60 protein-coding genes (2 of these 60 only partly in view) are annotated in these 54020 nt (G+C 63.2%); 28 read left to right on the top strand and 32 right to left on the bottom strand.

The annotated features are described in order from the left end of the window. Together AC1RBA_RS03155 and AC1RBA_RS03150 are read right to left on the bottom strand one after the other, a co-directional pair. Nucleotides 1-297: the start of a DUF3334 family protein gene (locus tag AC1RBA_RS03155; RefSeq protein ID WP_070218387.1), read on the bottom strand. Its footprint begins 396 nt before the window's first position; 297 of the gene's 693 nt are visible here — the first part of the coding sequence; the start codon lies at nt 295-297; its stop codon lies beyond the left edge, outside the window. A 306-nt stretch (nt 298-603) separates the two neighbouring features. Then, the gene (locus AC1RBA_RS03150) at nt 604-861 is read right to left on the bottom strand and encodes a DUF1488 family protein (protein WP_070218388.1); all 258 of its coding nucleotides are present in this window, start codon (nt 859-861) and stop codon (nt 604-606) included. Between the two features lie 294 nt (nt 862-1155). Between AC1RBA_RS03150 and AC1RBA_RS03145 the strand changes: the two genes are divergently transcribed. The 11 genes from AC1RBA_RS03145 (at nt 1156) to AC1RBA_RS03095 (ending at nt 8870) form a co-directional block, all read left to right on the top strand. Beyond that, entirely contained in the window at nt 1156-1473 is a 318-nt protein-coding gene (locus AC1RBA_RS03145; RefSeq protein WP_492416529.1) for a hypothetical protein, read from the top strand. Nucleotides 1474-1571: 98 nt separating this feature from the next. Further along, nucleotides 1572-3266 carry a DUF6138 family protein gene (locus AC1RBA_RS03140; protein ID WP_492416527.1) on the top strand — a complete coding sequence of 565 codons (1695 nt, stop codon included), beginning with the start codon at nt 1572-1574 and terminating at the stop codon, nt 3264-3266. A gap of 111 nt (nt 3267-3377) precedes the next feature. Further along, complete coding sequence (locus AC1RBA_RS03135; RefSeq protein WP_070292293.1) at nt 3378-4067, top strand: hypothetical protein; 690 nt, start codon at nt 3378-3380, stop codon at nt 4065-4067. A gap of 25 nt (nt 4068-4092) precedes the next feature. Next, complete coding sequence (locus AC1RBA_RS03130) at nt 4093-4419, top strand: hypothetical protein (RefSeq protein WP_492416525.1); 327 nt, start codon at nt 4093-4095, stop codon at nt 4417-4419. Between the two features lie 106 nt (nt 4420-4525). Continuing rightward, the gene (locus AC1RBA_RS03125) at nt 4526-5167 is read left to right on the top strand and encodes a hypothetical protein (RefSeq protein WP_492416523.1); all 642 of its coding nucleotides are present in this window, start codon (nt 4526-4528) and stop codon (nt 5165-5167) included. A gap of 87 nt (nt 5168-5254) precedes the next feature. After that, nucleotides 5255-6127, top strand: coding sequence for an alpha/beta hydrolase (locus tag AC1RBA_RS03120; protein ID WP_492416521.1), 873 nt, complete (start codon nt 5255-5257; stop codon nt 6125-6127). 95 nt (nt 6128-6222) lie between these two features. After that, the gene (locus tag AC1RBA_RS03115) at nt 6223-7077 is read left to right on the top strand and encodes an undecaprenyl-diphosphate phosphatase (protein ID WP_492416519.1); all 855 of its coding nucleotides are present in this window, start codon (nt 6223-6225) and stop codon (nt 7075-7077) included. Between the two features lie 59 nt (nt 7078-7136). Continuing rightward, entirely contained in the window at nt 7137-7706 is a 570-nt protein-coding gene (gene mntP, locus AC1RBA_RS03110; protein WP_070218395.1) for a manganese efflux pump MntP, read from the top strand. A 95-nt stretch (nt 7707-7801) separates the two neighbouring features. Beyond that, the gene (locus AC1RBA_RS03105; protein ID WP_070300249.1) at nt 7802-8008 is read left to right on the top strand and encodes a hypothetical protein; all 207 of its coding nucleotides are present in this window, start codon (nt 7802-7804) and stop codon (nt 8006-8008) included. A gap of 237 nt (nt 8009-8245) precedes the next feature. Beyond that, nucleotides 8246-8551: a hypothetical protein gene (locus tag AC1RBA_RS03100; protein WP_070218397.1), complete on the top strand. Its 306-nt coding sequence runs from the start codon at nt 8246-8248 to the stop codon at nt 8549-8551. Between the two features lie 73 nt (nt 8552-8624). Then, complete coding sequence (locus AC1RBA_RS03095) at nt 8625-8870, top strand: hypothetical protein (RefSeq protein WP_070218398.1); 246 nt, start codon at nt 8625-8627, stop codon at nt 8868-8870. Between the two features lie 7 nt (nt 8871-8877). Here the strand turns inward: AC1RBA_RS03095 and AC1RBA_RS03090 are convergent, their stop codons facing one another. After that, a complete protein-coding gene (locus AC1RBA_RS03090) occupies nt 8878-9099 on the bottom strand; it encodes a hypothetical protein (RefSeq protein WP_070218399.1) in 222 nt (73 codons plus the stop codon). 146 nt (nt 9100-9245) lie between these two features. Here AC1RBA_RS03090 and AC1RBA_RS03085 point away from each other — a divergent pair, with 146 nt between their 5' ends. Then, nucleotides 9246-9962 carry an SOS response-associated peptidase gene (locus tag AC1RBA_RS03085; RefSeq protein ID WP_492416517.1) on the top strand — a complete coding sequence of 239 codons (717 nt, stop codon included), beginning with the start codon at nt 9246-9248 and terminating at the stop codon, nt 9960-9962. A gap of 1 nt (nt 9963) precedes the next feature. Here the strand turns inward: AC1RBA_RS03085 and AC1RBA_RS03080 are convergent, their stop codons facing one another. The 8 genes from AC1RBA_RS03080 to queE form a co-directional block, all read right to left on the bottom strand. Beyond that, entirely contained in the window at nt 9964-11124 is a 1161-nt protein-coding gene (locus tag AC1RBA_RS03080; RefSeq protein ID WP_492416516.1) for a DUF418 domain-containing protein, read from the bottom strand. 35 nt (nt 11125-11159) lie between these two features. Next, nucleotides 11160-12077: a muramoyltetrapeptide carboxypeptidase gene (gene ldcA / locus AC1RBA_RS03075; RefSeq protein ID WP_492416514.1), complete on the bottom strand. Its 918-nt coding sequence runs from the start codon at nt 12075-12077 to the stop codon at nt 11160-11162. A gap of 32 nt (nt 12078-12109) precedes the next feature. Continuing rightward, nucleotides 12110-13027, bottom strand: coding sequence for an alpha/beta fold hydrolase (locus AC1RBA_RS03070; protein WP_492416512.1), 918 nt, complete (start codon nt 13025-13027; stop codon nt 12110-12112). A 194-nt stretch (nt 13028-13221) separates the two neighbouring features. Next, the gene (locus AC1RBA_RS03065) at nt 13222-14376 is read right to left on the bottom strand and encodes a hemin-degrading factor (protein ID WP_070292284.1); all 1155 of its coding nucleotides are present in this window, start codon (nt 14374-14376) and stop codon (nt 13222-13224) included. A 61-nt stretch (nt 14377-14437) separates the two neighbouring features. After that, entirely contained in the window at nt 14438-16801 is a 2364-nt protein-coding gene (locus AC1RBA_RS03060) for a TonB-dependent hemoglobin/transferrin/lactoferrin family receptor (protein ID WP_492416510.1), read from the bottom strand. Between the two features lie 241 nt (nt 16802-17042). Beyond that, nucleotides 17043-17552, bottom strand: a complete 510-nt coding sequence (gene tadA / locus AC1RBA_RS03055) for a tRNA adenosine(34) deaminase TadA (protein WP_492401236.1) — start codon at nt 17550-17552, stop codon at nt 17043-17045. After that, nucleotides 17545-17991 (bottom strand): 6-carboxytetrahydropterin synthase QueD, encoded by a 447-nt coding sequence (queD, locus tag AC1RBA_RS03050; protein ID WP_035819191.1) that lies wholly within the window; start codon nt 17989-17991, stop codon nt 17545-17547. The genes tadA and queD overlap by 8 nt, the downstream gene beginning before the upstream one ends. 9 nt (nt 17992-18000) lie before the next feature. Continuing rightward, nucleotides 18001-18636 carry a 7-carboxy-7-deazaguanine synthase gene (gene queE, locus AC1RBA_RS03045; RefSeq protein WP_070218406.1) on the bottom strand — a complete coding sequence of 212 codons (636 nt, stop codon included), beginning with the start codon at nt 18634-18636 and terminating at the stop codon, nt 18001-18003. A 290-nt stretch (nt 18637-18926) separates the two neighbouring features. Here queE and AC1RBA_RS03040 point away from each other — a divergent pair, with 290 nt between their 5' ends. The 5 genes from AC1RBA_RS03040 (at nt 18927) to AC1RBA_RS03020 (ending at nt 25451) form a co-directional block, all read left to right on the top strand. After that, nucleotides 18927-19826, top strand: coding sequence for a sensor histidine kinase (locus AC1RBA_RS03040; protein WP_070218407.1), 900 nt, complete (start codon nt 18927-18929; stop codon nt 19824-19826). A 90-nt stretch (nt 19827-19916) separates the two neighbouring features. Further along, nucleotides 19917-20903 (top strand): sensor domain-containing diguanylate cyclase, encoded by a 987-nt coding sequence (locus tag AC1RBA_RS03035; protein WP_070218408.1) that lies wholly within the window; start codon nt 19917-19919, stop codon nt 20901-20903. A gap of 152 nt (nt 20904-21055) precedes the next feature. Further along, on the top strand, nt 21056-23920 hold the full coding sequence (locus tag AC1RBA_RS03030) for a M16 family metallopeptidase (RefSeq protein ID WP_492416508.1): 2865 nt from the start codon (nt 21056-21058) through the stop codon (nt 23918-23920). 161 nt (nt 23921-24081) lie between these two features. Beyond that, a complete protein-coding gene (locus AC1RBA_RS03025) occupies nt 24082-24855 on the top strand; it encodes a hypothetical protein (protein WP_492416506.1) in 774 nt (257 codons plus the stop codon). Beyond that, nucleotides 24852-25451, top strand: coding sequence for a hypothetical protein (locus tag AC1RBA_RS03020; RefSeq protein ID WP_162995673.1), 600 nt, complete (start codon nt 24852-24854; stop codon nt 25449-25451). Before AC1RBA_RS03025 ends, AC1RBA_RS03020 begins: the two co-directional genes overlap by 4 nt. Nucleotides 25452-25481: 30 nt before the next feature. On the opposite strand, the gene AC1RBA_RS03015 is transcribed toward AC1RBA_RS03020, so the two are convergent. Together AC1RBA_RS03015 and AC1RBA_RS03010 are read right to left on the bottom strand one after the other, a co-directional pair. Continuing rightward, nucleotides 25482-25736, bottom strand: coding sequence for a hypothetical protein (locus AC1RBA_RS03015; RefSeq protein ID WP_492416504.1), 255 nt, complete (start codon nt 25734-25736; stop codon nt 25482-25484). Nucleotides 25737-25760: 24 nt separating this feature from the next. Further along, nucleotides 25761-26546: a DNA/RNA non-specific endonuclease gene (locus AC1RBA_RS03010; protein WP_070310656.1), complete on the bottom strand. Its 786-nt coding sequence runs from the start codon at nt 26544-26546 to the stop codon at nt 25761-25763. A gap of 237 nt (nt 26547-26783) precedes the next feature. Between AC1RBA_RS03010 and AC1RBA_RS03005 the strand changes: the two genes are divergently transcribed. Then, nucleotides 26784-27311, top strand: a complete 528-nt coding sequence (locus AC1RBA_RS03005; RefSeq protein ID WP_034755971.1) for an SRPBCC family protein — start codon at nt 26784-26786, stop codon at nt 27309-27311. A gap of 72 nt (nt 27312-27383) precedes the next feature. Here AC1RBA_RS03005 and AC1RBA_RS03000 read toward each other — a convergent pair whose 3' ends face one another. The 6 genes from AC1RBA_RS03000 to AC1RBA_RS02975 form a co-directional block, all read right to left on the bottom strand. Continuing rightward, nucleotides 27384-28397: a response regulator gene (locus AC1RBA_RS03000; RefSeq protein WP_070218412.1), complete on the bottom strand. Its 1014-nt coding sequence runs from the start codon at nt 28395-28397 to the stop codon at nt 27384-27386. Further along, a complete protein-coding gene (locus AC1RBA_RS02995) occupies nt 28390-29487 on the bottom strand; it encodes a hybrid sensor histidine kinase/response regulator (protein WP_070310593.1) in 1098 nt (365 codons plus the stop codon). Before AC1RBA_RS02995 ends, AC1RBA_RS03000 begins: the two co-directional genes overlap by 8 nt. Before the next feature lies 1 nt (nt 29488). Further along, nucleotides 29489-30832 carry a sensor histidine kinase gene (locus AC1RBA_RS02990; protein WP_070310594.1) on the bottom strand — a complete coding sequence of 448 codons (1344 nt, stop codon included), beginning with the start codon at nt 30830-30832 and terminating at the stop codon, nt 29489-29491. Between the two features lie 2 nt (nt 30833-30834). Then, nucleotides 30835-32229, bottom strand: coding sequence for a class I SAM-dependent methyltransferase (locus AC1RBA_RS02985; protein WP_070218415.1), 1395 nt, complete (start codon nt 32227-32229; stop codon nt 30835-30837). A gap of 263 nt (nt 32230-32492) precedes the next feature. Next, nucleotides 32493-33518, bottom strand: coding sequence for an AraC family transcriptional regulator (locus tag AC1RBA_RS02980; RefSeq protein WP_492416502.1), 1026 nt, complete (start codon nt 33516-33518; stop codon nt 32493-32495). Beyond that, nucleotides 33518-34426 (bottom strand): GGDEF domain-containing protein, encoded by a 909-nt coding sequence (locus AC1RBA_RS02975; protein WP_070218417.1) that lies wholly within the window; start codon nt 34424-34426, stop codon nt 33518-33520. The genes AC1RBA_RS02980 and AC1RBA_RS02975 overlap by 1 nt, the downstream gene beginning before the upstream one ends. 308 nt (nt 34427-34734) lie before the next feature. Here AC1RBA_RS02975 and AC1RBA_RS02970 point away from each other — a divergent pair, with 308 nt between their 5' ends. The 6 genes from AC1RBA_RS02970 (at nt 34735) to AC1RBA_RS02945 (ending at nt 42001) form a co-directional block, all read left to right on the top strand. After that, nucleotides 34735-37272, top strand: coding sequence for a TonB-dependent receptor (locus AC1RBA_RS02970; RefSeq protein ID WP_492416499.1), 2538 nt, complete (start codon nt 34735-34737; stop codon nt 37270-37272). 14 nt (nt 37273-37286) lie between these two features. Continuing rightward, nucleotides 37287-39152 (top strand): phytase, encoded by a 1866-nt coding sequence (locus AC1RBA_RS02965; protein WP_492416497.1) that lies wholly within the window; start codon nt 37287-37289, stop codon nt 39150-39152. Between the two features lie 366 nt (nt 39153-39518). Then, a complete protein-coding gene (locus AC1RBA_RS02960; RefSeq protein ID WP_139143683.1) occupies nt 39519-39965 on the top strand; it encodes a hypothetical protein in 447 nt (148 codons plus the stop codon). Nucleotides 39966-40126: 161 nt separating this feature from the next. After that, nucleotides 40127-40429 carry a transposase gene (locus AC1RBA_RS02955; RefSeq protein ID WP_070218419.1) on the top strand — a complete coding sequence of 101 codons (303 nt, stop codon included), beginning with the start codon at nt 40127-40129 and terminating at the stop codon, nt 40427-40429. Nucleotides 40430-40584: 155 nt separating this feature from the next. After that, complete coding sequence (locus tag AC1RBA_RS02950; RefSeq protein ID WP_070292269.1) at nt 40585-41463, top strand: EamA family transporter; 879 nt, start codon at nt 40585-40587, stop codon at nt 41461-41463. Nucleotides 41464-41566: 103 nt separating this feature from the next. Continuing rightward, the gene (locus AC1RBA_RS02945) at nt 41567-42001 is read left to right on the top strand and encodes a c-type cytochrome (protein WP_227741974.1); all 435 of its coding nucleotides are present in this window, start codon (nt 41567-41569) and stop codon (nt 41999-42001) included. A 46-nt stretch (nt 42002-42047) separates the two neighbouring features. On the opposite strand, the gene AC1RBA_RS02940 is transcribed toward AC1RBA_RS02945, so the two are convergent. The 5 genes from AC1RBA_RS02940 to AC1RBA_RS02920 form a co-directional block, all read right to left on the bottom strand. Beyond that, nucleotides 42048-42398, bottom strand: a complete 351-nt coding sequence (locus AC1RBA_RS02940) for a hypothetical protein (protein WP_070218421.1) — start codon at nt 42396-42398, stop codon at nt 42048-42050. A gap of 12 nt (nt 42399-42410) precedes the next feature. After that, on the bottom strand, nt 42411-42674 hold the full coding sequence (locus AC1RBA_RS02935; protein WP_083287945.1) for a DUF378 domain-containing protein: 264 nt from the start codon (nt 42672-42674) through the stop codon (nt 42411-42413). 212 nt (nt 42675-42886) lie between these two features. Further along, nucleotides 42887-43417: a GNAT family N-acetyltransferase gene (locus AC1RBA_RS02930; RefSeq protein ID WP_492416494.1), complete on the bottom strand. Its 531-nt coding sequence runs from the start codon at nt 43415-43417 to the stop codon at nt 42887-42889. A gap of 7 nt (nt 43418-43424) precedes the next feature. Next, nucleotides 43425-43997 carry a helix-turn-helix domain-containing protein gene (locus AC1RBA_RS02925; RefSeq protein WP_492416493.1) on the bottom strand — a complete coding sequence of 191 codons (573 nt, stop codon included), beginning with the start codon at nt 43995-43997 and terminating at the stop codon, nt 43425-43427. A 32-nt stretch (nt 43998-44029) separates the two neighbouring features. Further along, nucleotides 44030-44929, bottom strand: coding sequence for a LysR family transcriptional regulator (locus AC1RBA_RS02920; protein WP_492416491.1), 900 nt, complete (start codon nt 44927-44929; stop codon nt 44030-44032). 107 nt (nt 44930-45036) lie between these two features. Between AC1RBA_RS02920 and AC1RBA_RS02915 the strand changes: the two genes are divergently transcribed. Further along, a complete protein-coding gene (locus AC1RBA_RS02915; RefSeq protein WP_492416489.1) occupies nt 45037-46113 on the top strand; it encodes a YeiH family protein in 1077 nt (358 codons plus the stop codon). A 106-nt stretch (nt 46114-46219) separates the two neighbouring features. Further along, nucleotides 46220-46861, top strand: coding sequence for a LysE family translocator (locus tag AC1RBA_RS02910; RefSeq protein WP_070218425.1), 642 nt, complete (start codon nt 46220-46222; stop codon nt 46859-46861). A 2-nt stretch (nt 46862-46863) separates the two neighbouring features. Here AC1RBA_RS02910 and AC1RBA_RS02905 read toward each other — a convergent pair whose 3' ends face one another. Further along, nucleotides 46864-47628, bottom strand: a complete 765-nt coding sequence (locus AC1RBA_RS02905; RefSeq protein ID WP_492416487.1) for an alpha/beta fold hydrolase — start codon at nt 47626-47628, stop codon at nt 46864-46866. A gap of 88 nt (nt 47629-47716) precedes the next feature. On the opposite strand from AC1RBA_RS02905, the gene AC1RBA_RS02900 reads away from it, so the two are divergent. Then, entirely contained in the window at nt 47717-48475 is a 759-nt protein-coding gene (locus AC1RBA_RS02900) for an AraC family transcriptional regulator (RefSeq protein WP_492416485.1), read from the top strand. Here the strand turns inward: AC1RBA_RS02900 and AC1RBA_RS02895 are convergent. The 7 genes from AC1RBA_RS02895 to AC1RBA_RS02865 form a co-directional block, all read right to left on the bottom strand. Continuing rightward, nucleotides 48472-49113, bottom strand: coding sequence for a CatA-like O-acetyltransferase (locus AC1RBA_RS02895; RefSeq protein WP_492416483.1), 642 nt, complete (start codon nt 49111-49113; stop codon nt 48472-48474). The two genes, AC1RBA_RS02900 and AC1RBA_RS02895, sit on opposite strands and share 4 nt — an antisense overlap. Before the next feature lie 37 nt (nt 49114-49150). Beyond that, the gene (locus AC1RBA_RS02890; protein WP_492416481.1) at nt 49151-49540 is read right to left on the bottom strand and encodes a DUF5071 domain-containing protein; all 390 of its coding nucleotides are present in this window, start codon (nt 49538-49540) and stop codon (nt 49151-49153) included. A gap of 13 nt (nt 49541-49553) precedes the next feature. Then, nucleotides 49554-50774 carry an MFS transporter gene (locus tag AC1RBA_RS02885; RefSeq protein ID WP_492416479.1) on the bottom strand — a complete coding sequence of 407 codons (1221 nt, stop codon included), beginning with the start codon at nt 50772-50774 and terminating at the stop codon, nt 49554-49556. A 134-nt stretch (nt 50775-50908) separates the two neighbouring features. After that, nucleotides 50909-51220 (bottom strand): pentapeptide MXKDX repeat protein, encoded by a 312-nt coding sequence (locus AC1RBA_RS02880; RefSeq protein WP_070218428.1) that lies wholly within the window; start codon nt 51218-51220, stop codon nt 50909-50911. A gap of 191 nt (nt 51221-51411) precedes the next feature. Next, nucleotides 51412-52188 (bottom strand): molybdopterin-dependent oxidoreductase, encoded by a 777-nt coding sequence (locus AC1RBA_RS02875; RefSeq protein ID WP_070218429.1) that lies wholly within the window; start codon nt 52186-52188, stop codon nt 51412-51414. A gap of 4 nt (nt 52189-52192) precedes the next feature. Further along, nucleotides 52193-52789 carry a cytochrome b/b6 domain-containing protein gene (locus AC1RBA_RS02870; protein ID WP_492416477.1) on the bottom strand — a complete coding sequence of 199 codons (597 nt, stop codon included), beginning with the start codon at nt 52787-52789 and terminating at the stop codon, nt 52193-52195. Next, a complete protein-coding gene (locus tag AC1RBA_RS02865) occupies nt 52789-53595 on the bottom strand; it encodes a DUF1223 domain-containing protein (RefSeq protein WP_071650140.1) in 807 nt (268 codons plus the stop codon). The genes AC1RBA_RS02870 and AC1RBA_RS02865 overlap by 1 nt, the downstream gene beginning before the upstream one ends. A 131-nt stretch (nt 53596-53726) precedes the next feature. On the opposite strand from AC1RBA_RS02865, the gene AC1RBA_RS02860 reads away from it, so the two are divergent. Then, nucleotides 53727-54020: the beginning of a sigma-70 family RNA polymerase sigma factor gene (locus AC1RBA_RS02860; protein WP_070218431.1), read on the top strand. Its footprint extends 297 nt past the window's final position; the window shows 294 of its 591 coding nt (coding positions 1-294); the start codon lies at nt 53727-53729; the stop codon falls past the right edge of the window.

Raw genomic sequence — 54020 nt, 5'->3', positions numbered from 1 at the left:
CGACGTGTAGAAGCTGGCCAGCTCCGACTTCGGCATACCCATGTGCAACATGTAGCGCTCGTAGATTTCCATCGCCGTATCGGCGGCAAAATTGAGCACCACCAGGCCCGTGAAACCGCCATCGAACATCACGAAGCAGCCGATGTCGGGCTTGAGGCCCGTCTTGGTGATGCGCTGCACCATGCCCGAATAATTGACCTTGCTTTGTGTTGCCACGTTGAGCACCCGAACCACCGAGTTGCACAAACTCATCAACAAATCTTCTGTACCGTACACAACATCCTTTTCTGCATCCATGAGCAACCTCTCCTACTATTTTAAAGATGACAGCACTGTTCCCTGCCCGCCGCGAGCCGAAACATGACCGTTTCGCTCAGCAAGCGGACGACTTCACCTTTGCATGCCTGACCTTGCGTGGCAGTGCGCGCCGCGATGCCGCCGGCCCGAACCGCCCTCTTACCTTTTTCTGTATAGAAATAAGTATCAGATGCGCAGAATACCGAGATGTAACATTTCCGTCCAGCCATACCTGCATTTACTTGACGATCTGTGCGGAAATACCATAGCTGGCCAGGACACGGGTGCAGGCAGAAGAAATAGTAACTAAAAATCAAGTGCGCGCAAGACCACGCTGCTGACCAGCAGATCGCGGCTCAGGTAAGCGAAGGCGCGCTGGCCGATGCGCAGGCGGTGGCTGTCAAAGATGTCCAGCAAGTTGCCGCCCTGCTCCTGGTCCAGGCTATGCAAGGCCGTCACGGTGATGCGGCAGGTCTTTTCCGCCCCGAAGACGGACAAATGGAAGCGAATGGCATCGCCCGCCGGCTCGAGCGCGATGCTGTCGCGCAGGATTTCATAGGGCATGGGCTGGCATCCCGCTGTGCGTATGGTCCGCCGCCCCCCGGCACCACCTGACTGACGGAATGGCTGAACAACGACGCTCAAGCTCGGCGCGGTTTTCTGCTAGGAATAAATGCATCATGACGTGTACGGCAATCTCAATGATCAATAACAAGCAAGCGTAGCGCGACGGCTCGTCAACTACCGTCTGTTACCGTACATATTCAACCGCGCGCCTGCCTTGGGGCCGTGCGGCGCACGTCCCGGCCCTCCCCCTGTGCTATTGTCGTCAGGTACATCACCAGGCAGGAGCCATGCATGAGCAACATCGTTACCAGCGTCTCGTTCCGCTACATCGATCCGCGCCACAAGGAACCGGGCCCCAGCCGGGAATTCATCAACCAGAACATTCTGCTGCCGCCGGGCGCCCATCTGCCGCGCATGGGCGAAGCGATCGAACTCATGCACTGGGACTTGAACCGCGACATGAAATCCGGCGTGTATTCGGTCCTGTTTATCCACACGCGCATCGCCTTGTTTGATGGCAATGACAAGCCATCGGGCTGGCACACCACGATCACCGTGGGCCCGCAGTCCGACGAGATCGACCCGCGCTTCCTCACCGCGCCCTCCTGACAGCCGTGCGGCCCTTGTTGCGGCCAGGCCCGACCACCTAAAATAGTGCTTTATATTAAACATGATCGTGACGGCAGCCGGTGGCACCGTCACGTGCAATGCAGGGAAAGACGACGATACAGATGAGCAATCTTGCAGAGCAGGCAACACAAGAAATGACGGCGGCAATCGCAGCGTGGTTTGCCGAGCGCCTCAAGCGTACCGACCTGGAAGCCGCCGTGAAGCGGACCACCTTGCAAATGGGCGTTTTTAACGATTTCCTGCTCGACTACAAGCCGGGACGCACCACGGCCGACGATTTCCATCTGGCCGAGGCCGATGATGTCGCACCGAGGACGCCTTCGCGCCTCGACGAAGCCGTCGTGCGCGACACCATCGCGCCCCGGCTGGCAGCGCTCGTGCGGGCGAAGCTGGAAACACTGGCCGACACGCCCCTGATCGACTACCGCTTCAGCTTTCGCGGCAAATTCCAGACGGCGCAGGGCATGCTGCACCTGAACCTGCTCGAGTATGTCAACGCAGGCAAGCGCACAAGCTTGCTGGAAAACATACGCGCGTATGTCACGCAAAAGCTCGAGCATGGCAACCGCCCGACGAAAAAGCTGGAAACCTTCTTCCTGGCGCGCCACCTGCTCGATCCCCACCTGTTTCCCCAACCCGATATCGCCTGGACAATCGCCCAATTCGAGCGCATCGAGCAGCTGAACAAGTCGCGCCCGCAAGCGCTGGCCGAACACCGCAGCGATATCATCCAGGCCGTGTCGGCGTGGGCGGAAAAACAGTTCCTGCCGCAGTTCTATGACGTGCAGCAATCGAGCTACCGCAGCACCGAATACACCTTGAAGGCGGGCGCGGCGCTTGACAAGCAGGCGCTGGCGTCCATCGACCTGCTGCTGTATGGCGCCGTGATGATCTTGCGCCACGAACCGAGCTACGCCAAGTCGACGGGCGTCAAATTCCTCGACATCGCGCGCGAACTGGGCAGCGAACGGGCCGTGCGCATGCTCAAGGAAGGCAGCGGCACCTTCGCGCCCGACGCCGTCCACCTGAAAAATGCGCAGCTGGAATGCCGCGCCAACGATGTGTTTGCCACGATCAGCATCGCGATAGCCCGGGAAGAGGAAGAGGCGTATGCGCAGGCGCTGGCCTTCATCACGCATTTGCTCATCAACGGTTTCCCGAAAAGCTACCAGATCAAGCTCAAGTCCAAGGTCAAGGCATACTTGCCGATCAAGGGCCTGGCGAAATCCGATACGCACCGCTTCTTTGCCAACGCCCTCGCCTATCCCGCCCTGCAGCCGCAGCTGGAAGCGTATGCGCGCGCCGCCATCGAGCAATTCGAATTCTATGCGGACACGGAAGGCGAAAAGAATTGCATGCCCGGCAGCTACGCCACGTTCGGCCTGGGCCTGCTCGATGCGCGTTATTTTCCGCTGGTGCAGTACTACATGGCCAACGTCGACGAGGAACACCAGTCCGTGCAGGACCAGTTCACGGCGGCCTTTGCCGAAAAGCATGGCGTGACGCGCGATTCCGCTCCCGTGCTGGCCGCGTGCCTGCGCGCCTGCACGGACAACGCAAAGATCAAGATCCAGGCGGAACTGGAAGAGGTGGAGAAACTGGAACTGTTCTGCCAGCAACTGCAAGGGCTGGAAGGCTATCTGGTCGAGCACATGCTGTATCCCATCTGGGGCAAGCTGGAAAAACTGGCTACCCTGGCGCGCAAGGCGCAAGGCCGGCGCAAGGAACTGCTGCTGGCCTTACTGGAAGCGGCCAGCAAGGCGGACGCCTGAGGTGCGCAAGCTTCCGTGCGCAACGTTATGACTTTTACCATCTATAATGCGCGCGCCATAGTTGCCATAAAGCATTTTTTGGCGCCTGACATTGAATCGTGGAGAAAATACATGCACCAAACATTAGCAACATCGCGCACTGCCCTGCTGGCGGCAGCCTTGGCCGCCGCCATGGCGTTGGCCCAGCCCGCCATCGCTGCGGAAACCGCCGTGGAACTGGCGCCCGTCGATGTGGCCAACCTGTACATCAAGACCATCATCAACCATGATGAAGCGAGCGTCGCCCAGCTCAATGCCTACCTGCGCCCCACGCGCCTGGCGGGCCAGCAATCCGCCGAATATGCGTCGTACAGCGGCTTGAAGGAAACGGATGCAATATTCCCTGCAAAAACGGGCAAGCTGATCGCCGACCTGTTCCCTGCCGCCATGCGCGCGGCCGTGACGCCAGCCGCCGAACAGCTGGCCGCCAATGTCATCGCCGCCATGAATGGCGCCGCGTGCCAGGCCACCAAGGCGGCCCCCGTGACGGTGGAAAACGGCATGCAGACGGCTGCCGTCAGCTTCGAATGCCAGGTCGTCAAGGTGCCCGTGGCATGGGCGCCTGCCGCCCAGCAACTGGCGAAGAGCGGCTGCAAGGTCGAGCAATGCAAGGCCGGCCTGCAAAAGATCGCCGCCACCTACACGAGTTCGCCGAAGCAGACGTGGCGCGCCGTGTTCGCCGTCAGCCGCGAAAAGAACTCGGAAGCCTGGCGCAACGATTTCGCCCGCGAAACCTTCGATGAAATCTGGGAATACCTGTAATCCCGACCTCGTTTAGAATGGCTGGATGGAAAAATTGACACCGGTACCACAGCCTGCGGGCCTGGCCTTGCTGCGCTTGATCGACCCCGACCATGTGGAAGGCGCGGTGGTCGCGCAAGCACTGGCGCAAGACTTGCCTGCCCTGCACGCCAGGCAATTGCTGGCGCTGCTGCGCCGGCTGCGTGCCGCGCAATCGAATCAGCAGGATTATGCGGGCGCCAGCCCGGCGCAGGCCGAACAGCAGTTCGGCGCCGCCATCGCCGCCGTCAAGGCGGAGCTGGCCACGCGCCCGCACATTCCCAACAAGCAGGAAGCCAAGGCCCTGCGCCAGACGGCGGCAAAGAGGCGCTGAACGAGGCGCAAGCCGCCCGCCAGCAAGGCCGTTTCGTGTGGGCAAGGACGCCAGCCCCCTCCTATAATCGGAGACTCTCCTGTTTCCGCTCTTGAAAGGCATCCCCATGTCCACACGATTTTCCCGCCACGTAGCCGGCTGCGCCATCCTTGCCGTCGGCGGCCTGGCCGCCATGCAGGCGGCCCATGCCCTGGAGACGGGCCCCATCGACGCGCGTGCCGTGTGGCAGGAACGCTCGCTGTCAACCTGCCGCAGCGGGCAATCGCACTCCGCGCCCGACGTCTGCATGTTGCGCACCATGCAGCGTACCGGTGCGCACCCGCAAGCCATCGCCGCCGCCAGGATGCTGGTCAAGGCAAACAAGGCGGGCTTTATCTCGGCCTGGCGCCCGCTGGGCAAGGCGGCCCTGGCCACCGTCACCTATCCGTTCCGCGCCAACACGAATGAAGGCACCCTGCTGATCGGCAGCGATGGCGCCGCCATCGACGTCGACGAGGACTCCGTGCGCGAGGAAGACCGCGCCACACCGGCCTGGCGCGCGTTTGCCGCCGCCCACCCAGACTCTGTCCCGTTCGCCCCCGCCGACTTTATTGGCAGCACGGCGACCGCCGATGGCGGCCAGAGCGTGCTCTTTTCCACGCCCATGATCACCTGCCACGCCTGCGCCGAGGATGGCGCGCTGCTGGTTGCCTACACGATCGACAAGGCGGGGATCGTGCGCGAGCGCAAACTCTTGACGATCAAGTAAGACTGCCTCAAAGATAAGATAGAATTGCTTGGTGGCATGTCTATACGCGTACATGCCATCCATCCAACTTATTTATCACGGGAAAACATGCGCCGCTCTTGCCTTGCACTGCACCTCACCGCCGCCCTGCTGCTGTCCAGCTCTGTCCACCTCGCCACTGCCGCGCCCGCCGCTACGGCTAACGCTGCCGCCAGCGCGGCCACGCCGCTCGTCATCGGCGAAAGTTTCACGATCGACTCGCAGGCGCTGAAGGAACGGCGCCACATCAATGTGTATGTGGCGCGCGCCTGGGATACGCCGCCCGACGCGCCCCTGCCCGTGCTGTACATGCCGGACGGCGGCGTGGCCGAAGACTTTCTGCACGTGGCCGGCTTGCTGCAGGTGTCGGTAGCCAACGGCACGATGCGCCCGTTCATGCTGGTCGGCATGCAAAACACGCAGCGCCGGCGCGACCTGACGGGGCCGACCGATAATGCGCAAGACCGCAAGATCGCGCCCGTCGTGGGCGGTTCGCCAGCCTACCGGGCCTTCATCCGCGATGAACTGATGCCGGAAGTCAAACGCCGCTACCGCACGACGGGCGAGACGGCCATTGTCGGCGAATCGCTGGCGGGCCTGTTCGTGGTGGAAACATACCTGCTGGAACCGCAGCTGTTCGACCACTACCTGGCCTTCGACCCCAGCCTGTGGTGGAACCAGGGCGCGCTGCCGCGCCAGGCGGCGGCGCTGCTGGCCAAGGGCAAGCCGGGCAAGCACAGCCTGTACCTGGCGTCCAGCAGCGAAGCGGGCATCGCCATCGAAGTGCAGCGCCTGTCCGACGTGCTGCAAAAGCAGGCGCCGCCCGGCTTGCAATGGCACGTGGAAAAGATGCCGGAAGAGACCCATGGCACGGTTTACCATCCCGCAGCCTTGAAGGCTTTCCGCAGCGTCTTCAAGCCGCAAGAACCGGCCAGGCAGTAAGACATGGACAAACTGTAATCTGGTGAGGGGCTCATCCGCAGGGTCGGGCGGGTAAAATCGGCGGCCCTGCTTTTCCCGCCTGAGTCCCGTCCACCATGAGCTTTTTGCAATTATTTATCCTTTCCATCGTCCAGGGCTTCGCCGAGCTGCTGCCCGTGTCCAGTTCCGCCCACGTCATCATGGCGGAAAAATGGATGGGGCTGGATCCCACGTTGCCCGAACTGACCATGCTGCTGGTAATGCTGCATACCGGCACCATGTTCGCCGTCATCGTGTATTTCTGGGCATCCTGGCGCGCCACGTATTTCAGTTCGGCCAGCGCCTTCCGACGCAATGTCCTGCTGCTCGCGGCCGCCACGGCCCTGACGGGCATCGTCGGCTTCGGCTTGCTCAAGGGCATCACCCATGTCATGAGCAAGGATGCACCCGGTTTTGAAATCGAGCACCTGTTTGGCAACGCGAAACTGATGGCCGCCGCGCTGGCCGCCGCCGGCGTGCTGATCATTGTGTCATCGCGCCTGCAGGCGCGCCAGCATGGCACCTTGTCCATCGGCAAGGCGATGGTGATCGGCGCCGTGCAAGGCCTGTGCCTGCCCTTCCGCGGCTTTTCCCGCTCGGGCGCCACCATTTCCGCCGGCATCGCCATGGGCGTGCCGCAGCGCCGCGCCGAGGAATTCAGCTTTGCCCTCGCCGTCGTGCTGACGCCGGCCGTGCTGGTCAAGGAAGGCTGGCGCTTCTACCAGGCCGTGGCAAATGGCAGCCTGGATCATCTGGAACACGGCAACAGCCTGCTGCATTTGCTCGGCCCCAGCCTGCTGGGCATGCTGCTGTCGTTCCTGGCTGGCTTGCTGGCCTTGCGCTGGCTGTCGCGCTGGCTGGAACAGGGCCGCTGGCATTTCTTTGGCGCGTATTGCCTGCTGGCCTCTGCCGTGGTGCTGTACGTAGGGTAAAATCGCCGGGTTTGTCATTTGTCACTACCATCCCAGCCAGGTTTTACAGAAAGCCAACGATGAATTTCGCCGCCACCGCCGCCCTCTCCCTCGCCATGTCCACCGATGCCTTCGCGGCTGCCGTCGGCAAGGGCGCAGCCCTGCACAAGCCGCAATGGCGCGAGGCGCTGCGCACGGGGCTGATCTTCGGCGTCATCGAGGCGATCACGCCCATCATCGGCTGGGCCCTGGGCAGCGTGGCAGCGCCCTACGTGGAAGCGTGGGATCACTGGATCGCCTTCAGCCTGCTGGGCATCATCGGCCTGTTGATGATACGCAATGCCCTGTCCGACGCCGACGAGGAAGAAGCCCCCGCGCAATCGCACTCGTTCTGGGTGCTGGCCGTCACGGGCCTGGCGACCAGCATCGATGCCATGGTCGTGGGTGCGGGCCTGGCCTTGCTGGGCGCCAATATCGTCGTCACGGCGGCCGCCATCGGCTTTTCTACCTTCGTCATGGTGACCCTGGGCGTGATGCTGGGCCGCGTGCTGGGCACGGTAGCGGGCCGGCGCGCCGAACTGGTGGGCGGCCTGGTACTGATCGTCATCGGCTGCGTGATCTTGTACGAGCATATCGGCCACCCGGCCTGAAGCCCGGGCGCGCACGGCACAAGCGCCGGCGTGGACGGCAGCGCGCTTTGTGCTACATTCAATGCTCTGCATTCCTGTCTCGCAAGGTGACCATCATGGAAACTATTGAGCTGCTTTTTGCCGCGCTGGTGCGCGAAACGGCCGAATCGATACGCGACCACCACGTCCCTTTTGCCATCAAACACGATGAGCGCGCGTATTTCGAGTGGATGGATGGGCACCCGATCCATGGCTATATTCAGGAAGCGTATCGCGAGATCGAGGAAACAGCCCAGCAGATCCGCGCCATTCGCGCTGGGTGATGACGGCTGGCAAAATCGGCTGCGCGGGGCGCTTTGCGGCCTGCGATGCTCACCGTACTTATGTACGGTTGCGCTTCTTAGCCACAAATCGCCGCCGCTCGCTTCGATTTTGCCAGCCGTCGTGACGTGCGTTGGATCGTGGTCAAGAATTGGGGCATTGATCGAGATCAAACACTCTGCCGTTCGATACGCGTGGCATGGTCTGGCCCATGACAATCAGGTCTGGAGGCGGCAAACATGGATCAGCAACAAAAACACCAGATCCGGGGCTATGAATTTCATGTGGCGGGGGCGCTGGAGAAGGATGGGCGCTACCGGGGCATGATTTTGATCAGCAAGCGCGGCGATACCCTGCAGGTGTACGCCAAGCCCGTGCTGATAGAAACGCCGAGCAGTTTCAAGTCCGTGCATGCGGCCTTGATCGAGGCATCGGCGTATGCCCAGGAACTCATCTATAACGGCGCCATCAAGGCGCTGCTGCCGGCCGACGGGCCGCTGGCCGGAAAACAGGCGCCGCAGCCGCCGGATTTCGTCGGCAACTGACGCCGGCAAGCGCATCCGGCCATCCAGGGTGGCGCGTATAATGACGCGCTTTCCCGGATGAAAAATCAACACCATGGAATTTGTGAATTTACCGCTCGTCTTCCTGGTCGGCTGCGCGCTGATCGCCTTGCTGGCCAAAAAGAATGGCTATTCGTGGTACCTGTTTTTCTTCGCGATTGCCGTGCCCGCTCCCCTGTTGCTGCTGGCTTTGCCCCATGTGCTGGGCGTGGAGGCCGCGTCGCTGACCTCCGTACGGCTGGGCACCGTCCTGCTGTTCCCGCTAGCAGGCTTGCTGCTGGCCATGCGGGGCAAGCGCTAAGGCTGTTTCAGCGTACCGGCACCCCATCGGCCAGGCGCCAGCCTACCGACAAGGCTATTTGCTGCGCCTCTTTTTCATTGCTGCAATCATCATAATCACAGGTATCCGCATACGCGCCGCACGCCTGGTTCTGGCTGATGTACGAACCGACCCAGCGGCCATCGCGGCGCTGGCTGGCCGTGGCGCTGATGATAAAGCCTTTGTGGATGGTGGGGTTTTCAAAAGACATAATTCCTCCGATGCAAAAAAAGCGTCAGGGATCTGACTGGGTTCCACTGTGCGCCACATGCTGCCAGCAGTCTGTACGTTTGATCACACTCACGAAAAGGACGCGCGCCGCGCTCGCGCCTACAGGCGATCGGGTATGATTTCGGCATGTGTGGACGATTCGATCAAAATGACACGGCGCGCGTGCTGGCGTCATCCTTCGGCTGGACCGACGCGGTGTTCGACAGCGAGGCCGAGCCGCACCTGAACGTGTCGCCCGGCACATACCGGCCCGTGCTGCATATCCAGCATGGTGTGCACCGGGTCGACGATGTCTTCTGGGGCTACCGCCCTGCCTGGGCCGCCCAAGCCGTGCCCGCCCCCGGCAAGAAAAAAATCCCCATCGCCATCAATGCCCGGCTGGAAAAATTGGCAAGCGCCTACTGGAAACCCTTGCTGCGCGCGGGGCGCGGCATCGTCTGCGTCGATGGCTGGTATGAATGGACGGGTGAAAAAGGCAGCAAGCAGCCGTGGCACATCCACCGCAAGGACCGCGCGCCGCTGTTTCTGCTGGCGCTGGCCCAGTTCGGGCCGTACAAATTCAACCGGGAAGAAGCGGGTTTCGTGCTGGTGACGGCCGACAGCCTGGGCGGCATGGTCGATATCCACGACCGCCGCCCCGTCGCCGTCAGCCTGGAAGACGCGCACCGCTGGCTAGCCCCCGCACTGACGTCCGAGCAAGCGCTGCACCTGGCGCGCACCTGCATGCTCGACGTGGAGCTGTTCGAGTGGCATGCCGTCGATAATCCCCTCGTGCCGTCCGCCAAGGCCAAGGCGCCACCGCCGGCGTCGCCGCAAGGCGCCTTCGACTGGGGCAGCGACTAACTCAGCCGGGCAAGCGCGCCAGCCGGCGCCACAGCGCTTCCATCGGCCCCTGGCGGAAGTGCCGCAGCCAGTAGCGGCTGAGCAGCAGCTGCCCCGCCATGATCAATACGACCAGGCCCAGCATCTCGATGGGACGCAGTGTGGCGCCCCAGCCCAGGCCCGGCCCCTGCAGCAGCCAGGTGCCGAGCAAGGATTGCAGCAGATAATTGCTCAGCGCCATGCGTCCCACGGGCGCCAGCCATGCACCGAGCCAGCGCAGCAGGAAGGGACCGGCCAGCATCAGCACCGCCACATAACCGGCCGCCAGCACGGGACCGCCGGCAAACAGGCCCACTTCGAACAGGGCCGTATCAAACACGGTTTGATACGGATCGGCCACCTGCCACGCGACGGCCCCCGCCGCCAGCAGGTTGAATGGCAAGCCCACGCCCAGCCCCACGGCGCGCACGCGCCGCCACACGCGCTCGTGGCGCCACGGCTGCGTCAGCCAGCCGCAGCGCACGGACAAAATACCCAGCAGGAACAGCACGATGATGTGCGGCAGCATGACGCCAGCGTACAGCAAGGAGACGAGGAAATCGTTGGCGCGCAGCCTGGCCACGGCCCACACACTGCCTTGCGTGTAGGTCGCGTAGCGGGCGGCGAAGTTTTGCAAATCCTGCGCCGTATCCGGCGCGCCGCCCTGCTGGCCCACAGGAATGAGCAAACACATGAAGAGCAGAAAACCGGCCGCCACCAGCCAGGCGCGGTTGCGTATGCCGCTCAGTTTAGCCGCTGCCAGCGGCAGAATCAGCATGCCGGCGACAGCATACGAGGTCAGCACGTCGCCGCTCCAGACAAGGAAACCGTGCAGCAGGCCGAACACGAGCAGCCAGCGCAGCCGGCGTTTATACGCCGCTTGCGCCGCTTCCCAGCCGCCCAGCTGGCGTTTCAGTGAACGTGTTTGCAGGGCAAATCCGGCACCGAACAAGAAGGCGAAGACGGGATAGAACTTGAATTGCGCCAGCGCCGCCACGCCGAAAATGACGAGCTGGTCCAGCACGGGCGGCTGCGCCGGCAAGGTGCCGTAGCGCAAGGACAGCGTGCCCCAGGCAAAGCCCCAGATATTCACCAGCAAGATGCCAAACACGGCGATGCCGCGCAGCACGTCGAGCTGCAGCAACCTGCCGGGTTTGGCGTGAATAGCGTTCAGGGAGTTCAGGGCCGCGCCAGGGTCGGGTAATCGCTCACCTGCAGGCTGAAGCCGGACGCATCCGATTGCAGCCGCGCCTGGCCGCCGAACGGCAAGGTGACCCGCCGGCGGATGTGGCCGAATTCGAGCCCCGTCAGCACGGGCACGGGCAGGCGCTCGCGCACGTAGGCCAGCATGACGTCGAAATCGTAGCCCTTGTCCATCGGACTCAGCTTATAGGCGGAAAAGTCACCGAGCACGACCGCCTGCTGGCGTTCGAACACGCCCGCATGCAGCAATTGCAGCAGCATGCGCTCGACCCGGTACGGGTGCTCGTTGACGTCTTCCAGGAACAGAATGCCGCCATCGATCTGCGGAAAATACGGCGTGCCGAGCAGGTGCACGAGCATGGCCAGGTTGCCGCCCCACAGCTTGCCTTGCAAGTCGACCTGCGGATTGCCAGCTGCCGTGCCGGTGACCGTGTGCGTGGGTCCCGCCAGGCACGACCACAGCTGATCGAGCGTAAATTGCTCGGGCTCGTCGCGCGTAAAATCGTCGCAGACCATGGGGCCGGCAAAGCTGACGCGGCCCGTTTTCGCCATCAAGCCCATGTGGAAGGCAGTAAAATCGCTGTAGCCGACGAACAGCTTGCCGCTGGCGGCCATGCGGTCGAAATCGATGTCGGGCAGGATGCGGCTGATGCCGTAGCTGCCGCGCAAGGCGATCACCACCTGCACGTCGGGGTCGGCGGCTGCCGCGTTCAGCTGCGCCAAGCGGCCCGCATCCGTGCCGCCGAAACGCTGGAAGCTGTGTGCGGGGTCGTAGTAGTTGTGGACGGTGGCGCCTTGCGCCTGCAGGCGGGCGATGCCGCGCGCCACGGCCGCGTCATCGGGCGCGCAACCGCCAGGCGCCACGATGGCGATGCCAATTTCAGGTGTCTTCAAAATGCCCATGCCTTCAAAAGTGGTGGGCGCGCCTAGGCTGGCTGGGAGCGCATCTGGGGCGCCATCTTACCTTGCAGATGCACATCGATCAAGGCGAGCAGGCGCTCGATCAGCTGGGGCGGCATGTCGTGCCCCATGCCTTCGATCACTTCGAGCGTGGCGCCCGGAATCAGCGCCGCCGTATCGATGCCGCAGGCGACGGGGATCAGGGGATCGGCCGCGCCATGGATCACCAGCGCCGGGCAGCTGATACTGGGCAGCAAGGCCGTGCGCTCGCCCGAGGCGGCAATGGCCACCATTTGCCGCGCCACGCCTTCGGGGCAGCTGCCCCGCTCCAGCGCCGCCTCGATGCGCTGGTACAGCAATTTTTCCGAGACGGGATAGGCGGGACTGCCGATCACGCGCACGGTGGCCGCCATATGCGCCATCAGTTCGGCGCGGCTGGCATTGCGCTTCGGGCGTTGCAGCAAGGCATTGCGCGCCGCCCGCGTGGGGCCGGGCAAGCCGCGCCGGCCGCTGCTCGACATGATGGAGGTCAGACTGAGCACCTGCAGCGGCGCGCGCGCCGCCATCACTTGCGCGATCATGCCGCCCATCGACACGCCGATCACGTGCGCCTGGGCAATGCGCAAGGCCGCCAGCAAACCCAGCGCGTCGTCCGCCATGTCATTCAAGGTGTAGGAAGTTTTGAGGGGCCAGCCCAGCAGGTTTTTCACGTAGGCCAGCGGCAGATACGGTTTGCCCGCCTGCGCCATCTTGCTCGACAGGCCGCTGTCGCGGTTATCGAAACGCACGACGCGAAAACCTTGTTCGACGATGCCTTCGACAAAGTCCGCCGGCCAGGCGATCAGTTGCATGCCCAGGCCCATGACCAGCAGCACGCACGGATCATCCGGGTTGCCGTGGCTTTCATAAGCTATGTTGAGGCCGTTCGCCATGATGGTTGCCATGATTGCCTCTCTTCAGGAACCAGCACGCAGACACGATCGCTGCGGCCTTGCAATCAGCATACCACTATTGTGCTTCAGACATGAGACCGGCACGCGGCACCCAGCTGAAGTGTTGCTCTGGTCGCACATGACATCAGCTACGGCGTATCGCTGCGGTTCTGTCACGTGCTGATACTCATCAACTTGCAAAAACCTTATTTTGCCTTTGGCAGACTATCGGCCAGATCCACCCAGCTTTGCGGCTGCGGTTTGCCCCGCTCGCGCACGCCGAAGAAGGAGACCACTTGCGTGCCGTCGTTGTCGAAGAACTCGACGGACGTGACGCCGCCGCGCTTGACGACCCAGCCGCTGCGCAGGGCCGTGTCGCGGATGTGCAGGTTGAAGTCCGGGTCCAGCACGTTGAAGAAGCCGCCGGCCGCCATGGTTTTTTCGATCTTGCCGCTGTAGATCTGCGTCAAGCCTTCATTACCCAGGAACACCATGATGGCGACCTTGTCCTTGGCCGCGTTTTCCAGCAGGGTGCGCAGCGCTTGCGGCGTCACGCGCTCGACCACGCCAGCCGGCGCCAGGCGCAGCGCCTGCTCGCGCGTCAGGTGGAATTCGCGCATGATTTGCGCAAACTGGTGCACGTCCGTCATGTCTTTCCAGGCCAGCTGGAATTCCTTGACGTCGATCTCGCTGTCCGGCTTTTCCGCCGCCTTGGGCGCCACGGCCAGCACGTTCAGTTCCGCGCTTTGCTGCGGCGCACGGAAGGTGGCCACCAATTTATCGTAGACGGCCACGCCAGGCTCGTTGCGCAGGTAGATTTTGTGCACGGCCGTGCCGTTGGCGTCAAAAAATTGCAGGCTGCGCGTCGGCTTGCCATCGCGGCCAGGCTGTTCCACGGCAAATGCGTATTTCCAGTTTTCAAAGTGGAAACGCAGGTCGATCTGGCCGCCCAGGTAGCCGCCCGCGATATTGCGCTGGCGCGCTTCCGTTTCCGGGTCCTTGGCGTCGGCCTGCTCGGACTTGTCGCCCGCCTGCTTGAACTTGCTGGCCACGCCCGTCGTTTCGATGACGCCGTTTTCATTGCGCGTGATCGCTTGCACGAGGCCCAGGTCCAGCGCGGCGCGCATGATTTCGCGCGGCTGGTTGCCGTCCGCCTGCAGGCGCGTGACGCCCTTGCCGATGTTGGTTGCCAGCAATTGCGCTTCCGACACGCCCAGCGCGCGCGCCGCGTCGCGGATCTGCAGCTTCGGCTGTTCCGTGCGCAAGGTGGACCAGCGTTCCGCCAGGGTGGCTGGGGCCGCATATGCGTTTGCAATCAGCAGGCTGCCTAGCAGGGATAGAACGAGTTTGGATAACTTCATAGAGAGACCATTCAATCAAACATGGAAAATAAGAGGGGCAGGCGCCCCTCCCCGGTAAAAATCAGAAATTGACGCTGAGGCTGGCTGCGACGTTGCGGCCCGGTTTGGCGTAGCGCTCGATCTCGGCGCGGCTGGCGGCCGTGGTGCCGGCGGCCAGGCTGCGCGAGGCGGCGTAGTCCCAGTACTTGCGATCCGTCAAGTTGTACACGCCGACGACGATCTTCGCGTTCTTGTGCACGTTCCAGTACGTCGACAGGTCGAAGATGGTGTACGACGGCACGGTAAACAGCGGGCCGGCATCGCCGATCAGCAGGTTTTCCGGCGCCTGCTTGGCGCCCGCATGCACGGCCGTCAGCGCCAGGCCGAACAGCTGGTTCGCATGGTCGTAGCCGAAGGTCAAGGCCGACTTGGCGGGCGCCACCGAGTTCAGGCCGCCGCTCTCGCCCGTCTGGGTATTGAAGGAACGGCCCTTGGCCACGCCGGTCGCCAGGTCCACGTGGTAGCCCTGCATGGCCGGCGCCCAGGCGCCCAGCTCGGCGCGCAGGGTCAGCTCGGCGCCCCAGGTGCGGGCATTGCCGATGTTTTCCGGGCGGAACAGGCCGCGCGTGATGGTGGGGTAGTTCACCGGATCATCTTTTTGCATCACGTAGTCGATCATGTCCGTGTATTCCGTCTGGTAGACGGACGCGTGCATGCTCAAGCCCCTGGTGACGTCGCCCTTCAGGCCCAGTTCATACGCCTTGCTCGTTTCCTTGCGCAAGTTGGCATTGCCCAGCACGGCATAGCCCTGCCCCGTGCCCGTATAGCTGAACGAGTCGTAGGTGCCCGTGCGCTCGGCCGCCGTCGGCAGGCGCGTGCCGCGCGTGAAGGTGGCGTAGGCGTTCATCTGCGGCAAGACTTCCACGGACAGGCTCAGGCTGGGCGTGAAATAGGTGTCGCTCTCTTTGCGCACTTCCTTGGCCGCGTTCGGCACGGCGATCGCATAGGTTTGCAGGTTTTTCGGTTCGTTCTTGCGGTAGTCGGCACGCAAGCCCGGCGTCAGCACGGCTTTCTTGCCCGCCAGATTGAAACTGAGATCGTCGCGCACATACAGGGCCAGCTTGCTCGTGTCCATGTCGGCCATGCGGTTCTTGTTGGTGACCTGATGCTGGCCCGTGGCGACGATGACGCGGTCTTCGCGCCACGGACGGCGCGTTTTCAGCTGTTCCAGCTGCACGCCGTACAGCAGCGCGTTGTCCGCATTGAGCTGCTTGAACGCTTCCGACGTCAGGCCGATGCTGTCATTCTTGAAATTGGTATCGATGGCGCGCCGGGCCGGACTGCCGAACGTGTAGAGGCCTTGCGTCTTGTCCTCGGTTTTCGCGTTCTGCAGATAGACCTTCGACGTCAGGCGGTCGAACAGGGCAAAATCCTTGAGCACCACGTCGTGGCCCAGGCTCACGCGCGTGCGCTTGGTGGTGGAATCCTGCTGCACGCCCGTCGGATAATACGTGCTGACCTTGCTGCGCAGGTCGCGCTTGTTCTTGCGCTCGAACATGTCGACCGTCAAGTCCAGCTTCTGTTCGCCAGGCAAGGTCCACACGAGCTTGGACAGCAAGGCGTTCGAATGCCAGTCGTCCGGGTTGACGGGCGTGGTACCGCGACTGTCCATCTGCTCGCCGTCGCGGTGCACGTAGACGGCCAGGCCCTGCAGATTGGCGCCGAGCTTGGCGGCGCCCGTCAGGGTGTGCGCATTGCTGCGGTCGGCCGTGGCGCGGCCGTATTTATAGGCCACGTAATGGTCTTGCCCTTCGCCCAGGTAATCCTCGGGCGACTTGGTGATGAAGGCCACGCCGCCGCCCAGGCCGGGATTGGCGCCGCTGGCGGCCGTCGTGCCCGAATCGATGCGCACTTCGCGGAAGGTTTCCGGATCAAAATAATCACGACCCGTGGCGAAAGCGTTGAGGGTGTTGCCGTCCGGCTTGGGCGCCGCGTCGGGCAGCGAGATGCCGTCGAGTTCCAGGCTGACCCGGTTGCCTTCCAGGCCGCGGATGTTGTAACCGGTATTGCCCGAACCGTCCCACACGCTGCCGCTGCCCGAGGCCGCCGCCGGCGCACTGATCAAGGGCAAATAGCGCACGATGCCGCCCATCTCGGTGACATTGCGGCGCTCCAGGTCGTCCGCCGTGACGACCGTCTTGGTGCCGGCGCGGCGTTCATAGTCCTGCTTGGCGTTGACGACGATTTCCGGGAAGACAGGCAACTTGGCCGGCTCCTGAGCGGCCGTGCCCGCATTGATGGCGGCCGTCTGCGCGAGAGCAGGCAGCATCGGCGCCGCGAACAGGCCCAGCAAGGCGGCGCGCAGCACCAGGTTATGGCGGCGGGCAGGCAGATGAGCTGAGAATACGACGGGTGCAGCGGTGCGCTGCGGAAGCACAGTAGTCATGATGGTCCGGTTTAAGAGTGGAGGCTGGCTCTTGAACCCGGATCGATAACGAAAGTGTTAACGATGCATAAGGAAAGTTTGCTGGCGAAAACAATACTGTAACACGAATCATTCTCATTTGAGAATGGCAATTAGTCTAGACAGATGTTATTTCGCAACAATTGTAAAAAAGCCAGCCGGATGGCTGGCAAGGGATGGCTGGCATTCTGGCAAAGCCATGGCGGCCCTGCCCTGCCCGGCGTCAGGTAGCCGGACTGGCCAGCTTGCGCGCTTCCGCCTGCGCACGGCGGCGCTCGGCAAAGAAACGCTTGAGAAAAGCGCCGCACTCGTCGGCCAGCACCCCGCCAACGATCGCCGTCTGGTGGTTCAGCGCGGGCTGCTCGAACAGGTTCAGCACGGAGCCGCAGGCGCCCGTCTTCGGGTCGCCCGCGCCGTAGACCACGCGCGCCAGCCGGGCATGCAGCATGGCGCCCGAACACATCACGCACGGCTCCAGGGTCACGTACAGCTCGCAGCCGGGCAGCCGGTAGTTGCCCAGCTTTTCGGCAGCGGCGCGCAAGGCCATCACTTCCGCGTGCGCCGTGGGGTCGTGGCGGCCGATGGGCTGGTTGTAGCCCACGGCGATGACTTCCCCGTCCTTGACGACGACGGCGCCGACGGGCACTTCACCCAGGTCCCACGCGTGCTGGGCCTGCTCCAGGGCCAGCTGCATGTAGCGCGCGTCCTGCGCGCCAGCGTGCGTTTCAGTCATCGGTCACTTCTGCCCAGCAATTTGGCGTTTCATGCAGCACCAGTTTATGCAGGTGCAAGCCCGTGCCGAAATGGTCGGTGAACGCCGCTTTCAGTATCTCGAAGGCGATGCGCGCCAGGTTTTCCACCGTCGGGATACGGTCGATGACGACGGTTTTATGGTCGGGCAGGCTGGCCAGGAAATCGCGCACGGCCGTGTCTTTCTCGTAGACGAGGAAGGCGTGGTCCCAGACGTCGACCAGGTGCTGCTTGGCCAGGGTTTTCACGTCGGAAAAATCCATGATCATGCCATTGTCGGAATTGCCTTCCGCTTCGATGACCTTGCCGACCAGCGTGATTTCCACCGTGTAGCGATGGCCGTGCAGGTTGCGGCACTGGCTTTTGTGGTCGGGAATGCGGTGGCCCGCGTCGAATTCGAGCTTGCGTGTGATAGTCAGCATATTGTTTTATTAAGGTATTTGCAGGAGTTTATGGGTTTGCAGGCTCAGCTTCCACTTCGGGTTGCTTTTGCACGTCTCGATGGCCAGCTTCATGTTGTGCGCGGCCAGGGGGCCATCCATCGCCTGCACGAAGAAGTTCTCGAAGTCGAGCCCTTCGTAGGCGGCCAGGTCTTGCTGGAACTGGGGGATGACGACCTTGATCTCATTGCCCTTGTGGACGACCAGTGTCGAACCCATCTTCGGGCTGACGCAGATCCAGTCCACGCCGGCCGGCACGGGCAAGGTGCCGTTGGTTTCGATGGCGATGGTAAAACCCACCGCGTGCATGGCGTCGATCAGGGCCGTGTCCAGCTGCAGCAGCGGTTCGCCGCCCGTAAACACCACGTATTTGCTCGGCGCGTAGCTGGCCGGCCACAGGCTGTCGATCAGTGCGGCCAGCTCCTCGGGCGTCTTGAACTTGCCGCCCAGTTCGCCATCGGTGCCGACGAAATCCGTGTCGCAGAACTGGCACACGGCCGTGGCGCGGTCGCTTTCGCGGCCCGTCCACAGATTGCAGCCGGAAAAGCGGCAAAACACGGCCGGACGGCCCGCGTGCGCACCTTCGCCCTGCAGGGTGTAAAAAATCTCTTTGATGCTATAAGTCACTGTATTTCCTAAGAGCTGGCCGGCGCATCGCGCATGGATGCGGGCGCGCCCGGCGCAAAACACCTGGCCGGGGGCGTGAAGCCGATTGACAACCCTCTATTATATGCCGCCGCGACACTTCCCGTGCAAATGCCGTGCCTGCCGTCTGGCGCCGCGGCATCCGGCAGCAAGAAAGCCACAGCGGCCGGCAAAACTGCGCAGCTTTTGCGTTTAGACAATATAAATATCCCAAGGTTAATATATTTTCTGTAAGAACATTGCCTGCTGGAAAACATTTAGGGAGCGAGAAAATGATGCAACGCTGGCTACGCCCGCCGTGTCGCCTGAGCATTCTGGCTTGCCTGGCGGCCGGCGCACTCGCTTCTCTGCACGCCGGTTACGCCGCCGGCCCGATACTGCAGACCGGCACGCCCTTGCGCCTGATGCTGGCCTGCGCCATCCTGTGCGGTGCGCTGGCGCTGATGCTGTGGCGCCAGCACCGCCTGGCGCTGCGCCTGCGGGCGCTGGAACAGCTGCGCGCGGACGCCGAGCAGGAGCGCCTGGCCAGCGGGCAGCAGCAGGCGCGCGAACAAGAGCGCCAGCGCATCGGGCGCGACATCCACGACGACCTGGGCCAGCATCTGCTGACCTTGAAGATCGACCTGTCCATGCTGCAGACCAGCACGCATGGCACGGCGCCCCAGCTGGCGCAGCAACTGGCCGTGATCGTGCGCAATGTCGACCTCAGCATCGCTGCACTGCGCTGCGTCATCCATGACTTGCGCCCGCCCGCCCTCGACGCCGGGCTGCAAGCAGCATGCGAAGAGCTGCTGGCCGACTTCCGGCGCACCACGGGCATCGATTGCCGTTTCGATTACCGCCTCGACGCCGCCGCCGGCCGCGCGCACGGCGCCTTGCTGTACCACGTGGTGCAGGAAGCGCTGGCCAATATCGCCCGCCACGCGCGCGCCACGCATGTCCGGCTGTGCCTGCAGCAAGCGGGCGCCACCGTGGAATGCCGCATCCGCGACGACGGCATCGGGCTGCCGGGCTCGCCGCCGCGCCTCGGTTGCGGCCTGTCCGGCATGCATGAGCGCGTGGCCGCCGCCGGCGGCAGCCTGCACATCGACAGCCGCAGCGGCGCCGGCACCACCTTGCGCCTGTCGCTGCCGCTGCCGGTCCGCCATGACGAGGCGATGGCCCATCGCTGAAAATATTGCTCAATATCAACACCTTCGGCCCGCCACGCTGCATCATGGCCAACGAACCAGCCCCCACTCACGCCCAAGAAGGATGCTTTCATGCCGGATAGCCACGCACATGCCAGCGTATCGCCGTATGGTGAAGCCCAGGGTTTCGCCGTCAAGATGATGGAATTACTGGTCGTGCCGACCTTCGTACTCGATGTGCATGGCAGGGTGATGATCTGGAACCGCGCCTGCGAGCAGCTGACGGGCGTGCCAGCGTCCGAAGTGCTGGGCGCGCGCGAGCCGGGCCGCTGCTTTTATAACGACGAGCGCCCCACCCTGGCCGACCTGCTGCTGTCCGGGCGCGGCGGCGACATGCGCGCCCTGCATGCCCAGCAACAATATCGCAGCGGCACGGGCAGCAACCTGTGCGCGGAAAACTGGTGCGACATGCCGCGCACGGGGCGGCGGCGCTACCTGGCCGTCGATGCCAGTCCCATCCATGGCAATCACGGTGAACTGATCGCCGTGGTCGAAACCCTGCGCGACATGACCGATGAAAAACGCGCGCAGGTGGAACTGGAACGCCTGGCCACGCGCGATGGCTTGACGGGGCTGGCCAACCGGCGTTGCTTTGACGACACCATCCTGGCCGAGTGGCAGCGCGCGCAGCGGCAGGAGCAGCCCCTGTCGCTGCTGATGGTCGACGTCGACAATTTCAAGGAATATAACGACAGCCACGGCCACCAGGGCGGCGACCTGTGCCTGCGCAAGGTGGCCGGCGCCGTGGCCAGCGAAATGCGCACGAACGACCTGGTGGCCCGCTACGGCGGCGAAGAATTTGCCGTCATCCTGCCGAACCAGTCGCTCAAGGGCGCGGCCATCGTGGCCGAACGCATCCGCCAGCGCGTGGAACGGCTGCAGCTGCCGCGCAAGCGTCCCGACGGCGCCTGCGTCACCGTCAGCATCGGCGCCGCCACGGCCCTGCCCGGCCCCGGCACGGAACTGGGGCAGTTGATCCATACGGCCGATTGCGCCCTGTACCGCGCCAAGCACCTGGGCCGCAACCGCATCAGCCTGCCGGAAACGACGCTGACCTGAGCACCGGTCCCTGCGGCACGCCTTGCCTGCCCTGACGCCCCCCCCTTCATGCCAAAACGCCTTGCCCCTATGCACGGCGGCATGAATATTCTATGCTGCGGCGTTGCACTTTCATAACATCCAAAAAAGAAGGAGCCCCCGTGTCAAGAATCATGCCTGCTTTATTACCCGCTTTCGCCCTGGCCCTGTCGGCCATGGCCGCGTCGAACCTGGGTGCGGCGCCCGTCAAACCGGCCGCCGCCCACGGCGCCACCGCCGCCAAGGCCGATTTGCTGCCGTTCAAGGCCACGGAAAAAACCCTGGCCAACGGCTTGAAAATCATCGTCGTGCCGACGGGCTTCCCGAACCTGGTCTCGCTGCAGATTCCCGTGCAGACAGGTTCGCGCAATGAAGTCGAACCGGGCAAGTCCGGCTTCGCGCATTTCTTCGAGCACATGATGTTCCGCGGCACCAAGGCCTATCCGCCCGAGAAATACCAGGAAGTCATCACCCGCGCCGGCGCGCGCCAGAACGCCTATACGAGCGACGACCTGACCAATTACCACACGACGTTTGCCAAGCAGGACCTGGAAACCGTGCTGAAGGTGGAGGCGGACCGCTTCCAGCACCTCGACTATGCGGAAGACGCGTTCAAGACGGAATCGCGGGCCGTGCTGGGCGAATACAACAAGAACAGCGCCAATCCCGTCTCGAAACTGTTCGAAGTGATGCGCGACAGCGCCTACACGACGCATACCTACAAGCATACGACGATGGGTTTTATCCAGGACATCGAAGACATGCCGAACCAGTACGCATACTCGAAACTGTTCTTCGACCGCTGGTACCGACCCGAGCGCACCACCATCATCATCGCCGGCGACGTGGAGCCGCAGCAAGCCATCGCGCTGGTGGAAAAGTACTGGAGTAAATGGCAGCGCGGCAAGCAGCAGGCGGCCGCGCCCGTGGAGCCGGCACCGCGCGGCCCCGTCTACAAGCACGTGGCCTGGCCCACGCCGACCCTGCCGTGGGTAGCCGTGGGCTTCCACTCGCCCGCGTTTTCCGTCAAGGACAAGGACCAGGCGGCGCTGGCGACCTTGCTGTCGCTGTCGTTCGGCCGCACCTCGCCCCTGTATAAACGCCTGGTGCAGAATGAACAGAAGGTCGACCAGCTGTTCGAGATGACGCCCGACCGCGTCGATCCGACCCTGGCCGTGCTGGGCGCGCGCGTGAAAAACCTCGCCGACGCCGTCTACGTGCGCGACGCGATATTGACCACCGTGGCGCAGCTGCGCGACACGCCCGTCAGCGAAAAAGACCTGGCGGACGCCAAGTCGGCCGAAAAATACGGCTTGATCCGCTCGCTCGACAACACGGAGCAGATCGCCGGCACCCTGGCCTCGTTCGTGCATTTCGACCGCTCGTATGCCACCATCAACCAGTACTACCGCCTGATCGACACGCTCACGCCGGCCGACCTGCAGGCGGCCGCGCGCAAATACCTGACGGATGACGGCCTGGTGGTGACCACCCTGTCGCACGAAGCCATGCCGGCCGCCATCGCCGCCACGCCGAAGCTGGCCAGCCTGCTTCCGGCCGCGTCAAATGCCAAATTCGACGTGCTGGTGCAAAAGTCCGCGCTGCCGCAGATCCGCTACAAGCTGCTGTTTACGGCCGGTTCCGCGCAAGACCCGCAAGGCAAGGAAGGCCTGGCCGCGCTGACGGCCGCCATGGTGGCGTCCGGCGGCTCGTCCGAGCGCAAGATCGACGAAGTCAACCAGGCCCTGTTCCCGCTGGCCGGCAGTTTCAGCCAGCAGACGGACAAGGAAATGACGACGTTTACCGGTTCCATCCACAAGGATAACTGGACCCAGTTCAACGCCATCGCCCTGCCGCTGCTGCTCTCGCCCGGTTTCCGCGAAGACGACTTCCGCCGCCTGAAGGATGCGCAAAAGAACGCGCTGCTGCTGGACCTGAAGGACAACAACGAAGAGGAATTCGCCAAGGAACGCCTGCAAACCAATGTGTATGCGGGCACGCCGTATGGCCACCCCGTGCTGGGCACGGTCGCCGGCATTGACGCCATCACCCTGGACGACGTGAAACAGTTCTGGAAAAGCGCGTACGCGCAAGGCGCCGTCAAGGTGGGCATTTCCGGCGACGTGTCCGACGCCATGACGGCCTCGCTGACGCAGGCGCTGGGCAAGCTGCCGGCCGGTCCCGGCTTGCCGGCCACCGTCAAACCCGCGGGCCGCAAGGCGCAGGGACTGGAAGTGGAAATCATCGAGAAAAACACGCGCGCCACGGCCATCTCGTTCGGTCTGCCTTTGGAGGTGACGCGCACGCACCCGGACTTCCCCGCCCTGTGGCTGGCGAAGACGTGGCTGGGCGAGCACCGCGCCTCGAATTCCTATCTGTACCAGCGCATCCGTGAGCTCCGCGGCATGAACTACGGTGATTACGCGTACATCGAAGCTTTCCCGAGCGGCATGTACCAATTCTTCCCGAACCCGAACCTGGGCCGCAAGGCGCAGCTGTTCGAAATCTGGATCCGCCCCGTGGCGCCGGACAACGCGCACTTCGCCCTGCGCGTGGCCCTGACGGAATTGGGCAAGCTCATCGACAACGGCCTGACGCAGGACGATTTCGCCACCACGCGCGACTACCTGATGAAGAACGTCTTCGTCATGACGTCGACGCAAGACCAGCAGCTCGGTTACGCGCTCGATTCGCAATGGTATGGCACGCCCGAGTTCACCAAGCTGATGCGTGACGGCTTGTCGAAACTGACGGTGCAAGACGTCAACCGCGCCATCAAACAGCATCTGTCGGCAAAGAACCTGTCCGTGGTGATCGTTGCCAAGGATGCGGCCGGCCTGAAGGAAAAGCTCGTCAGCGACGCGTTTTCTCCCATCAAGTATGACGGCAACAAGCCGCAGGCCCTGCTCGATGAAGACAAGGTCATCGGCGCGATGCAGCTGAACATCAAGCCGGAGGCCGTCACCGTGACGCCGGCGGCGCAGGCGTTTGCGAAGTAAGCCGGCGCAGTATCAACCCCATCCGATGCAGACCGTCGGATGGGGTTCCGTTCCGCACGGGCGCCTGCCGCTCACTTTGCCGTAGCAAATTCATAGCACATATATTCCTCATGACATCCGAAGTAGTAGATTCCCCACGAGCAGAAACGCTCCCGCCGACCATGCCCGACAGCAGCCAGGCGAGACGCCCGCGTCCTGCAGCCGTCACGGTGACTGCCTATCTGTTACTCATGAACGCGGGCGGCGCGGTCATTTATTTCCTGCTGTTCGGCCGCCACACGGCGTCCGGTGCGCTGCAGTTACTTGAAGCATCTGGCTATGCCGACTTTTTCATTGCGATTGGCCTGCTCCGCGCGCAACGGTGGGCGCGCATGGCCTACGTCATTGCGGGCATGATCGGCATAGGGGTGATGATCGCCATCGAATCGCCGGCACAGGGCAGCCTCGCTCTGCGACTGCTGTTCGCCGTACCGGCGTTCGCGACCTTCCTCTACCTGCTGTACCGCGAGGATGCCCGGCTCTACTTTGCATCAGCGAAACTGCCCCGCCCCAGCCCTGGCGGCCGGCGGCGCATCGGCGCCTACCTCTACATCATCGCTGCCGTCTATGCTTACTGGTGCCTCAATGCGATTGTACTGGGCATTACAGAGATCTATCCGGCAAGCCTGCATCGCGACAAGCTGATCTTTATTGCCTTGCCGGTCATTTTGATCGCGGAGTGGGTGGGCAACACACCGGGACGCCTGGCCAGGGCCAGCATCCTGTCCATCGCATTCGCCCTGTACCTGGCGCAGATGTTTTTCTACAAATATACGTCACCGTATGCCGCGCAAATGGGGCCATCGCTGTGGCAACTGCGGAACTGGGCCATCGGCATGAGCTGCATCGCAATTGCCCTGCATTATCTGCAGTGGTCACGGGGTGCGCGGAAATGATGATCAGCGCTGACGCTGCACAAGCGATGATATTGCAGTTCTGCGAAGGCGACACGCAGTCGCCGCACTACATGAAGCACGCGATCCAGTGTTGCGTCCTGTCCGAACGCGGCGACTACTGGATCATCCGTGCCAATTCAGAGGCATATGTGGTACATGGCCGCAGCGAGTATTGCTACGTCGGCGTCAATGCATTCTTGCTTGACGTCCTGTCAGGCAAGATCGAGACCGTTGTGAGCGGAAACCGTGTCAGTCACTACCTGCAGGATAAATATGACGTCCGCGACGCGGCCGGCCAAGCTTACGTGCTCGAACCTGCCTTTGAGCGATCAGACAAAGCAGCAGTCGTCCGCCTGCGGCAAACCCTAGCTTGTCGCTTGCCCCACGCCCTGGCGCTGCTGTCGCCTGAACATCGCAGCTGGCTGACGGGCCAGCGTCGCGTGATGCAGTGGGCGCAACGCGAGCTCATGGCAAATGGCGTGGCAACCGAAGTTATGCTGCGCCCGGGGTCGGGCGGCGCATTGCATATTCCAGAGCAAATCTGGCATTGGGATTTGCTGCTGGCCGAACTCAAGCGGCTTCCGGGCCTGGTCTGACGATATTAAAGCAGCCCGGCCATGGCCAACTCACTCGAAGGGATTGGCCACCGACGTCACCTCGGGCGGCGGCAGCTGGTCGGGCAGTTCCCGCTTTTCCAGCTGCACCACCACGTCGGCCAGCAGTTTTTGCAGCTGCTTGGCCAGCGCCAGGCCCGGCTTGTCCAGGGTCAGGTCGATGTCGCCGCTGATGCTGATGCGGTCGACACGGTTTTCGATGGTCAGGCTGCCAATTTCCAGCACATCGCTTTCATTGGCATACGGGACGAATTTTTTTGCGCACATGGGATTTCCTTTTTGACGGTCTTGTTATTTCTTGGACTTGCTCTTCACCTTGGGCAAACTCAGCATGCGCAGTTTCTGCTGGCGCGTCAGCGACGGTAACAGATCGATGCCTATCCTGTCTTCCAGTTGCGCAATGCTCAGCACTTCATACGTCTTGGTATCGACGTTTTCAATGAAGTAGGCGGCGCCGGCGCGCTGGCGCGGGCTGTACACGGCCTTGTACAGATGACTGGGCACGATGACTCTTCCCACCTTGCGCAGGTTGCCGCCAATAAAAGCCGGCCCCGTGATCACGTACAGGTCGCCCTCTTTCTTCGCCATCTTGCGCACGGCGCCTTCGATGCCGGCCCACACATAACGGTTGTTGCGCGCGTCTTGCGGCACCATGTTAGCCAAGGTAAAGCTGTCGCGCTGGCTCTGGCGGTCCGGCATGTCGCCGTTGGGCGCCATGTGGCCACGGTCGAAGCCGCTGCGCGCATAGTCGGCCAATTCGGCGCGCTGGGCGGCGGGCAGCTTGCGTTCAGCGTGAAAGGAGTTTTCGCGCGACAAATCCTGCGCCGCTTCCAGATTGTTCGCCGTCAAGTGCTCGGCCGACCACAGCGGCGTGCGCGTGATACCCGAGTGCATGACGCCAAACACGTTGTAGCACAGCTCTTTGGTTGCCACGTCCAGCTTGGGGTTGGTGATTTCCGGCTTGCGGCCGTCGACGTAGTGGGCGGGACAGGCATCGGCATGCGCCAGGTTCGCGGCAAAGGCGGAAGCCAGCACGCCGCACGCCAGGGTCAGCCTGGCGATCATTCCTTGAATCATATTTCCCTTTGAAATCTTTGCAGGCCAGCATTCTAGCGGACGGCGGCCCTCGCCACAAACCGGCACCAGCCTGGCGTGCGCGCCTGTGCGGGGCGGCAAATTGGCGTGCAGGCAGGCGGGCAAGCGGCCCTGCGCAAAGCCGGCGCAAATAAAGGCCAACAGGCCGCGCACGGCCATTCATATCTGCTAAGATTGCCTTGATTCGTTCGCATCGACCATTCAAGATTTGGAGAGCATATGATCAAAAAAACCCTGCTGCTGATCGTTGTCGTCGTCGCCGCCATCCTCGGCTATGCCACCACCAAGCCCGACACCTTCAGTGTCCAGCGCGAAATCACCATCAAGGCCCCGCCCGAGAAAATCGCCGCCCTGATCACGGACTTCCATTACTGGGCCGCCTGGTCGCCGTGGGAAAAGCTCGATCCGGCCATGCGCCGCACGTTTACGGGCCCGGCCAATGGCCTGGGCGCGCAGTATGCATGGCAAGGCAATGACAAGGTGGGCGCCGGCCGCATGGAAATCACGGAGGCGGCCCAGCCCGAACGCACCGTCATCAAGCTGGACTTCCTCAAGCCGTTTGAAAGCCACAACACCACCACCTTTACCATGACTCCCGAGGGCGACGGCACCAAGGTGAACTGGACCATGACCGGCCCCAGCCCTTACGTCAGCAAGGTCATGACCGTCTTCGTCAGCATGGACAGGATGATCGGCAAGGATTTTGAAAAAGGCTTGAACAACCTGAAGGCGGCTGCGGAACGCTAAGCCCGCTCGCAGCACATGACAACAGGGCCCGCGCGGCCCTGTTTTATTTGGCGCTCCCCCTTGCGGGCCCCGTCAGAACTGCTCGATCCAGGCCGCCAGGTGATCCGGCGTGAGCGCCGGTTCAGCCTGCACTACCTTGCCCTGCAAGCCCAGTTCCGTCTTGCTGAGCTGCAGCGACCAGCCGCGCCGCGCCAGCCACAGCAAGCTGGCCAGCCAGAACGAGTGGATGGCCGAGACGGGCGCGGTGGTCGGCGTTTCCAGAAATTCCGTCAGCAGCCGGCCATCGAGGAACAGCGCCGTGCCGCCCTGGTTTTGCAGCGCCGCGCCAAACACGGGCAGCAGCATGTCGATCGCCTGTTCCACGCCGCGCCCCGGATGCTCGCGCTCGAGCGTGTCGAGCTGCTGGCGCACGGCGGCAGCAAAGGCCGTGCCGCGGAAGGCTTCCGAACTGACCAGGTCGGCATAATCCATCAGCAGCCAGTCCGGCTCGGGCGGCGTGACGCCGGCCGTCAGGGCCGCCGACAGATACGCTTCCACAGGCAGCTGCTGTTCCGGACCGGCCAGGCTGGCGCACAAGGCGTACAGGGTGCCGATGCGGTTGGCGACGGCTTGCCGCTGGCGCACCATCAGCTTTTCGCGCAGCAACTGGGCGTGCTCATTGCGCAAGCGCGCCAGTTCCAGCGCCTGCTTGAGCTCCATGCGCAACGCCGCGATATCCCATGGCTTCTGGATGTAGCGGTGGATCTGCCCCTGGTTGACGGCTTCCACCGTGTGCTCGAGCTCGGAATACGCGGTGGTCAGGATGCGCACGATGTGCGGATGGCGGTCCCAGCAATACGACAGCAATTCGTTGCCGTAGGCGCCGGGCATGCGCTGGTCGGAGACCAGCACGGCGATGCGGTCGGCCTGCTCGTCGAGTATGCGCTTGCCTTCCTCGACCGAAGTGGCCGTCAGCACGTCGGCCAGCGGCGCGATGGCGCGCTGGAAGTATTTGAGGGCATTGGCCTCATCATCGACATAGAGTATCGTCGGCAAGCCTTGCGCCGGCTCACGCTGAGCCGGTAAACGCAGATTGGCGTCAATCATGCTCGTTCCTTATATGTACTGGAAAATTCAGGGTTACCGTGGTGGAAGTGTCAAATTCGGTGGCGATATCGAGGTTGCCGCCGAACGACTGCATCATGCGGTGGCAAAACACCATGCCCCAGCCCTTGCCTTCGCCGCCACCGGCACTGACGGGGTCGCTCAACAGCTGTGTAACGATCTCGGGGGCGATGCCGGCACCATTGTCGCGCACCGCGATGCGGCCCGCATCGATGCGGATGCCGATCGCTGGATGGGCTTGCTCGCCGGCCGAACGCAAGGCATTCGCCAGCACCGACGATAAAATCAGCGCGACGCAATTGGGCGACTCGGCAATGGAGAAATCGTCGCCCACTTCCACCGTAATGGCGGCGCGCTGGTCCGTGCTCAAGGGATAGCTGTCGAGCAAGGCATCCAGCAGCTGGCGCGCGCTGCCGGCGCGGCGTCCGCCCTGCATGCCGGGCCCGGCGCTGGCCAGGCGCACCGTGTCGACAAAGCTGGCCAGCACCGACAAACAATAGCGCGCATTGTCGTGCATCAAGGCGGCCGCTTCGCCGATCTCGGCCTGCGGTGCGGCGTCCGCCTGCGCGCGGCGCGCAATGCCGCGCGCAAAATTGGCGATGGCCGCCAGCGGCGTGTTCAATTCATGCGCGAGAAAGGCCAGCGATTCCTCCATCGCCACCAGGCCCTGGCGGCGGGCGGCGCGCTCGCGTCCCGTCTGCACGGCCAGCTGCAGCGCCGCTTGCATGGCGGCCAGGTCGAGCGGTTTTTCCAGCAAACGGAACAAGGTGCCGCCGTTGATCAGCTCGAGCAGCACGTCCTTGTCCGCATACGCGGTGACGAGCATGCAGACGATGTGCGGATAGCGCTGCGCCACTTCCTGCAGCAATTCGCTGCCCAGGCGGTCCGGCATGCGGTAATCGGTGACGAGCACGTCGATCTGGCCGGCCTCGTCTTCCAGCAAGGCCAGCGCAGCATCGACGCTCTGCGCCGTCAGTACGCGGTAGCGCTGGCCGACGGCGCGCTCGAAATACTTGCAGGCGAGCGCTTCGTCGTCCACGTACAGCACGCTGGCGCGGCTATCGTTATCCATGCTAGCGGCCCTCCCAGTCGGAGCGCTGCAAGTCGAAATTCATGCTGGCCCATTCGCCGAGCACGCTTTCGGCGGAGAGGGTGCCGCCGTGGCGCTCGATCACGCCATAGCTGATGCTCAGGCCCAAGCCCAGGCCCTGCCCCACTTCGCGCGTGGTGAAGAACGGTTCGAACACGCGCGCCAGGTTTTCCGGGGCGATGCCGGGGCCGTTGTCGCGCACGCTGATGCGCAGGCGGTTGTCATCCCAGTGGGCCGTGATGCGGATCTCGAACGGCGGCGCATTGCCCTTGCGCATGGACAGCACGGCATTGCCCAGCAAATTGATCAGCACGCCCACGATGGCCGCCTCGTCGCCGCGCACCAGGGTGTCGACCGGCAAGTCGTGGCTGATGCTGACATTCTTCGTTTCGTGACCCACGAGGCGGATGGCGGCCTCGAGCGCGCTGCGAAACTGGAAGTGGCCCGTTTCCAGCTGGTTGCCGCTCTTGCGGTAGGCAAAGGTTTTCAAATCGGACACGATGTGCTGCACGCGCAGCATGCCCTGCTTGGCGTCGGCCAGGCATTCGCTGACCAGCGCGCTTTGCTTGGCGGCCGGGTCTTCGATGGCCACCTCGATGGCCATCATGCAGAAATTCACGGGGTTGTTTACCTCGTGCAGCATGCCGGCGGCCAGGGTGCCGATGGCGGCCATCTTCTCTTGCTGCAGCATCTGTCCCTTGATATCGGCCAGGCTTTTATTCGTTTCTTCCAGCTGCGTGTTCTTTTGCGCCACTTCCGCCTTCAGCTGGAACAGCATGAAGCGGGCGCGTTCATTAAAATAGGTAAATACGGCGCTGATGCTGGCCGACATGATGAGGAATAAACAGTTGACGACAAACGTGCTCGGCAAGTCGAAACCGCCCGCATGCCAGGCGCACGCGGCCACGTACAGCAGGCAGGAAATCGCGCCAAAGACCATATTTTGCCACAGGCCGAAGGCCAGCACGATGCCCGATGAATAGATGGCCAGGGTCATGCCCACGTAATAGATCGAGGTGGCGCCTTCCGTGACGGCGATCATCCAGGCGATCATGATTTGCGGCAGGATCAGCCAGACAAAGGTCAGTCCCTGGATGCGGTCTTGCGCCCAGCGCGTGCGCATGGCCAGCACGACGCAAAAGATCAGCACGGACACGACGATGCGCGCGCTGGTGAACGCCGACTGCTTGTCCGGATACAGGGCCGAATCGAGGCCCATGCCCAGCAGGATCAGCACGATGCCCGTGTAGGCCCCGCCGCGGCTGAATTCCAGGCGGAAATCGCGCAAAACCGCCGTGTAGCCGGCGTGCAGGCCTGGGGTATCCATGATCAAGGAATGCTCACTTCCGCAAACACATTCACGCCAGTGGCGTCGACATAGATTTTCGGGTCCCTTGCATGCTCGGGCAGCAAGGCCGACAGGCCCGCTTCATTGCGATAGATCAAATGCCATTCCAGCAAATGCTCCATGCCGAACTTGCCCGGATTATCCGCGTGCACATTCGTCACCAGCAGACGCCCGCCCGGCCCCACGCGCGAGGCGAAGTGCATCAGCAGGCGCGCGCAGACCTTGTCGGACAGATAGTCGAACAGGCCGGCGCAATACACGGCGTCGAAACTGCCGGGCAAGCCCGTCGCGCCCGAGCCGTGGCGGCGCTTGAGCAGGTTGTGCACGGAATCGTGCACATAATCGATCTCGACCACGCGCCCCGTGCGCTGCATGATGGTGGTCAGGCGCGCGCGCGTCCAGTCCAGCGTCTCGCTGCTGAAGTCGACCAGTTCGAAGGCCAGCCATTGCGCATCGGGGCACGTTTCCAGAAAACGCTGCACCTCGATGGCCGGGCCGCAGCCCACGTTGAGCACTTTATACACACGCCCGGCGGCGCGCGCCGCGGCCGCCTTTTGCGCCAAAAATTCCGTCAGGATATCGATGCGGTTGCGGTGCGCCGTCGCCACGGCCGCCTGCAGAAAGGCCGCATTGACGATCTGAAAATACGTGCTCGGGCCCTGGCGCGGATCGTCCAGCAGCTGGTTGACCATCTGGTAGTCGCCCGCATAGCCGAGCGGCTTGGTAAACGTGCGGAAAACGAACGGGGCGCGCAGGATCAGCGGGTGCAGCGCCGCCTGGGCGAAGGCGCGGTGGGCCGGCGCCCGCTCTTCCTCGACCAGCGAGGCTTCCACCTCGAGCTGGCGCAAGTAAAGCTGGGTCTGTTCCATCAGCGGCAAGGCCAGCTCGTCGAAGATATCGGGGCGCAGGCGGCCGTTTTCCTTGGGCAGCGAGTCGGACAAGTCGACCTGCTCGACCCAGCGCGCCACTTCCGACAGGAAGGCGCGCATTTCGTTGACGACGATCTGGTAGTCGCGGCGGATGCGGAAGCGCTCGCCCCAGCCGGCGACAAAGGCGCTCGACTCTTTCAACACGGCGCCCTTGACGACGACCACATCGCTCAGCTCGCGCCACTCGTCGATCAGGGTCACGGAAACGATGGCGGTCAGGCCCGTGTTGACGCTGCTGATGACGACGGCCTTGCCGACGTAGGCGTTTTTCGCCCCCATGCGCACGGTCACGTCATTGAGCACCTCGCTGACCTGCACAATCGAGTATGGATTATAGATTTCCATGACCAGCGAATTGCGCTGCAAGTTGAAAATCGTGCCGCGCACCGCCTCACCCTGGGTGTTGCGGAAACTGACGACTGGATCGATCTGCGATTGTGAATACACGATTGAGCATTATCAAGTTGCCCGGTTTCCGGCGCACCACACTGGTGACGCCAGTTTCCAGGCTGGGTTAAGGCACGGCACGCCGGTTGTCTGCCGCCGGCCCGCCATCGTGATGGCGGTATTGCGGCGTCGCGTGACGCCGTACCGGAGCGCCTCAAAGCGCGTCTGTCCGCTCTCTGATCGAGTGTACTATGGATGTAGCAGAACGGGCAATTGTTCCCTCAGGAACGACCTTGCGTGGCGCCGGCGCGCAACGCCGGCGATCATCCAGCAACGAACAGGGCCAGCGCGTGACGCAATAATTGCGGCGTTTGCCCCGTCCAGCGTTTGAACGAGCGGCGGAAGTTGGTGGCATCATGAAAGCCGAGGTAGGCGGCCACGGCATCGTTGTCGTAGCCATGCGCCTGGAACAGATAAATCGCCTTGTGCGCGCGCACCTGGTCCAGCTCGGCCTGGAAATGCGTGCCATGGCGCGCCAGATGGCGTTTCAGGGTGGCGGGACTGACGCCGAATTCCTGCGCCGTGCGCTCCAGGGTCGGTGCGCAGCGGATATTGAGCAGCAGGTAGTCGTACAGCGCACCGAGCAGGCTGGCTGCCGGCACGGGCGCCAGGGCCGCCGCGCGCAAGGCCAGCGCCGCCGCCGTGGCATTGCCGCGCGGCCAGGGCTTGTCGAGCCAGCTCGAATCGATGAGCATGGCGTCCACCTGGCAATCGAAACGCAGGGACTGGCCCAGGTGCACTTCGTGCTGCTCCACGTGGCGGGGCCGCGCGCGGTTGAAACAGAAGCGCCATGGCAAGGACTCGCCCGCCAGCCAGCGGCACATGGCCGCCAGTGCCGTCATGTGCATTTCCACCAAAAAAGGCAGCTGGCTGGGCGCGCCGAACGCATCGACCCAGTACAGCACGTGCATGTCGCCGGCCTCGCGCAAGCGCGGCTGCAGCAGCGGACACAGCAAGGTATGAAAATCGCACAGGATGGTCAAGGCCTGGCGCAGATTCTGCGCCTGCAGCAAGGCATGGCTGGCGGCGCCGTAATGGCCGGGCAACATTTGCTGGCCCAGCATGAAGCTGGTGTCGGCACTGTCGAGGCCACGCGCCACGTTGGCCAGCAATTGCAGGTATTGCGCGGCGCTCACCTGGCTTTCCGCGGACGGCAGCGCGCCGCCGTCCAGGCCCGTGCCCTTGAGCAGCAGCGCCGTGGCCAGGTCGCGGCTGCGCGCATAATCGAGCACCAGCGCCGGCTGGTGATGGGCCGCGATGCTGGGGTCGCCCTGCTGAATCAGCGGCATCAGGCGGGCGCGGCACTGCCGGCCCTGGGACTGGCGCTGCGGCCCGGTGTTTCCACGGCCCGGCTCAGCTCGGCCAGCACCACTTCCGGCACGCCATCGGTGAGCGAGCACGCATGCCGCAGGCTCAGGCGGATTTCGCGGTTGTCGTTGGTGTGGTGGCGCATCTGCCCCACCATGACGCACAGGTGGCGTGCCCGCACGGCCGCATCCTCGCGCGACACGCCCGGCATCAGCACGGCGAAGCGGTCGCCCGCATAGCGGCACAGCAAATCGTCATTACGCAAGTTCAACAGCAGCATGTGGCCCACGGCTTGCAGCACGCGGTCGCCTTCGCGGTGGCCGTATTCACGGTTAATCAGGTGAAAGCTGTCGATGTCGAGCAAGACCAGCGCGCAATCGAGGCCAGGCCGGCGTTCCTGCTCCAGGCGCATCTGCGTGCGCAGGTAGCTGGCGTCGGCCAGCTGCGTGATGCGGTCGAAGGCGCGGTGGTCGCGGAACAGGCGTTCGCGCTTTTGCAGATGTTCGTTCAGGCGGAACTGTTCCTGGCGCCAGTAATACATGCCGATCGTCAGCACCAGCATGCCGAACGGGATCAAGGCTTCCAGCCAGTTATCCCATACTTCCTGCTTGTCGATGGCGAAGAATTCATCGAGGCAATCGGCCCAGGACCCCAGCATGATGGCGCACAGGCCGCCGGCGATCAGGCTCGTCACCCGTCCACGCGGCCGGCTGCTGAGGGTAAACAAAAACCAGATGCCCGCCATGACGGCCGTGCCGCCTTCGCAGACGATATCCATCCACTTCCAGACGGCAAACGGTTTAACGTGGCCCAATGTGGCGTACAGGAACAAGAACAGGGGCAAGGCCAGTGCGGCGGCAATCAGGCTGTTACGGTGCAATGGCAGCATGTGGGAAAACCTTTAAAAGTGGTGCTGCCGCCACGATAGCGCCTGCCCATGACGGCACGATGACATGCCGCGCTCCCGTGCGGCAGGTGCAAACGGCTCATCATTACCATAGACTCCCATGCAAATACGGCGAGCCTTTGCCCATGCGCCCTGCGCCGGCAGGTCATTTCAGCTCACCCCGGTTCATTTCCGGCCGGAAAGCGTTCACCCGCCGTTGTTTTCAGGGTGGCAATCGATTGCCTGTCACGCAACCGTCATATTTGCTGCCTAGAATCCGCCCGGTTCCTTCCTCCCTAACCGAGCTCTTCATGAAAACCACGCACACATCGTTCCCCTCCCCGCTGCGCCTGACGGCCCTGTCCCTGGCCATCATGGCCGTCTTCAGCGGTCAAAGCCATGCGCAAGCACAAGATGCGGCTGGCCAGCCGGCCGCCACCGTGGTCGTCAGCGGCCAGCGCGCCAGCCTGCGCAACGCCATCGCCGCGCAAGAGAAAGCCGACAACATCATCAGCGTCATCAGCAGCGACGATATCGGCGGTTTGCCCGATAAAAACGCGGCCGAGGCGCTGGCCCGCTTGCCGGGCGTGTCCGTGCAGCGCGACCAGGGCGAAGGCCGCTACATCACGGTGCGCGGCCTGGGGCCTGACCTGAATGCCGTCACCATCAACGGCGCGCTGGTGCCGTCGCCGGAAGCGGGCCGCCGCGCCGTGGCGCTCGATATCCTGCCTGCCGGCCTGATCCGCACGCTGGAAGTCTCGAAGACCTTGCTGCCGGAAATGGACGCCAACTCGCTGGGCGCCACCATCGAAGTGAAATCGCTGTCCGCCTTCGACTTGCCGGGCAAGCTGCTGTCGGCCAACGTGGCCGCCAGCCATGATGAAAAGACGGGCAAGACCAGCCCCAGCGGCGGCGCCCTGTGGGCCCAGCGCTTCCTCGACGGCAAGCTGGGCGTGGCCGCCGGCCTGAGCGCGGAAAAGCGCTCGTTCGGCTCCGATGACGTGGAAACGGGCGGCGCCTGGAGCAAGGGCAAATTGTCGGGCCTGGAATTGCGCGACTACCTGCCCGTGCGCAAACGCGGCGCCCTGGCCGTCAACCTCGATTACCGTCCGGAAGCGGGCAACAGCTGGTTTTTGCGCTCTTTTGTGAGCGAATTTTCCGACGATGAAGTGCGCGACCGCCTGACCATCAGCAATATCGCCGGCGGCAGCCTGGCCGAAGGCCAGACGGCCAGCGCGCGCGCCGAACGCCGCATCCGCCAGCGCAAGTACACGCAGCAAGTGCGCTCGCTCGTGCTGGGCACGCAGCAGAAATCGGGCGACTGGACCCTGGACGTGAAAGGCGGCCTGAGCCGCGCCACGGAAGACACGCCGGAATCCTTGAACGACGGCCGTTTCCGCGGCCTCAGCAATTTTGCCGGCATCAGTTTCAATGGCACCGAGCAACCATTGTTGAGCGGCCCCGCCTCGCTGTACGACCCGGCCAGCTACGCGCTCAACGCCATCACGCTGCAAAAGCGCTACTCGAAGGACAATGAACACCATGCACGCATCGACCTGGCGCGCAAGTTCGACATCGCCACCCTGAAATTCGGCGCCAAAGTCAGCCGCCGCGAAAAGACGAATGACACGGATCAATGGGCGTATAACAGCAGCAAGGCCACCAGCGGCAATTACTGGGGTGCCGGCTCCACCTCGATGAGCAACTTCGTGCAAGGCCACAATCTCGACTACGACCTGGGCAACATCGGCGTGGCGCTGGACCCGGCCCTGATACGCGCCAGGGTCGCCGGCCTGGACCGCGACAAGGCGCGCCTGGCCACGGAATCGATCATCAACGATTACCGCATGCATGAAGACATCAACGCCATGTATGTGCAAAACAGCTATGACTTCGACGCCTGGCACATCCTCGGCGGCGTGCGCGCCGAGCGCACCAGCTTCGAGGCGGCCGGTTCGCAGGTGGACAGTGCCGGCGTCGCCACCGCCTTGACGCGCGAACGTTCGTACACCAACTGGCTGCCAAACCTGCAAGCCCGTTATGATGTGGATCAAAAAACCAGCGTGCGGGCCGCCTGGACGCAAGCCGTGGTGCGCGCCAACTTCAGCCAGCTGGCACCCGGCATCAGCCTGGCCAGCAACACGGAAGCCGTGATCGGCAACCCGGACTTGAAACCCTTGAAAGCCAACAACCTCGACCTCGGTATCGAGAGAGTCCTGGGCAACGACGGCGTGATGTCGGCCTACGGCTTCTACAAGGACATCAAGAACTTTACGTACACGACCAACCTGGCCGGCACGGGAGCCTGGACGGGCTACACGACGGCCACCTCGTATGCGAACGGCGACGCGGCGAAAGTCAAGGGCATCGAACTGGCCTACATGCAGCCGCTGCGCATGCTGCCGGCGCCCTTCAACAAATTCCTCGTCGGCGTGAATGGCACCTTGAGCACGTCGCGCGCGCAAATCGGCCGCTACGACAAGGCGAGCAAGCAGCGGATGAACCGCGACATCCGCCTGCCGGGCCAGTCGAACCAGGTGATGAATGTGATGCTGGGGTATGAAACGGGCCCGGTCAGCGCCCGCCTGGCCCTCAACTACAAGTCGCCCTACCTGCTGGAAATGGGCGGCGATATCCTCGACCCAAGCCAGGACCGTATCGTGGACAGCCAGAAACAGCTCGATTTCTCGCTGTCCTACCAGATCAACAAGCAGTTCCAGGTGACGTTCGAGGCAGCCAACCTGAACAACGAGAAATACTATGTCTACCAGGGCACGAAGCCATACAACGTGCAAAACGAACAATACGGCCGCACTTTCAAAGTGAGCCTGAAAGCCAGCGCCTTCTGATGATTATCAATAACATGAAAAAAACCGTACTCTGCAGCGCTTTGCTGGCTGCCTTCTGCATCAGCGGCACGGTGCAAGCCGCCCCCGTCGCGTCCAACGCCACCCCCTCCTTCACGCAGGAAGCGGAGGAACTGGCGCGCCTGCCCGGCGGCGGCTGGCTGACTTTGGACAAGCACGGCTTGCGTCTGTTCAATGCGGCCGGCCAGGAGCAGGACCGCATCGCCGTGCGCGCCAAGCAGCTCGACACGCGCATCGATGGCAATCGCATCCTGGCCGTCTTCCTGGAGGCGGACACGCAGCGCCCGTTGCCCGTCTCCGTCGACGTGCAGGCGGGCAAGCTGGTGAAACTGGCGCCGTTTCCCGTGCCGACATTTTCCGTGGAAGCATCGTGCCTGTACCGCGACGCCCAGCAGCTCGATCACCTGTTCTTGATCGGCAAGGATGGCCAGGCGGAACAGTGGGTGATGCAGGGCGAGCAGCGCAGCCTGGTACGCAAACTGGCCCTGCCGCCGCACGCCAAACATTGCCGCGTCGACGATGGCACGCAGCGCCTGCTGGTGAGCGAGTCCAACATGGGCGTGTGGGCGTATGAGGCCGATTCGGAAGGCATGGGCAAGCGCGAAGTGGTGGCCCTGCGCAAGCCGTACGGCCAGCTCGACGGCGGCGCCGGTGCGCTGGCCGTGCTGCCGGGCGGCGTGGCCGTGCTCGACGGCAAGGCGGACAAGCTGCACCTGGTCACGCATCAGGGAAATACATGGACGGCGCAGCCGGCCCAGTCCGTCGCCTTGAACGTGCGCAAGGGCGACAGCCAGCTGGCGCTGGACAAGGACGCCTTGCTGCTGCGCGGCAAGAACGGTTGGCAGGCGCGGCCCTTGAAATGGGCAGGCAAAGCGGAAACGCAGCCTGCGGTGGCCATCATCGCCCCGCAAGCGCAGACGGAACCGATGGCGCGCCAGGGCGACGCGGCCGACGACCCGGCCATCTGGCTGTCCAGGAATCCAGCCGATGCGCGCATTCTCGGTACCAACAAGAAGCAAGGACTGCTCGTCTACGACCTGCAAGGCAAGCAGACGCAGCTGCTGGAAGTGGGCCGCCTGAACAACGTCGACGTGCGACAGAACATCCAGTTGGGCGGCAGCAAGGTCGACCTGGCCGTGGCCACCCAGCGCGACGACAACAGCATGATGTTGTTCACCATCAATGCCAGCGGCGAGGTGGCGGAAGCGGGCCGCTTCCCGACCGGTCTGAAAAGCATCTACGGCATGTGTTTATATCAACCGGCCGGCGGCGGCGTGCAAGCGTTCATCAACGACAAGGACGGCACCTTCCAGCAATACCGCATCGGCCTGGAAGGGGGCAAATTCAGCGCGACTCTGTTGCGCAGCTTCAAGGTTGACACCCAACCGGAAGGCTGCGTGGCCGACGATGCCAACGCCAGACTGTTCCTGGGCGAGGAAACGCGCGGCATCTGGACCACCTCGGCCGACGCCGCCAAACCGGACGCGCTGACCATGGTCTTGCCCGTGGGAGCGCACCTGACGGCGGATGTGGAAGGCATGGCCATCTACCGCCAGCCAGGCGCCAAGCCCGACACCGGCTACCTGATCGTCTCCAGCCAGGGCGACAGCAGCTATGTCGTGCTCGACACGCAAGCGCCCTACAAGGTGCGCGGCCGCTTCAAGGTGGGCTTCAACTTGCCCGCTGGCATAGACGGCACCTCGGAAACGGATGGCCTCGACGTCACCTCCGCCAACCTGGGCGGTGCGTATGCGCAAGGCATGCTGGTGATCCAGGACGGCTACAAGCGCTTGCCCGATGGGCCGCAGAACTTCAAGTATGTGGCGTGGGGGGATGTGGCGAAGGCGTTGAAGCTGGAGTAAAAGAGACGGTGAGCGTGGGTCAGTGGCATTCGCAACGTGACACCTGCTTGAGCCAGAGGGGCAAACGAATGAGATCGTGTCTGTCTGCCCCACAAACCCTCCGGGCGCGATTTCCGCCTTCTACGCGCCCGGGCCAATGGATCGCGGACAGTGGTGATGCCGTTATTGCACTGCCTCGTAACCCTGTGTGTTCGAGGTACCTCAGCATTAGTTGAATTTGGGAAATGCATAATTTGCAATATATTGCAAATGTTATAATTTGATAGATTATCTGTCATTATTGCCTGCCATACTTGTGACGCTGCATATCGACAAGGTAGGTAGGTAAAAAACGTAATTTTCGAAATTTAAAAAATGGAGAAATTGATGACTATCGTTGGAAGCCAAATTATTTTCCCAAAGGGTAACGAAACGTTTGTAAAGCTCACAAAAGAGGCGCCAGGTCCGCTACCTTGCCCCTCGGGAGACATTATTGCACCATTCGCAGCATTTCCAGCTCCGGCACCCGGTACATCGCGCTGGTACCGTCTGAAAGCAGTCTATTTTGACGAAAATGCAGGTGGTCAATGCAACGTGCAAATTCTTTTCAACATGTTTTCTGGCGAAACGATCAAATTTACCCTGCCTCAGGTTGCGAGCGGTGCTGGCGCGTCGAATTTTCACTATAGCGACTGGTACAAACCAGGAACAGTGAATGGGGAATACTCCCGTATCACCGCCTATTTTTCTAGTGCAGCCCCATATAACAACTCTGCCGGAATTTACTCCCTGATCTTGGAAGCCTACGACGTTTTAGCGTCACAAGCTGCATAAACAAACCGGGATCAGCTAGACAGGTATATTCTATGTGAAGCGTCACGCATTCGTTGCATGCGTGACGCTTGAGGTAGTCTGACATTCTCTGACCTCGTGCGCGCCTCAAAAACCCTCTCCAGCTCCGGCATGAAGCCGGTGGCACCATTTTCCCGACTGTGATGATCAAACACAGCCTGTTTGCCGACCAGGAGCACAAAGCAAAGCTCAACAAGTTTGGCGATACGCTGCGACTGCTGGAACAGCGTGCTGACTTCGCCGCGTTAGCCGCAGCAGTCGATGCCGCTGCTCCAGGCCCCAGCTGCAAACGCGTCGGTTGTTTACCGTTCTCAACCAAACGGATGGTGCGTGTGCTGCTAATTTTACGGCTATTCAATCTCAGCGACGAGCAGATGAAACACCAACTGCTCGACCGCCTCGGTTTGCAACGCGTTTGGGTAGCGCATGAGCAGCCATATCCCTGACCGGAACACGTTCCGGACGCCAGGACTATCGGCGGGCGGGCCCCTTGATCGCTTATGGCGTCACTAATTTCTCAGCACACAAACCCGAATTCCAGTGATCAGAGCTTTCCTAAAAATAAAGCCGTGCATCCGATGCCGTATTAAAATACCGCCCCATGACCTCCCCCGCCTCGACCTCCGCCCTCCCCGACAACATCCTGCTCCCTTCCCTGGCCGTCCTGGGAGGGCAGATTTCCGTCAATCTGGGGGCGGCGATTGCGAAGAATCTGTTTCCCGTCATCGGGGTCGAGGGGATTACGGCGTACCGCGTGGGGTTCTCGGCGCTGATCCTGCTGGCCATCTTCCGGCCGTGGCGCTACCGGCTGACGCGCAAGGATGTGCTGAATTTGCTCGTCTACGGCTCCGTGCTGGGGTTGATGAACTTGCTGATTTACCGGGCGTTTGCGCTGATACCGATCGGTATTGCGGTGGCCATCGAGGTGACGGGGCCGCTGGCCGTGGCCATGCTGTCATCGCGCCGGCCGCGCGATTTGCTGGCCGTCGCGTGCGCCGTGTTTGGCTTGTATTTACTGTTGCCGCTGCAAGGCAGTCCGGGCAGCCTGGACCCCGTCGGCGTGGCGTATGCGCTGGGGGCGGCCCTGTGCTGGGCGCTGTATATCATCTTCGGCAAGCGCGCCTCGACCTTGCAAGGTGGCCAGGCGGTGGCCTGGGGCATGACGGTGGCGGCCATGGTGACGGTGCCCATCGGCATCACCTACTCGGGAACAGCCTTGCTGGCGCCGTCGATTGCCTTGATGGGCCTGGCCATTGCCATGCTGTCCAGCGCCCTGCCCTACTCTCTGGAAATCTTTGCCCTTCGCCGCTTGCCGCAAGGGGTGTTCGGCATGTTCAGCAGCGCGGCGCCGGCCGTCAGCGCGCTGGCCGCCATGGCTGTGCTGGGAGAACTGCTGAGCCTGACCCAGTGGCTGGCCATCGCCTGCATCGTGTTTGCGTCGGCCATGGCGGCGCTGGGCGCACAGGGCGGCAAGCGCTAGCGGTATTGCATCCGTCGTGCGCCGCTTCCTCGCATCCATGTCGTGCTGGCGGGCAGGTTTTGATGTGCGCCTGTAAAATGCGTCATCGCTTGCCACGCATTGCATGCCCGCCTCACCGATGACATCCACCTTTCTTTGTCGCCTGCTCTTCCCTCTGGCCGCTGCAGCCCTGCTGCTGGCGCCAGCAGCCGTCGCGCAGGCTGCCGCTCCCGCCCCCCTCACCGGCAATGCCGAAGCGGGCAAGGCAGCATTTCGCAAATGCGCTTCCTGCCATCAGGTGGGACCATCGGCGCGCGGCGGCTTCGGCCCCAAGCTGACGGGCGTGATCGGCCGCAAGGCCGGCGCCACCACCGACTACAAATACTCGGCGGCCATGAAAAACGCGAATATTGTCTGGACCGAGCAAAACCTGGCCGCCTTCCTCAAGGCGCCCAGCGATTTCATTCCCGGCAATAACATGCGCTTCTGGGGCATCGGCAATGCGCAGCAAGTGGCCGACTTGCTGGCCTACCTGCGCACGCAGCAAGCCGTCCCATAACGCATGCATGGACAGCCGGACACCGCATCCAGCTCATGACGCCAACTCAAGCCTCCAGCGCTTGCAGCACACCCTTGCGCTTCTTGTGTGCCGCCTCATAAGCGCGCAGCCGCTTGCGCTGGGCAGCGGACAGGCCGTCCAGCTTGCCGCGGATCTGCGCCACCGTCAGTTGCTGGTAGCCGGCGATGGGCAAGTCAGGTGGTGACGCCTCCGGGGCAGCGCCGCCGGCTTTTTTCCGCTCCTGCGCTTGCCTGGTTTCACCCGACTGCGCCCTTTGCTTGTTCACGATGCGCGCCGCAACCTCTTCCTCGCGGCCCGGGTAACGTCCTTCCTGCTTGAAATCGCGTTCCAGCTTCTTGAATTCGCGTTCACGCTTGGGGCTTGCACCAACAGGCATGTATCCTCCCGTCTAGGATTTGGCCGGGAACTTGCGCAGGCACAGGTAAATGGAATACAGCGCCGCCAGCCCCACCAGCACGTACACGCCGCGCGAAGCCGCCGTCATGGCACCGAGGATGCGGGCCACGATGTCGATATCGAACAGGCCCACCAGCGCCCAGTTCAAGCCGCCCACGATCAAGAGGATCATGGAGATCCAGTCGACCACGTTCAAGCGCTTTGCCGACATTTCCTGTTTTGCCGCACCGTCCGATCCTGCCTGGATATTCGCCATATCAGCCTCCTGTAAGAAGAAAGGACCCGCCGCCGGGTCTATCAAAGAACAGTGTAGGCGCGGCACCGGCACACGCCAGTCGGACGATGCCGGGTATCGAGGTAGGACGGTTCTGTAATCAGACGGGTGATTTTATCTGGCAACAAGCCAGCCGACATTGGCTGGCAGCGGCAACATGCGGTCCTTGCAATGCATGAGTTCCCTTTGCCAGGTCAATGCTGCAGTTGCTTGTACAGGATGGTGGTGGCGTCCAGCCGGTCGCCGGCCGGCGCCAGCGCATAGGCGGGGATGCAGCCCGCCACCACGTAGCCGAGCGACAAATACAGCGCTTGCGCATGGTCGCTGCTGCGCGTATCCAGGGTCAGCAGGCTGCACGGCAGCTGCCGCGCCTGTTCTTCCAGCGCCTGCATCAGCTGGCGGGCGATGCCATGCCGGCGGAAAGCGGGCGCGACCAGCAGCTTGCGCACTTCGGCCCGGTGCGCCTGGTTGGGATTGGTATCCCAGTCCAGCTGCACGGCACCGGCCACCTTGCCTTCCACTTCGGCCACCAGCAGCAGGCGCACGCCGCGCGTGACGGCCGGCAAGACGTTATCCGTCCAGAAAGCCTGGCTGGCCGCCGTATCGAACGGCAGGATAAAACCGATGCTGGCGCCGTCGTGCACGCAGTCTTGCAGCAAGGCGCCCAGTTCCGGCAGGCGTACAAGAATATCGGCGGACGAAAAATGGCGTAGCGATGGGGACATATCAACCTCAGACGATGAACAAGAAATAGCGGGCGCCGCTGTCGGCTGGCGTCGTGAACGCGCTGGCGCCATGCAACTGGTAGCGCAGGCAATCGCCGGGCATCAAATCGTGGGAGCGGCCGTCGACCGTCACGTTGAGCTTGCCCTCTTGCAGCAGCAGATGATGTTCCATGCCGGGCCGGGGCGAGGCGGCATAGCTGATCGTCACGCCAGCGCCGAGCTCGCATTCGAGCGCTTCGCCGGCCAGCGCGCGCGACGGCGGCGAGACGGAGCGGCGGATGAAGCCGGTGTCCGGGTCCGTCCACACGCTTTGCTGGCCCCGCCGCAGCAGGGGCGGAAAATCGTCCTCGACCATGCGCAGCAAGCGCGACATGACCAGGCCATACGCGGCGCACAGCTTGCCCAGCACGGCTGTCGTCGGGCTGACTTCGCCATTTTCCAGGCGAGACAGGGTAGCGCGGCTGACCTGGCTCAAGTGAGCCAGCTGGTCCAGCGACCAGCTCCGCTCCACGCGCAACTGTTTCAGGCGCGCTGCGAGCCGCTGTTCCGTCTCGCTCTCTGTGAGTATCGAATTTTCCATATAAGGGAATTTATTCCATATATGGAAAAACGTCAAGCCATGCGCGAGGCGTGGCGGCACAGTTCCAGAAAACCTGTCAAACGGGGCGAGAGGATCTTTTTGGCTTGGCGGATCAGATAGAAATTGCGTTCCAGGGGCGGCAGCATGGTTTCCAGCTCCACCAGTTGGCCGCTGGCCAGCAAATCGGCCACCACCACCCGCGACAGGCAGGCGATGCCGAGACCGGCCGCCGCGCCATACTTGATCGCTTCCGAATTGCTGAACTCGCCTGCGGCGCGCAGATAGTGCAGGTACGGCACCAGCGCCTGCTCCACGGCTTCGCGCGTGCCCGAGCCCGCCTCGCGCAGCAGCCAGCCCGCCTGGTTCAGCTCCGCAAAGCTGAGCAAATGGCGCAGCTGCGCCAGCGGGTGCGTGGGCGCGGCCACGATCAGCATCTGGTCCGTCAGCCACGGCTCCACCAGCAGGCCCGCTTCGTGGCACGGTCCTTCGATCAGGCCGATATCGACACGGAACTCCGCCACGGCGGCCGCGATGTCGGCCGTGTTGGCAATCGTCACCTGCGGGATGCTGCGCCCGTACTGCTGCGCCGCCTGGGCCAAAATCTGCGGCAACAGATAGATGCCGATGGTCGTGCTGGCGCCGATCCGCAGGCTGACGGGCACGGACGGGTCGGCGCCCGCGAACTGGCGCTCGATGCTGGCGGCCGCGTCGCGCATCTGCCGCGCCTGCGGCAACAGCAGGCGGCCATTGTCGTTGAGCAGCAATCGCTTGCCGACCCGGTCGAACAGTTGCGCACCGAGCAGAGTTTCCAGCTCGTTCAGGGCCGCGCTGGTGGCCGATTGCGACAGTGCAATCACCTCGCCGGCCGCGCTGGTGCTGCCCGTGTCCGCCACGGCCAGGAAAATCTGCAGTTGCCGCAAAGTCAAAGCCATCTGATTTACCTATTTTTCAGGTTAAACATACAAAAACAATCCGTTTTACCATTTAATTAGCGAACTGTACAGTCATGCCATACGAACTAAGAACCATGGAGTACGGCATGTCTTCCCTCTCTACAAGCAACACAACAAGTTTCAGCGACCGCTATGGCCGCCTCCTGCCGGGCCTGCTGCTGAGCGGCCTGATCGCCTGGGGCGCCATCGCGCTGGGCAAGCTGGAATGGATGCAAAGCCACGGCATGAGCGCCCTGACCCTGGCCATCATGCTGGGCATTGTGCTGGGCAACAGCGTGTATGGCGGCCTGGCACCCACTTGCGGCGCGGGCGTGGCCTTTTCCAAGCAGACGTTATTGCGTCTTGGCATCATCCTGTACGGCTTCCGTTTGACGTTCCAGGATATCGGGCAAGTGGGCCTGGCCGGCATCGCCATCGACGCGCTGGTGCTGGCGTCCACATTTGGCCTGGCCATGTTCCTGGGCACCAGGGTATTCAAGCTGGAACGCAACAGCGCCATCCTGATCGGCGCGGGCAGCTCGATCTGCGGCGCGGCGGCCGTGATGGCGACGGAACCCGTCGTCAAGGGGCGCAGCGAAGACGTCACTGTCGCCGTCTCCACCGTCGTGGTGTTCGGCACCATCGCCATCTTTTTGTATCCCGTGCTGTACCAGCTGAATCAAGGCTGGCAAGTGCTGGGCGCCACGCCCACGGCGTTTGGCGTGTACATCGGTTCGACCGTGCATGAGGTGGCGCAAGTCGTGGCGGCCGGCAAGTCGATCGGGCAAGAGGCGGCGAATGCGGCCGTGATCGCCAAGATGGTGCGCGTAATGATGCTGGCCCCCTTCCTCGTCATCCTGTCGGCCGTGCTGGCGCGCGGCAAGGCCAAAGGTGGCAGCCACGACAAGGCGGCCAAGCTGGCGATTCCCTGGTTCGCCTTCATTTTTATTGCCGTGGTGGCCTTCAATTCGCTGGGCCTGTTGCCAGCGGGCACGGTCGCCACCATCACCGACATCGACACGGCCCTGCTGGCCATGGCCATGGCGGCCCTGGGTTTGACGACGCACATGTCGGCCATCCGCCGCGCCGGCATCAAGCCCCTGTTGCTGGCCGGCCTGCTGTTCTGCTGGCTGATCGCCGGCGGCGCCGCCATCAACCATGTGGTCGCCAGCCTGTTCGCCTGAAGCAAAGCCTGATTCAGGCGGGGCCGCCGGCGCGGGAGCCGAAAACTTCGTACAATAGACGTGTTTTGACTCCCCAATCCGGCTTCGGCCCCACCCAGGAACACCCATGCACCTCTCGAACTGGCTGCTTTTCTGCAGCGTCGCCCTGCTCGTCACGTTTTCTCCCGGCCCGGCCGTCTTGCTGGCCATCTCGAATGCCATCGCCGTCGGCCCCCGCCGCGCGATGATCAGCAGCATGGGCAATGGTTTTGGCTTGTTCATCATTTCCGGCGTGGCCATGGCCGGCATGGGCGTCGTGCTGGCCACCTCGGCCACGGCCTTCATGCTGCTGAAACTGGCCGGCGCCCTGTATCTGGTGTTCTTGGGCATCAAGCAATGGCGCAGCAAGACCAGCGTCGTGGCCGATGCGCCGGTGGTGCAAGGCGCGGCGAATCCAAATTCATTCTGGAAACTCTTCCGCCAGGGCTTGACGGTCGCGCTGACCAATCCGAAAGCCATTTTGTTCTTCTCGGCCCTGTTCCCTCAATTCATCACGCCGGGCGAGCCGGTGGCCATCCAGTTCACCGTGCTGACGACCTCGTTCGTCGCCTGCGCCATGCTGGCCCACCTGTTCTACGCCAACCTGGCGCGCCTGCTGAAAACCCAGCTGGCAACGCCGGGCCGCGCCAAGCTGTTCAACCGCATCACGGGCGGCGCCTTCGTGCTGCTGGGCCTGAGCCTGCTGCGCCTGCGCAGCAAGGCAGCATAAGGTCACTGCGCCGATAGAAACGCCTCGATGCTGGCCGCCAGGGCCAGCGGCGTTTCATTCATCGGATAGTGTCCCGCATTGCCCAGCACCTCCAGCCGGGCTTGCGGGTACCACGCCAGATACGTGCGGCGCATCAAGTCCGCATCGAAGCGGGGGTCGTGTTCCCCCACCAGCGCCAGCAAGGGCAGTTTCGGCGCTGATCCTTGCACTTCGCCGCTGAAATCCGTTTCGCTCCACGCGAGAAAATAGGCGGCAAACGCGGCCTGATCCGAACTTTCCCACGAATACTGCGCCTTCCAGTCCAGCCAGCTTGCAGGCAAGCGCCCGCCCGTGCTGCGATCGATGATGGCGCGCCGCGCATCGATGTTCGCGCTGGCATCGAGAAACAGTTGCCGGGCCGGCCCCTGCAGCGCCACGCCGCAGCTGGGCACGGGCGCCACGGCCACCAGCTTGCGCAAACGCAAGGGCGCCAGCAAGGCCAGCCGTTCCAGCGCCATGCCGCCCATGGAGTGACCGACCACGCTGAATGTGGCAAAGCCCAGCGCATCGGCCAAGGCCAACGCGTCCCGGGCGACCTCTTCCATCGAATATTCTCCCGCCGCGCCGCGCATGCCGCCATAGCCGCGATTGTCCATGAAGACATAGATGAAAGCGCCGCCATCGAGGGCCGCTTCCATCGGCGCAAACGCGTGCGCGTCGCCGAACCAGCCGTGCAGGACGATGACGGCGTGGGGGCCATGACCCACGCGATGATAGGTATTGTGCATATGCATCCTTGAAGGAAAAGTCTGCATGGTAGTGGCACAGGCAACGGCCCGCTTTCGATGGCAGGTCAAATACTGTAGAGTATGGGCCATGGATGATTTTTATACGGAAGTGCCGCGCACACTGATCGCCACGGCGCGCGACTATGCCCCCGGCGAGATATTCCCCAGTCACAGCCATGCGCGCGGGCAATTCGCGTATGCGGCGCGCGGCGTCATCAGCGTGCACACGCCGCAGGGCAACTGGCTGGTGCCGCCGCAACGGGCTTGCTGGCTACCGGCCGGACTCGTCCACGGCATGCGCATGCATGGCGCCGTGACCATGCACAATGTGTTTGTCGATCCGCACGCCATCGCCAGGATGGATTTGCCATCCGATTGCCAGGTGCTCGATGCCTCGCCGCTGCTGCGCCAGTTGCTGGCCGAAGCCGTGACCGTGGAAGCCTTGTATGTGCAAGCGTCGCGCGCCGGACGGTTGATGGCCTTGCTGCTCGACGAGATCGCCGCTGCCAATCCCCTGCCCCTGAGCGCGCCCCTGCCGCAGGACGCCAGGCTGGCGCGGCTGTGCATGGCAGTGCTCGAACAGCCGAGCCTGGACAGCGGCCTGGACGCGATGGCGGCGCAGGCAGGCATGAGCCGCCGCACGTTTACGCGGCAATTCCGCGCCCAGACGGGGCTGGCCTTTGCCCAATGGCGCCAGCAAGCGTGCCTGCTGGCCGCCATCACGCGGCTGGCCGAGGGGCAAGCCGTCACCCGCGTGGCGCTCGATCTCGGCTATGCCAGCCCCAGCGCCTTTACGGCCGCCTTCCGCCGCGTGCTGGGGCAGGCGCCCAGCGACTATTTAGCTTAGGCAATCATGGCGGCGATGCGCTGCGCCAGCGCCTGCGCCAGTTTCTGCACATGGTAGCCGTCGACAAAGCCGTGATGGGCCTGCGCCGAAAACGGTATCCGCATGCGGCCATCGTCCTGCGGCGGGCCGAATTTGCCCCAGGTAAAGGTCGGGATATCCGCGTCGCGGTGGCGGCAGATCGGGTGCTCGATGGCCGCCAGCTCCAGCCATGGCAAACAGGTAATGAAGATATTGTTGCGCTGCTCGCGCTCGCTTTGCCCCTCGCCCGTGTTGATCAGCGCGCAGCTCGCTTCGGCGATGCGCTTGGCTTCCAGGCTGCGTTCGATGAATACGTCGAGCTGGTCGGTCATGGCAAAACGCGTGTAATTGAGGTTCTCGTCGCTGTTGATGACGGTGTAGGACGCGGGAAAATCGTCGATACGGATCACTTCGCCCTGGCAGATGCGGTACATGAAATTATCGATTTCCTTGACCGTATTGAGCAGGCAAAACAGGAAAAAGTGAAACACGGGAATGTTCCGTTCCTTGCACCAGGGGCGGAAATCGGGCACGTCGAGCTGGAAATTGATGTTGACGAGGGGATTGTCGAACGCCCGGAACAAGTCATAGCGGTCGCGCCGCTTTTCAAAATTTTTCATGCGGCGAGTGTAGACGATGCAGGTGCTGGCGGGCAAGTCACGCCGCACCAGCGCCGCTGCCCGCCAAAATCTCCCGGGCCGCCTCGGCCACGCCTTCTTCCAGCTCGGCAGCCGTTGGCGCCAGGGCGAAGCGCTGCAATTGCCCGTCCACCGCGGCAGCCAGCCCGGAGGAATGGCGCACGATGCCCAGCAGAACAACATATTTCCACTGTTCATCGTCGCTGGCCAGCACCGTTTTGACATAGGGAGCCAGGCGCGGACCGATGCTGGCCAGAAAAGGCAGGAGGACGGCGGCCACGGGCCAGTTCGCGTCCTGCACCCACTCGAGGATCTGCGGCATGGCGGGACGCAGTTCTTCCCAGCGCAAGGCGGTCAGGGCTTGCGCATTGCCCGTGTCGTGTTTATCGCGCGGCAATGGCAGACTCATGCGAGGCATCCTGTCATGCGGCGGCGCCATGCGCCAGCCCCTTCTGCACCTTCCACGCCAGCGGCAAGGTCAGCAGCAATACGGCCGCCAGCGCCAGCAAGGCCGTGGGCACGCTGGTATGGTCGCCCAGCGCGCCGAACAGCACGGGCGACAGCGCCCCGCCGCCGATGCTGCCCGTGTAGAACAGGGCAAACGCGTGCTCGCGCTTGCCCGGCTCGGCCAGTTCCGGCACCACGCCGTACAGCACGGACGAGGTGCCGTTCAGCGCCAGCCCCAGCAGTGGCAGCATGGCCATGATGCCGGCCAGCGGCAGCCACAGGGCCGCGACGATCAGCAGCGAGGTCATCGATTCCGTCAGCCACACGGTCTTCATCATGCCGATGCGCGCGCCCAGGTAGCCGCACAGCAACTTGCCGAAGGCGCCGCCCACGAACAGCAGCGACAAGGCCACGCCGATGCCGGCCGTGCCCGCGCCCTTGCTTTTCAGCAAGAACGGCAAGAAGGTGAGAAAACCCATCCGCACGGCGCTGTCCAGGGTGCCCGTTGCCAGCAGCGCGCGAAAGCTTGCTTTGGAGCCGCTGCCAGTGACGGGCTTGACCGCTTTCTTCTGACTGGCCTGGATCTCTTCCGGCTTCGGCAGCAACCACCACAGCAAGCCGGCCGCCGCCAGGCCCAGCAAGCCCAGCAGGGAAACGCTCGCTTGCCAGCTGCACACCAGCAACAGCAAGCCCACCAGCGCGGGAATCAGGGTCTTGCCGATATCGCCCGCAAAGTTGTAGTGCGACAGCGCCTCCTTCACGCCGCCGCCCGCCTCGTGCGTATCGGTGACGATGGACGAAGCCAGCGGATGCTGGGTGCTGGCGCCCAGGCCGCCCAGCAGCAAGGCGATCAGCAGCACGGCCAGGCCGCCCGCTTGCCCCGCGATCAGGTAGGCGACGCCGGCCAGCGCCGTGCCGCCCACCAGCATGCGCTCGCGTCCCCAGCGCCTGGCCAGCCGGCTGGCCAGCAGCTGGAATCCGGCCATCATGCCCGAGTAGGACCCGCGCAACAGGCCCACCATGGCGTAGCTGATGGCAAACTGCGCCTGCCAGATGGGCAGCAGCACATAGATCACGTCCGTCAAGCCGTCATGCACGGCATGCGCGCTGCAGGCGGCGAACAGCGAGCGGCGCCGGATCGATTTATCGGAAGGATGTGCTTCGGGGGACAGCGTGGCAACGGACGGTTCGGTCATGACTGTGCATGCGGGAAATCAGGAGGCGTCAAGCTTACACCAATTAGCAACTTCGCATCATGCGGCAGCATGGGTGAACGCTGGAAGACGCGCGCGGCCTGGCGCCATCGCGTTGACGGCGCCAGGCCCCTGCACTACTTGGCCATCGCATCCTTGGCCATGCCATCCTTTTTCATTTCATCCTTTTTCATTTCATCCTTCTTCATACCGTCTTTCCCCATGGCATCTTTTGCCATGCCATCCTTGGCCATGTGATCCTTCTTCATGTGTTTCTTGGCCATCGGCTTGTGCATGCCGTCCTTGCCCATCGCATCCTTGTGCATGGCGTCGGCCGAGGCAGGCTTGGCCATCGCGTCTTTCTGCATGGCGTCCTGGGCAAACGCGGCGCCCGACATGAGGATGGCGGAAGCGATGATGGCGGCGAAGGTGGTAATGGTGGTTTTCATGATATGTCCTTGTCTCAGTGTTGGATGGGCGAGATTGCCCGGTGGTAAAACTATTGCTGCGCTACAGGGTGCTGCTTGCTGCTGAACATAAGGAAGGCCGGGAGGTGCTCAGGGCCAGGCGCATTGCCGCAGGCAGTACGACTAGTACGACAAGGCAATGCAACGCCGCCCTGGCCGGCTCCCCGGCCTTTCTAGGAACCGCCGAACCAGTTGTAGCCCTGATTCTCCCAATACCCTCCCGGGTAGGTATTCGTGACAAAAATGGCCTGGATGTGCTTGGGGTTCTTGTAGCCCAGCTTGGTCGGCATGCGCAATTTCATCGGGTAGCCGTATTTCGGCGGCAATTCCTGGCCGTCGTACGTGAGGGCCATGATGGTTTGCGGATGCAGGGCCGTGGCCATGTCGATGCTCGTGAAATAATCGTCGGCGCACTGGAAGCCGATGTATCTGGCCGTCGTGTCGGCGCCCACGCGCTTGAGGAAATGGGAAAACGGCACGCCGCCCCACTTGCCGATGGCGCTCCAGCCTTCCACGCAGATGTGGCGCGTGACCTGCGTTTCCTGCGGCAAGGCGCGCAGCTGCGGCAGGGTCCACGGCTTCTTGTCGGCGATCAAGCCGCTCAACTCCAGGCGCCAGGCGTCGCCATCGACCTGTTCCACCTCATCCTCGCCGTAATAGGCGTTGAAGGGAAACGGCCGCGTGATCATGGAGTCCGGGTAAGTCGGCGCCAGTTTATTCGGGTCGAACAGCCAGCCCTGCACCCGGTCGTTCATGCGCGACACGGCCGTCAAGGCTGTCTCGATGCTGGACGGGTCGCTGGCGTTGCAACCCGTCAGCAAGGACAGGCCCCCCAGAGTCAGGCTGCGCTGCAAAAACAGGCGCCGCGACGGCTGTTTGATCTGGCGCAAGGCGTCGGCCAGCATGGCCTGGCCCTCTTCTTGCACGAGGATGGTTTTTTTCATGCTCATCTCCTTAGCGGCCGCGCAACATGGCGACCAGGGTGCGCGGCACCAGTGCCACCATCAGCAGGTGCACGCCCACAAAGCCCGTCAGCAGCGCCATGGCGATGAAGTGGACCCTGCGCGCGCTCTCGTAGCCGCCCAGCAGTTCGCGCAGCAGGGGAAACTGCACGGATTTCCACAGCACCAGGCCGGACAGCACCAGCACGATGCAATCGAGCATGACGAACAGATAGGCGGCGCGCTGCACCATGTTGTAGCGGCGCGGGTCCGCATGGGCCAGCTTGCCCTTCAGCGCGGCGATGAAATCGGCCAGCAGCGCTCGCGGCGAGAGGGGAAAGAACTGGCGCCACAGCCGTCCCGAGACGATATTGATGACCAGATACAGCAGGCCATTGGCCACCAGCAGCCACATGGCGGCGAAATGCCATTGCAGGGCGCCGCCCAGCCAGCCGCCCAGGGTCAGCGCGCGTGGCAACTCGAACGGGAAGAATGGCGCCGCGTTGTAGATGCGCCAGCCGCTGGTGGCCAGCACTACCACGGCCACGGCATTGAACCAGTGCGTCAGGCGCAGCCAGGCAGGGTGGATCACGCTCGCTTGTCCGTTCATCACATCACCCCTTTCGCGCAGGATGCCGTACTGACGGCTTGCAGGATGGCGCTGCTGTCGGCCCGCTGCACGAAGGCGACGATTTGCAGGTTTTCCGGGCGCCAGCTGGCGGGCAGGCTGACTTCGCGGCGCAGCCGGGCGCGGCCTTGCGCCAGCGCAACCGGCCCCAGCCACAGGCGCACGGCCGCATCGTGATGCAGGGTGGCGCCGCGGTTTTCGCCGCGCAGCACGGTCGAGACGATGCCGTTTTCGCTGATGGCGACGTATAGCTGGCCGTCCGTCCGCGCATCCGGCGCGCTGGCATCGGCTTCCAGCAGCAGCTTCCCACCCGGCGCCGGCGTGGCGGACAGGCGGATAGCGACGGGCGCGGCGGTCGCGTTGATGCGGCGGATGGCGGCCGGCAGCTGCGTATCCCAGCCGCGCAATTCCGTGCCGCCCACGAAGAACTGGGGCGTATAGGCCACATGGCGCGGCTGGTGGCGCAACAGCTCGGCCTGGCGCGCATCGAATTGCGCCTGCGCCAGCGGGTCCGTCCAGCCGATCTGGTCCCAGTACGTGACGTGCAGGGCCAGCGGCACGATCAGGCTGGCCGCCCCCGCTTCCTTGCGCAAGGCGTTCAGGCGCTGGTCGGCGGGCGGGCAGCTGGAGCAGCCTTCGCTGCTGTACAGCTCCACCAGCGCCGCCGTCTGCGCACCGCTTTTGACTTCGCAGCGCTGGCCGGAAGCCATCTGCGCCATGGCCGGCGCTACCACAGCCATGCTCAGCAAGGGTAAAAGTAATGTTGCAAGGCGCTGCTTGATGTCCATGGTCTTTCACCGGTATATTAAAAATAGGAAGCGTGCTTGCCTGTCAATTCGCCGCACCGTGCGGATTGGTTACAGCCACCCTCAAATAATTTAAGATTTATTTTTTTCAACGCCTGTCACCAAAGGCTTGCATGCAACGAATACCAATAAGCGAGCAGTTGCACGGCACGGAATTGCGGCTGCACGGCTTGATGCTGCGCGGCCTCGATGGCGATGCGGCGGCGTATCGCAGTTTCTTGCAGGCAAGCAGCGCCCATTTGCGCGCGTTTTTCCGGCGCCGCCTGCAGCGCTGGCCGGACGAGGTGGAAGACCTGGTGCAGGAGTGTCTGCTGGCCATCCACAACCAGCGCTTGACGTATGACACGGGGGTGCCGCTGACGTCGTGGATCCATGCGATCGCGCGCTACAAGATGATCGACTGGCTG

It is taken from the genome of Janthinobacterium sp. GW823-FHT03B06, assembly GCF_058796955.1.
Note: the sequence above shows the minus strand (reverse complement) of the source record. Positions and strands in the feature narration are given on the sequence as shown.

Excerpts from the sequence above, each read along its gene's own strand:
- AC1RBA_RS03060 (WP_492416510.1), bottom strand. The coding sequence starts at position 16,801 with ATGACTACTGTGCTTCCGCAGCGCACCGCTGCACCCGTCGTATTCTCA.
- AC1RBA_RS03135 (WP_070292293.1), top strand. The coding sequence starts at position 3,378 with ATGCACCAAACATTAGCAACATCGCGCACTGCCCTGCTGGCGGCAGCC.
- AC1RBA_RS02970 (WP_492416499.1), top strand. The coding sequence starts at position 34,735 with ATGAAAACCACGCACACATCGTTCCCCTCCCCGCTGCGCCTGACGGCC.
- AC1RBA_RS02945 (WP_227741974.1), top strand. The coding sequence starts at position 41,567 with ATGCCCGCCTCACCGATGACATCCACCTTTCTTTGTCGCCTGCTCTTC.
- AC1RBA_RS03145 (WP_492416529.1), top strand. The coding sequence starts at position 1,156 with ATGAGCAACATCGTTACCAGCGTCTCGTTCCGCTACATCGATCCGCGC.
- AC1RBA_RS02960 (WP_139143683.1), top strand. The coding sequence starts at position 39,519 with ATGACTATCGTTGGAAGCCAAATTATTTTCCCAAAGGGTAACGAAACG.
- AC1RBA_RS02940 (WP_070218421.1), bottom strand. The coding sequence starts at position 42,398 with ATGCCTGTTGGTGCAAGCCCCAAGCGTGAACGCGAATTCAAGAAGCTG.
- AC1RBA_RS03115 (WP_492416519.1), top strand. The coding sequence starts at position 6,223 with ATGAGCTTTTTGCAATTATTTATCCTTTCCATCGTCCAGGGCTTCGCC.
- AC1RBA_RS02865 (WP_071650140.1), bottom strand. The coding sequence starts at position 53,595 with ATGGACATCAAGCAGCGCCTTGCAACATTACTTTTACCCTTGCTGAGC.
- AC1RBA_RS02910 (WP_070218425.1), top strand. The coding sequence starts at position 46,220 with ATGCACCTCTCGAACTGGCTGCTTTTCTGCAGCGTCGCCCTGCTCGTC.
- AC1RBA_RS03065 (WP_070292284.1), bottom strand. The coding sequence starts at position 14,376 with ATGAAGTTATCCAAACTCGTTCTATCCCTGCTAGGCAGCCTGCTGATT.
- AC1RBA_RS03085 (WP_492416517.1), top strand. The coding sequence starts at position 9,246 with ATGTGTGGACGATTCGATCAAAATGACACGGCGCGCGTGCTGGCGTCA.
- AC1RBA_RS03100 (WP_070218397.1), top strand. The coding sequence starts at position 8,246 with ATGGATCAGCAACAAAAACACCAGATCCGGGGCTATGAATTTCATGTG.
- AC1RBA_RS03035 (WP_070218408.1), top strand. The coding sequence starts at position 19,917 with ATGCCGGATAGCCACGCACATGCCAGCGTATCGCCGTATGGTGAAGCC.
- AC1RBA_RS02990 (WP_070310594.1), bottom strand. The coding sequence starts at position 30,832 with ATGGATACCCCAGGCCTGCACGCCGGCTACACGGCGGTTTTGCGCGAT.
- AC1RBA_RS02975 (WP_070218417.1), bottom strand. The coding sequence starts at position 34,426 with ATGCTGCCATTGCACCGTAACAGCCTGATTGCCGCCGCACTGGCCTTG.
- AC1RBA_RS02885 (WP_492416479.1), bottom strand. The coding sequence starts at position 50,774 with ATGACCGAACCGTCCGTTGCCACGCTGTCCCCCGAAGCACATCCTTCC.
- AC1RBA_RS03090 (WP_070218399.1), bottom strand. The coding sequence starts at position 9,099 with ATGTCTTTTGAAAACCCCACCATCCACAAAGGCTTTATCATCAGCGCC.
- AC1RBA_RS02950 (WP_070292269.1), top strand. The coding sequence starts at position 40,585 with ATGACCTCCCCCGCCTCGACCTCCGCCCTCCCCGACAACATCCTGCTC.
- AC1RBA_RS02980 (WP_492416502.1), bottom strand. The coding sequence starts at position 33,518 with ATGCCGCTGATTCAGCAGGGCGACCCCAGCATCGCGGCCCATCACCAG.
- AC1RBA_RS02875 (WP_070218429.1), bottom strand. The coding sequence starts at position 52,188 with ATGAGCATGAAAAAAACCATCCTCGTGCAAGAAGAGGGCCAGGCCATG.
- AC1RBA_RS02890 (WP_492416481.1), bottom strand. The coding sequence starts at position 49,540 with ATGAGTCTGCCATTGCCGCGCGATAAACACGACACGGGCAATGCGCAA.
- AC1RBA_RS03010 (WP_070310656.1), bottom strand. The coding sequence starts at position 26,546 with ATGATTCAAGGAATGATCGCCAGGCTGACCCTGGCGTGCGGCGTGCTG.
- AC1RBA_RS03025 (WP_492416506.1), top strand. The coding sequence starts at position 24,082 with ATGCCCGACAGCAGCCAGGCGAGACGCCCGCGTCCTGCAGCCGTCACG.
- AC1RBA_RS02920 (WP_492416491.1), bottom strand. The coding sequence starts at position 44,929 with ATGGCTTTGACTTTGCGGCAACTGCAGATTTTCCTGGCCGTGGCGGAC.
- AC1RBA_RS03150 (WP_070218388.1), bottom strand. The coding sequence starts at position 861 with ATGCCCTATGAAATCCTGCGCGACAGCATCGCGCTCGAGCCGGCGGGC.
- AC1RBA_RS03000 (WP_070218412.1), bottom strand. The coding sequence starts at position 28,397 with ATGATTGACGCCAATCTGCGTTTACCGGCTCAGCGTGAGCCGGCGCAA.
- AC1RBA_RS03105 (WP_070300249.1), top strand. The coding sequence starts at position 7,802 with ATGGAAACTATTGAGCTGCTTTTTGCCGCGCTGGTGCGCGAAACGGCC.
- AC1RBA_RS03140 (WP_492416527.1), top strand. The coding sequence starts at position 1,572 with ATGCAGGGAAAGACGACGATACAGATGAGCAATCTTGCAGAGCAGGCA.
- AC1RBA_RS03125 (WP_492416523.1), top strand. The coding sequence starts at position 4,526 with ATGTCCACACGATTTTCCCGCCACGTAGCCGGCTGCGCCATCCTTGCC.
- AC1RBA_RS02935 (WP_083287945.1), bottom strand. The coding sequence starts at position 42,674 with ATGGCGAATATCCAGGCAGGATCGGACGGTGCGGCAAAACAGGAAATG.
- AC1RBA_RS03030 (WP_492416508.1), top strand. The coding sequence starts at position 21,056 with ATGCCTGCTTTATTACCCGCTTTCGCCCTGGCCCTGTCGGCCATGGCC.
- AC1RBA_RS02995 (WP_070310593.1), bottom strand. The coding sequence starts at position 29,487 with ATGGATAACGATAGCCGCGCCAGCGTGCTGTACGTGGACGACGAAGCG.
- AC1RBA_RS03005 (WP_034755971.1), top strand. The coding sequence starts at position 26,784 with ATGATCAAAAAAACCCTGCTGCTGATCGTTGTCGTCGTCGCCGCCATC.
- AC1RBA_RS03130 (WP_492416525.1), top strand. The coding sequence starts at position 4,093 with ATGGAAAAATTGACACCGGTACCACAGCCTGCGGGCCTGGCCTTGCTG.
- AC1RBA_RS02930 (WP_492416494.1), bottom strand. The coding sequence starts at position 43,417 with ATGTCCCCATCGCTACGCCATTTTTCGTCCGCCGATATTCTTGTACGC.
- AC1RBA_RS03020 (WP_162995673.1), top strand. The coding sequence starts at position 24,852 with ATGATGATCAGCGCTGACGCTGCACAAGCGATGATATTGCAGTTCTGC.
- AC1RBA_RS02880 (WP_070218428.1), bottom strand. The coding sequence starts at position 51,220 with ATGAAAACCACCATTACCACCTTCGCCGCCATCATCGCTTCCGCCATC.
- AC1RBA_RS02900 (WP_492416485.1), top strand. The coding sequence starts at position 47,717 with ATGGATGATTTTTATACGGAAGTGCCGCGCACACTGATCGCCACGGCG.
- AC1RBA_RS02895 (WP_492416483.1), bottom strand. The coding sequence starts at position 49,113 with ATGAAAAATTTTGAAAAGCGGCGCGACCGCTATGACTTGTTCCGGGCG.
- AC1RBA_RS02925 (WP_492416493.1), bottom strand. The coding sequence starts at position 43,997 with ATGGAAAATTCGATACTCACAGAGAGCGAGACGGAACAGCGGCTCGCA.
- mntP (WP_070218395.1), top strand. The coding sequence starts at position 7,137 with ATGAATTTCGCCGCCACCGCCGCCCTCTCCCTCGCCATGTCCACCGAT.
- AC1RBA_RS03120 (WP_492416521.1), top strand. The coding sequence starts at position 5,255 with ATGCGCCGCTCTTGCCTTGCACTGCACCTCACCGCCGCCCTGCTGCTG.
- AC1RBA_RS02965 (WP_492416497.1), top strand. The coding sequence starts at position 37,287 with ATGAAAAAAACCGTACTCTGCAGCGCTTTGCTGGCTGCCTTCTGCATC.
- AC1RBA_RS03015 (WP_492416504.1), bottom strand. The coding sequence starts at position 25,736 with ATGTGCGCAAAAAAATTCGTCCCGTATGCCAATGAAAGCGATGTGCTG.
- tadA (WP_492401236.1), bottom strand. The coding sequence starts at position 17,552 with ATGACTGAAACGCACGCTGGCGCGCAGGACGCGCGCTACATGCAGCTG.
- AC1RBA_RS02870 (WP_492416477.1), bottom strand. The coding sequence starts at position 52,789 with ATGAACGGACAAGCGAGCGTGATCCACCCTGCCTGGCTGCGCCTGACG.
- AC1RBA_RS03070 (WP_492416512.1), bottom strand. The coding sequence starts at position 13,027 with ATGGCAACCATCATGGCGAACGGCCTCAACATAGCTTATGAAAGCCAC.
- AC1RBA_RS03095 (WP_070218398.1), top strand. The coding sequence starts at position 8,625 with ATGGAATTTGTGAATTTACCGCTCGTCTTCCTGGTCGGCTGCGCGCTG.
- AC1RBA_RS02905 (WP_492416487.1), bottom strand. The coding sequence starts at position 47,628 with ATGCACAATACCTATCATCGCGTGGGTCATGGCCCCCACGCCGTCATC.
- AC1RBA_RS02915 (WP_492416489.1), top strand. The coding sequence starts at position 45,037 with ATGTCTTCCCTCTCTACAAGCAACACAACAAGTTTCAGCGACCGCTAT.
- queD (WP_035819191.1), bottom strand. The coding sequence starts at position 17,991 with ATGCTGACTATCACACGCAAGCTCGAATTCGACGCGGGCCACCGCATT.
- AC1RBA_RS02955 (WP_070218419.1), top strand. The coding sequence starts at position 40,127 with ATGATCAAACACAGCCTGTTTGCCGACCAGGAGCACAAAGCAAAGCTC.
- AC1RBA_RS03040 (WP_070218407.1), top strand. The coding sequence starts at position 18,927 with ATGATGCAACGCTGGCTACGCCCGCCGTGTCGCCTGAGCATTCTGGCT.